Here is a 57,671-nt window from a genome sequence, read left to right as displayed (position 1 = left end):
ACTACGCCAATTACCTCATTAAGTACAACCCTTCGTCCAATAGTTTTAGTCAAGTGCCCATTCCCGTGCCTACCGGTACGAATTACACCTACCGCAACATCTATCAAATTACCAAAGATTGGGATAATTCCTTTTGGCTTGCTACCGAATTGGGGGCAATCAACTACCAGCCCGCTACGGGGGTTTTTACCCCGCTATTCGAAAGTAAAAACATTATCTACCCCGAAGATAAAACCCACGTAATTCACCGAGACCAAGACCTCCTTTTGTGGGTAGGCACCGAAAAAGGCTTGCGTTGTTACACCCGCGACCTAAAACTCAAACACACCTATACAGCCCTAAAAAACAACACACACGCCCTGAGCAACGACTTTATTACGGCTATCCACGAGAGCAAGGACGGCACTTTGTGGATAGGCACCAAAGGAGGGCTACACAAGTTCGACAAGAAAACCGAACGCTTTGAACTCATTCGCCGTAAAGGCACCGACTATGGTGACCCTATTTTCGGTTTGGCAGAAGACAACAGTGGCAATCTGTGGATGAGTACCCCTTCGGCAGTACTGAAATACAGCCCAAAAAGCCAACAGTTCCAAGTGTTCAACGAGTACGACGGATTGCAAAATTCGGGCTTTCAATTAGGAGCTTTTGCACAAGCCAAAGACGGCGAGCTACTCATTGGAGGAAAAGACGGTTTTAATACTTTCTATCCTCAACAGCTTACCCTTAACCAAACCCAACCCAAAGTAGTAATTTCCGATTTTCAAATATTCAACAAATCGGTACGACCAGAAGAAGGAGGGGTGCTCACCGAGGTGATAGATGAGACCCAAAGCATTCATCTCAAACATTGGCAATCGGTGATATCGTTCCGTTTTTCGGCATTGAACTACCGCGCTTCTTTCAAAAACCAATACGCCTATATGCTCGAAGGTTTCGACAGCGATTGGATTTACGATGCTTCCGAGCGCATCGCTACCTATACAAACCTTAACCCAGGTACTTACATTTTCAAAGTAAAAGCCACTAACAACGACGGGGTGTGGAGCGAAAAACCTACTACGATTAAGATAATAGTAGCCCCTCCGCTTTGGCGAACAACTTGGGCTTATATCCTCTATGCCTTGCTAGGGGTGGGCTTGCTCGTGCTTATCGTCAAGTATTACACCATCAAGGAAAGAGACAAGCAGAACCTGCGCATCTCCCAATTGGAAGCCCAGCGTATGTACGAAATCAACGAGATGAAAACCAACTTTTTCTCTAATATCTCTCACGAGTTCAAAACACCGCTTTCGCTGATTGTAGGTCCGCTGAACCAAATGGTAGATGATGAGAACTCTCCTAAGGAATACAAAGATAAGTATACAATGATGTTGCGCAACGCCCAAAAACTGATGCGCCTTATCAACCAATTACTCGATTTTAGAAAGTTAGAAAAAAACAAATTAGAGCTGAATTTACAATACGACGATGTGGTGAAATTTGTGAAAGGAGTGAGTGAAACCTTTGCTTATCTGGCTTTGGAAAAACAAATACAATACACTATCAAGAGTACAATGCCCAGCTTATGGATGCCTTTTGATGCCGATAAGTTAGACAAAATTCTCTACAATCTCATCGGGAATGCCTTCCAATACACCCCCGAAAAAGGCGCAATCACGGTGCTCATTGCCACTGTGGTGCAAAATCAGCAGAAGTTTTTGCAAATAAAGATAGCCGACACAGGCATTGGCATCTCCAAAGAAGAACAAAAACAGCTCTTTACCGCTTTCTTGCAAGGCAAACGCCAAAAAGAACTCCACAACGAGGGGGCAGGCTTAGGGCTCGCCTTCACCAAAGACCTCGTCGACCTACACCAAGGGCATATAGAGGTAGAAAGTGAAGAAAAACAAGGGGCTACCTTCACGGTATTGTTGCCTATTTTAGATGTGCCACAACTCCACGACGAGGCTTCTATCACCTTGCAACAGATAGACACTACCCAAACGGTAAAAGAAATAGCTCCACAAGAAAATGCAACCGACAAGGAAGAGACTATTTTGGTAGTGGAAGACAACGACGATATGCGCGATTATATACAGCACATTCTCAACGAGCATTTCCACGTACTATTAGCACGCGACGGTGAAGAGGGCTTAGAATTGGCAATTGCCCACATCCCCGACCTTATTGTATCGGATATTATGATGCCTAAACGCGATGGCATTTCAATGGTAAAAGAACTGCGCGCCAACGAAAAAACAAACCATATTCCTATCATTTTGCTCACTGCCTTAGACAAGGAATCGCAAGTGGTAGAGGGGTATAGTTTGGGAGTAGAAGACTATATCACCAAACCTTTTTCGGCTAAAATCCTCAGCAAGCGCATCGAAAATATACTGCTTTCGCGCAAGAAGCTGTGGGAACAGTACAGCTCCTCATCCGACCTGAATGTGTATCGCGAAAAACTCATCGGGCAACCGTGGAAAAAAGAATTTGTTGATAAAGTGAACAACATTGTAATGGAACACCTCAGCGACCCTGAGTTTGGTATTGATGCCCTTGCCGATGCCCTAAATATGAGCACCAATCAGCTTTTCAAAAAGGTAAAAGCGATTATGAACACCACCCCTTACAACGTGATTGTACAAATACGTATGACCGCTGCTGCCCAACTGATGAAACAAGGCAATTTGAACATTTCGGAAGTAGCCTATAAGGTGGGGTATCAAGAGCTATCGAATTTCAGTCGTTCGTTTAAGAAGTTTTACAATGCCTCACCGCGAGAGTATTTGAAAGGAGAAAGTGAAATCTGAAGCGTATAAGCTAATTTGATAAGTTTTCTAAAAGAAAAGATAAGTGGATAAAGACTTTATCACCTTACCTTTGCACCACAAAATGTACCACCAAAAAAGTATTTGTATGTTTTTAAGAAGTTATATATGGCTTTTATTACTTGGGATTGCCTCCATCACTACCACTGTGAAAGCGCAACCCTACATATCACCCATTGGTGCACAGGTGTTCATAGAGCCTGGTCAAACCGATGAGGAGATAAATACTTGGTTCAAACTCCTCAGCGAGCACCAAATGAACTGTTGTCGCATTCGTATGTTCGAGAACTATATGAAGCGCCCCGACGGTACTTGGGATTTCTCTCTTTTTGACAAGGCTTTTAAAGCAGCAGAGCGGTACAATGTAAAGATTGTAGGCACACTCTTCCCCGCTGCCCCCGACAATTCGTTAGGTGGCTTTAAACACCCTTATTCCCAGTCACATCTACAAGAAATTGCTACCTATATCAAGCAAGTAGTAACCCATTTCAAAACCTCGCCTGCCCTCTATGGTTGGGTGCTAATGAACGAACCTGGCACAGGGGGTTGGGTGCCTAACGATGCCTTTGGCAATGCTCAAAAAAGTGAATGGCTCAAAACACTAAAACCTACTGCCTACAACAGCAAAGGCTACCCACAAATAGTAGATTTCACCCCTCAACAGTTCTTGCTACACTACAACACTTGGTACCTGCAATGGATTGCCAACGAGGTGAAAAAGTACGACCCTAATGCCTATTTGCACGTCAATTCTCACCAAATATTCAGCAATATTGCCGAATACAACTTCCCCGCTTGGCGCAACTTCCTCAGTTCGTTAGGCGCTTCTGCTCACCCCAGTTGGCATTACACTATGCTTCACAGAAATCAGTATGCTACAGCTTTGGGGGCAAATTGCGCTATCATACGTTCGGGAGCAGGCGAATTGCCTTTTTGGGTAACCGAATTGCAAGGAGGCAACAACACTTTCAGCGGTTATAAAGCCTTCTGTCCTACCAAAGAAGAAATCACCCAATGGCTGTGGACGAGCGTTGGCAATGGTGCTGAACACATCTTGTTTTGGTGCTTGAACCCGCGTGCTGTGGGCGATGAAGCAGGCGAATGGGCACTCGTAGATTTCCAAAACCAACCTACCGACCGACTCACTGCTGCCTCCGAAGTCGCCAAAACACTCCGAAAAATCAATATCAGCAAATTTAAACCCGTAGTAGCCAACATTCATATCCTCTATACCCGCGAAACGCTTTGGATAGAAAAGAAAGCGCAACTAAATGATAATACCAATAATGATTACGAGGGCAGAAACACGGGAGGTGCTATGAAATCGGCGTTTGCAATGTACGAAACCCTACTTGAAAACGGTATCAATAGTCAGTTTCAGTGCTTTGATGAGTTCAACTGGAACAAACCCTCTTACAAAGGCGAAACCATTATTTTATCAGGACAAATAAGCCTACCATCGCGTTATTGGGAACCCCTGCGCAACTTTGTACACAATGGTGGCAAACTGGTAATGGAAGGACTCAGTGCGTTCTACGACGAAAATATGTTTGCCCTACATCACACAGGATTTCCGCTACAAGATGTATTGGGAGGAGCACTGAAAGAAGTAAAATGCCTCCCTACCGATTTCAGTGTAAATTACCAAAACGCACCCCTGCCCGCCCACCTTTGGAAAGGGAGTATCTACAATACTCAAGGGCAAATAGTAACCCAAGAGGGGAATAGTGTGTTGGCAACGCGACATCGCTTTATGAGGGGAGAAACCTTTTGGTTTCCATCACTATTGGGGTTGGGCGCTTTGCGCAGTGGCAAAGGGGAAGCGCTTTCGCGTTTGCTACTCGCCGAAGCGCAAGCGACAGTCCCTTTTCAGTTTGAAACTTACCAAAAAGGAGTGCAAATGTATACAATGCAAAAAGGTAATCAATACCTTACGATACTCATCAACAAACGCCCACAAGCTACCTCAGTGGCATTGCGCTACCCCAAAGGAGTAAATCCTTCGGTCGTTTTTGCCGATAAGGGAGGAAGTGCAACAGCTAACACCGCCCGTCTATCCTCTGAAGAAACGCTGGTGATTCTTTGGAAATAGATACAAATTAATATTGATGTTTTTTCCTAAAAAAGCTGTACGATATGAGTATATCTGTACAGTTTTTTTGTTATTCAATGTGAATTTGATGTTAGAAAAGTGTAGCTTACGCTACAGAAATCTTACAAATCTTAAAAAATCAAACAAATGGATAGCTTTGCTGTTTTAAATGTCTCGCACAGATTTCACGAATTACACGGATTTGACACAGATAAATCTCTATTATTATCAGTTGCGATGCGCACGGATTAGTAGCTCTGCTACTGGAGATTCACACAGATTGTAATACAAATATAATTGTAAATCAATATTGTATATATCGAACTGACATTATTCAAGATTTTCTTTGATATCGATAAGCATTTGCTTTACACGCTCTAACTTTGTAACCACATCAAGGTTTGTAAGAGGTTTCTGCTTGTCTTCTTTAAGACGTTGACGCGCTCCTTCAAGGGTGTAGCCTTGTTCTTTTACCAAATGATAGATAAGCTGGAGTTTCTTAACATCATCGGGAGAGAATTTCCTGCTTCCCGAGCTCGTCTTTCTCGGGCTGATAATAGAAAATTCCTTTTCCCAAAAGCGAATAAGAGAAGCGTTCACATTGAATGCCTTGGCTATTTCTCCTATGGTGTAATACAGTTTATCGGGTAATACAATATCCATTTCTCTAAGAAATTATCAGTTATCAGTTACATTCACACAGCCCCAGCCGTCGTATTCTCCTTCAAAAGAAGAAGCGAGCTCTATCAGTTCCCATACGATATTGTTGATATCTAACGGGCTGTCCTCACGTGTGGCTTCGACGGTGTAAGGGAAAGTATGACCTTCGGATTTTCGTTCCTCTACTGTTTTTTCATCACTCAAACGCACTTTATAGCCTTTTTCGGCTACTTTCTCGGCAAAACCTTGTTGTTGTGCCTCACTTTTGAAGTAGATAAAATGGTCGATTTCACGAGGCACTTCCATCTTATCCCCTTTCTTCTCAAGTTGCATTAGCACTTTTCTGTTCTGCATCGTTTGATAAGAAAACTCATCAGGATAAAGGAAGTCGAAATAATCTTCCCATTGGGCATCTTCAGCGGTATTATATCCCGATTTATACCCCTCAAAAGCTTGTAACGCTTCTTCGCAAGTCTGTGCTAAAACTTCCGCATTATTACAGTAAAACCAAAGCTCTAAAAAGCCTTCGGATTTTACCACACCTGCCAATACTGCTCCTGTGGCTTCGGCTTTCTCGCTTATGGCATCTTCTATATCACAGAGGATAGGATACTCCTCCTTTGAAGGAAAGCCATCAGGAGTAGGATTTTTCATTTTTATATAAAACTGTAAACGTTGCGATAAGCCCTCGAGAGGAGCAAGCTCAAACAAGGCTAAATTGGTGCGTATAGAAGCTGGGACGCCTTCGATATGGCACATAAAGAAGTCCCAATTCTGGGGAAGATTATGGTGAGTCATATGGGTTTAATTAACAAAATACTATTTCCAATCATCTTAGTCAAGCGATTGATTTTCTTGGGTAGAAACGTGTAACATCTCGGTGTATTCGCTCGGGGTGAGATTGCCATAATAGAAGTGTATCGGGTTGATGTGTTCGCCGTTTTTTATCACTTCGTAGTGCAGGTGTGGAGCTTCCGAGCGACCGGTACTTCCTACCCTTCCTATGAGGTCGCCACGCTTGACGTGTTGCCCTGCACGCACGTTGTAAGCCGAAAGGTGTCCGTAGAGAGTTACATAGCCATAACCGTGGTCGATGCGAATGTGGTTACCATAACCTGAGGCATTGCTATCGGCACGTGCTACTACACCATCGCCCGCAGCATATACAGGAGTGCCTTGGGGCGCAGTGAAGTCCATACCATAATGGAACTTACGCGCTTTGGTAAAAGGGTCGATACGCCAACCATATCCCGATGCCATATGCTTTAAATCTTTATTATTAATAGGCTGAATGGCAGGAATAGAAGACAAGAATTTTTCCTTTGCCTTAGAAAGTTTAGCAATCTCATCTAACGATTTCGACTGTACGACCAACTGTTTTCGCAATATATCTAAGCGTTTGTTTGTATTGGCAACAAGTTTGGAGTTTCCGTATTTTTCGAGGTTTTTATAGCGGTTAGGGTCTTTGAGGCTTTTGCGAACACTATCGGGGATAATAGGAGCATTGAAGTAAAGGCGGTACATATTATTATCGCGTTCTTCAAGGTCGGCAAGCACATCTTCCGCCAATTCCATCTTTTTGTTCAGGATTTGGTAGTTGGTTTCATAGGTTTTAATCTCGCGTGCTAATACCACCTCGCGGGGGGTGAAAAACAAGCGCGAGTTAATCATTATAAAAGAGAATAAAATCCCGAAGAGTGCAGCAGCTGTAAGAAAAATTAAAGCATTGCGCACTTTTGTACGCTTTCGGGAGAGGATGCGTTTATACGAGAGCGTATCGGGGTCGTAATAATATTTTACCTTTTTCATACGGGCAAAAGTATAAAAAAAATATGATATTTGCTGTTTTATGACAAAAAAAAATGTAATTTTGCAGTGAATAGGCTATAGGCAGTAGGCCATAGGCCATAGTGTTAATTATCAATTGTTAATTGATTTTATGGGGTTTTCAGAAATTATATTCATACTTTTTATGGTTTTAATCCTTTTTGGAGCTGATAAGCTCCCTAGTATTGCGCGGGGTTTAGGAAAGGCTATGCGCCAACTGCGCGATGCTACCGATGAGATTAAAACTGAAATACAACGCGGTGCTGAAAAGGCAGGTGTAGATACTAAAATTGTAGAAGAGACTCAAAAAGAAATTGAAAAAATGAAAGAAGATTTTAAGGGTTAGAAGTTTTTTTTGAGTTTTTTAGAAAATCTCTAAGAGATATAAGGCGTGAGATGAAACTTTTATAATATAAACAATAGACTCCTACAAACTCAATATTTGTGGAATTTCTCACAATATAAGGATAAGATACTATAAAAGCCCTTTTTATTAGAAATTAAGAAAGGGCTTTTATAATAATCAATAAATAACTTTAATTTTTACCAATAGCAACAAACTCAGCATCATCAAAAGCTATAGCTTCACCTAAAGGACGCCATTTATTAAGTTCTTCCTTTTCTTCTGTTCTTTTAGCTTCCAAAAGGTCATAAGCATCTTTTCCTAATACGAGTCTCAAAGGAGGTTCCTTATCATTGATAGCTTTGATAATAACCTTTGCTGCTTTCTCTGGATCTCCTTGTTGTTTTCCATCACTTCCGTAAAGATAATTGCGCAGAGGTACAATAGTATCGTCATAATCAACAATATGATTTTCAGGGCGTAAATTACCTGCTCCAGCAAAATGAGTCCTAAGAGCTCCTGGTTCTACTATTGTTACTCTGATACCTAAAGGTTTTACTTCGTGGTAAAGTGCTTCAGAAAAGCCCTCTAAAGCATATTTTGCAGCTCCATAAAGTGAAAATCCACCAATATTTACGCGTCCTCCAATACTTGATACATTTACAATATTACCACTTTTTTGTCGGCGCATTATAGGTAATACCAAACGAGTAAGCTCAATAGTTGCAAAGAAATTGATTTCCATTTGAGCACGTATTTGCTGACTTGAAAATTCTTCCAAAGCTCCTAAATCGCCTCTTCCTGCACAATTTACTAACACATCTATTCTACTAAATTTAGCTATAGCTGTTTGTATTGCCTCTTGTCTTTCTTTTTCATTAGTAATTTCTAATGAGACAACCAATGTGTTTTCTCTAAAAGTATTTACTAAATCAGTTACTTTTTCTGGATTGCGAACAGCAAGTACTGCTACATTGCCTTCTTTCAAAGTTTGCAAAGCAATTGCTTTACCTAAACCACTGCTTGCTCCTGTTATAAAATACACTTTTTTCATTCTGTAATTAAATTATAATTTTAATAATGAAGCAAAGATATAAATTAGATTTCTCTTAGCAAGTTAAAGCAATGTTAAAATTCTGTTGAAGTTAAATTTGATATGGTTTTAATTCTTTTTGGGGCTGATAAGCTCCCAAGTATTGCGCGGGGTTTAGGAAAGGCTATGCGCCAACTGCGCGATGCTACCGATGAGATTAAAACTGAAATACAACGCGGTGCTGAAAAGGCAGGTGTAGATACTAAAATTGTAGAAGAGACTCAAAAAGAAATTGAAAAAATGAAAAAAACAATTGACAATTGACAATGAACAATTGACAAAACGAGTATTTATGAGATAAATTGCCTTAATGTATAATTGGTATTCAACTTTGCCAAAGGTGCGAGTCGCACAGGCAAAACTTTGGCAAAGTGTAGCGACGTAAATTAGCTAATGAGCAAATTGCAACCTCTGATATCGGCGTTGTCGAAGCGTCCTAATACTTCAAAAGTACCATCGGGGTGTAGCTTTCCTAAATCTTGGGTAGCAATAAAACTACACGATTCTCTATTAGCCAAATCGATGATATTAAGTCCGCCGGTTTTGCCGGTAGGCAAATAGCTCAGCGCATCATTGGTATCGCGTATAAGGACTTTTAGCCAAGGTACACACTTATAAATCCCCTTACCAGCAGAATAGGCTTGCGAGAGCAGTTCGGTCATTCCGTATTCGGAGTGAATCATTTCTACCCCAAAACCTTTGCAGAGGAGCGCGTGCAATTCTTCGCGCACGAGTTCTTTGCGACGACCTTTCATACCTCCTGTTTCCATTACAATCGTATTTTTTAAAGAGAAAGTATGCTCGGTTATAAGGTCGAGTAACGCAAAGGATACCCCTATGAGCAGTACTTTCTTGCCCGAAGCATCGAGGGTTTGCAAACGCTCAGCTAAGAGGTCGTATTCGTTGAGATAAAAACCGCTATACTCACTACCTGAGCGCTCAATGAGATCGGCGACCATAGTGATGAGCGATGAGCCCGTGCGCTCTAAATACGAGGGAAGAAGGGCTAAAACTACATAATCTTCAACGTTGCCGTAGAAATGTTCAAAGCCTTTACGGAAGCTTTGTTCATATAAGCTAAGTTCTTTCACATAGTGTCGGGAGGTTTGTGCGCCTGTTGTACCACTGCTGGTGAATATCTGTTGAGGTGTGGTGTGACCGCAGTACACTTTTTCAGTTTTAAAACATTCGATAGGAAGAAAAGGTATTTTTTCAAGCGTGTTTACCTCATTAGGAAGGCAGTTCAATAGGGTACAAAAGCGATGGTATACCTCGTTGTTTTCGTATTGATAACGAAAAGTATCCAAGGCAACAGCTGTAAAATCTATGTTTGCTGATAGTTGAATTTTGTCGTTCGTTAAAGTGAAGTATCGCTTGGGCTATAGAAATTAATCAAAAATTAAGTTTTTGCCTCATTGATAGACTTTATCAAAGGCTTAGCACTTTGACAAAGTGTATATCGCAAATTTTATTGATTATTCAATTTATATTTATCAACTGTGCTTAATTAAGGCAAAAGTTCTTTTAGGAGACCGAAAGAAGGGTTTAGCAAGATGGTGCTTAGAATGATGACAAGTACTACAAGCACAATTTTCACCCAAGAGGAGTACTTTTTTTGGGGAGAAGCTAAGATAGTATCGTACTCTTTACGGGTTTTTACGGTAGCGATTTTCTGTTCGAAATAAATATCTATCAAAGAGGGCAAATCCTTTACGGTACGAGCTTTTGAGGAGGTGCTATTGCTATTTTTTTGTGAGGGTTTCTTTTTAGCTTGCTTTTTGGGTTCTTCGGTTTTCTTTTGCCCTTTTAACTCGGCGGCGAGGTCGGTGTCGTAGTCTTTACGACTTTCGGGGTCGGAAAGGACTGCGTAAGCTTCTTGTAGGCTTTTGAATTTTTCGGCAAAGAAATCGTCGCCCTGATGTTTATCGGGGTGATAGGCTTTTGCGAGCTTTTTGTAGGCATCGCGTATTTGGTCGTCAGAAGCCTTTTGGCTAACTCCTAATATTTCGTAGTAATCCTTTAACATTATAATCTTGGTTTTTGAGAGGTGTTATCGTGGCTTTCCCAGCCGATGAGTTTGTTATTTTGGAATGTGAGGGTAAGGGTTTTGTAGTGCCAACGTTCGGTAGTAGAGCCTTTGAATCCTGCACTTTGGACTTCTAACGGTTTACCGAGCGCCATTTTCACCAAAAAGTCGGGCATACCTTCGGTATATACACCTTTTTCGACGGAACTTGTGGTGGGCTCACCGTATTCACTTTTGATGAGCTCCATAATTCTGTCTTTGGTATCTTCTTCGTCTACCAAAGCATTTTGCCATTTTTGGCGTTTTTCTTCAATGGATTTTTCTCTTTTTAAGTTGGTAGTTGCCTGCATTACAAGTATATAAATGAGGTAGGCTACGCTTATTGCGAGAATAGAATAATATATCATTGTATGCTTATTTTATTATATAATTCTTCACTGAGGGTGCAAAATTACAAAAACAATTTTTAATATACAAATTTGAAAATTAGCAAATTTGAAAATTGGGAAATTTGAAAATTAAATGTGAGGCCTCAGGCCATAGGCCACAGGCACTAGGAATGGCGACGAAAAAGCGATAAATGTGAGGCCTCAGGCCATAGGCAGGAGGAAAATTAGAAAATTGGGAAATTAGAGAATTAGGAAATGATGGTGCGAGCCGCACGGGTAGTTTTTAAGAAGAATAAAATAGGGATTTTCAAAAAGAAAAATATACTGTGATATAGGTACCTTATACGAACCTTGAACGAATCTTGGAAGATTGGTATAGGATAAAAGGTGCTTTTTTGGAAGGTGAGAATCTATGAAATAAGGGTTTTATGGTAATATTTTCTGCTTTATTGGTAGATAGGAAGAATATATTTCCTATGTGAATGGTGCCGATGCTGAAAGTCAAAAAAATATTGGGAGAGGGATTGCTGATTGGTAATTATTTTGTATCTTTGCTTGAATTAAAAAAAAGAGGTTGAAATAAGGAAAAGAGCGACTTTTGTGTATTAAAAACAGGAAGATTATGAGTGAAATGATAAAAAATCGAGAAACTTTTGTCGGTTTTTAACAGAAAAGAGAATAGGAGTCAACTGGAGTATCTGTGAAAGGCTCTGATAACCTGGGAGGAAAGAGTAAAGAGAATATGATGTTTAAGTTTAAGCAATTTAACGTAAAGCAAGCACAAAGTGCGATGAAGATAGGCACTGATGGAGTGCTATTGGGGGCGTGGACGCCTATTGAGAATCCTAAAAGTATACTGGATATTGGGGCGGGAACGGGCTTATTGTCGCTAATGTTAGCTCAACGCTCTGACGCTCCTGTGATTGACGCCGTAGAAATAGACGAAAAAGCCTATATAGAATGCACGGAGAACTTCGAAGAGAGCCAATGGGGCGACCGCTTGTTTTGCTATCACGCTTCGTTTCAGGAATTTGCTTTGGAGATAGATGAAGTGTACGACCTTATCATCTCTAATCCGCCTTTCTATACCGCTGATTATAAAACAGCTGAAAAAGCGCGCAACACGGCTCGGTTTACTGATACGCTTTCGTTTTCGGAGCTCTTAGAAGGGGTAAGCCAATTACTGACCGATGAGGGTGTTTTTAGTGTTATTTTACCTTATAGTGAAACCGAAGGGTTTATCGCTCTTGCGTCGGGTTATGGTCTTTTCCCTCAGAAAATCACTCATACGCGAGGCAATGCTACGGCTGAACTAAAACGGAGTATGCTTCTACTGAGTAGAAAAGAGCTCTCCTCCTACCCTATCGATGTGCTTATTATTGAGAAGGAACGTGGGGTTTATACGGAGGCGTACAAATCGCTCACAAAGGATTTTTATTTAAATTTAGGAAATGAAGTGGGCTAAGGACTAAGGAGAGTAATTTGGTGATTTGATAATTATGCTTTATCTTTGCCAAAAAAAGAAATATGAGAACTGTAAAATATAACGAAATGGTTAATTATAATGTGAGTATTCCTAAGGAAAATGCTCCTATGTTTGAATCACTTTTCAAGAAATACAACGTAATTGCCGAACCTACTGTAGTAGCAGAACCCGTAGAGGAGTATATTCCTAACGAGGAAACTATAAGAGCTATTGAGGAAGGAAGAAGAGAGTATAGAGAAGGACTACTAAAAGGTTATAAAAATCTTGATGAATTATTTAGTGATTTAGACAATGAATAATACGGAGCAAGAAGAAATTCCTAAATATTCTATTTTTATAACAACTACCTATAAAAAAGAATACAAAAAATTCTCTAATCAGGAAGCTAAGAAAAAAGCTATAAAAGAAATCATAAAAATCCTGATGTACAAAGGAACTGAAGGTATTCCCAAGAAAAACCTTCCACACCTCTTAACAGGAAATTACAAAGGTTGTTGGGAATGCCATATAGAGTCTGATTTGTTACTGATTTGGGAACAAAACGATGAAAATATGGCTATTATACTTGAAAGAATAGGTAGCCATTCTGAACTTTTCTATAAAAACAAGAAATAAAACACTTCCTCTTTTAGCACTGAAAAATGAACCAAGAAGTATTTACTGCTCTGCAAAACAAACTGAAAGTGGGTAACCGTCGTGGCGTGCACCTCAATGCACTTCCTGGTGCTTCACGCTATAAGTTTGATATCGCACGTCTCTCGGCTATCTTCAAGAGCTTGCCCGAACGCTTTATTCTCGACTTACTCACCTTACGCAACCTCAACTTTTCGTTTTCTATTCACGATACCGAAAGTACTAATATTGATCATAGAGGAGCTGGCTCGCGAACTCCCGAAGAGGGACAAGCCGTAAAAGTGAATGAAAAAGAAGAAGGAAAATCAGTAAAAGAAAAGGGTACAAGGGAAGTAGCGCTGGAAAAACTCGTAGATAGTATCGAAAACCTGATGTTCCAAAGCGAGGTTATCACTTCGGAAAAAGGGGTGAACACACTCGGCTTTGGCTTCCCCATACTGTTGCGTCGGGATATGGGCGACGGACAACTAACAGCTGCGCCTATCCTGATTTGGTCGGTAAAGATAAAGCCAGCTACCCAAATGAATACGTGGGTAATAAGTCGTAGCGAGGAAGACCCTATCTACCTAAACGAGGTGCTCACCAACCACCTGCAAAACGATTCGGGCGTAAGCCTTAAGCCTATCCCCGACGAGATGCTGGAAGACGGAAAAATCGATAAACCTGAACTGCACTCTCTTTGCTCGGATATCCTCAACCAACTGAAAGTTACCCAAAACTTGGATTTCCTGCTGAACAACTATACCGAGATTCTCCCTCTAAAAACCAAAGCGGCATACGAGGAACTTTTATCTAACAAGGGCGATGCTTTTATAGAAAAAAGCGGTATTCTCTCCCTCTTTGAAGTGCAAAAACAGAACATCATCAACGATTACGAATCGCTGAAAAAGGAATTTATACCTTTGCAAGCAACAGCCAACGAACAATTCCAATCGCTGAGCGCTATTGAAACCGACCCCTCTCAACAGTCGATTTTGGAATCGCTGAAAAGTCAGCAGAAAATACTTATTCAAGGTCCCCCAGGTACGGGCAAGAGCCAAACGCTCACGGCGATTCTCATCAATGCTTTGGAAAACAAACAGAAAACACTAGTAGTATGCGAGAAGCAAACTGCCCTCGAAGTGCTCTACAACGCCTTGCAAAACAAAGGTTTGGGCAGGTATTGTACAATGATAAAAGATGCCATTGCCGACCGCAGATTCATTGTCGATGCCGTGCGTAACCATATCGATAATGCCGAGTTTAAAAAAGAAACACCAGCTTTCCTCGAAAATCTCCTTACCGAACAAGTGCAGGCAATGCGCAAAATTACAACAGATATCAATGCTATTCACCACAAACTCAACCAACCGCTCCTCAACCAACTGTCGTGGACAGATGTAATGGCGGAACTAATGCATTATGAAACTGATAGAGAAGAACTCAACCTCTCGGCTTTTTCCTTTCAATTTACTGATGAAGAATTTGCCTCTCTCGCCCCCCTTTGGCAACAAGGTGAGGCGCTCTATCAGCGCTATGCGCCTTACGCTCAAAATCATTTGTTCAACCCCAAAAAACTCACCGCTACCAATCTGTTTAACACCCAGCAACAACTCGCCGAAGCCTTCAAGCAATACGCACAACAGTGGGAGGTTATCCAGCAACAAATAGCCGTTTATAAAGCCTATTACTTGCACAAACGCAAAGAAGAATTTATACAACAGCTGGACACCTTAGCGCAATATCGCAATGAGTATGAGCTGATTACCGCTACCCTCCCCCCTACTTCACCTGTGTATCAACCTGAGGTCACCAAAGGATTTTTCTACAAGCTCTCAGCACTCTTTTCTGCCGAGAAAAAGCAGGTGCTGAAAACCCAAAAACGCTTACAAGAACTCTGTACTGCGATTAAAGCACTCAGTTTGCACCGCAATTTTTTGTCGATTGCTATTTCGGATAACTTATTGCTCAACAAAACTGTTATCGCCGAGTACACTCCTGCTATTACCCAAGCGCAAACCGATTTCGACAGCAAAGTCAATGCTGATTTTGTTGCCTTAGACCTGCTGAATTACTACGAACGCTCGTTTGTAAACGCCGATTTAGACAAGCTCATAAGCGAAGTAAAATCGCTTAAAAACCGTATAGAAGCTGATAATTGGCTGGACACTCTCAATTTTGGCAATACCTTTGCCGAGTTTGAAGCCTTTATCACCCGCAGTTTAGCGACCTACAACAACTATCAAGCCGACCCTGCACAGCCTTTGGTGGCTCAGTACGAGTGGTTTGCATTCTTCCAATCGCTCAACGATTTCCAAGAGCGCATCGTTTTATCACTCACCAAAGTAACGCATTGGGAAGCCTCTTTCCTCTACGCCTATTACACCTTGCTCTTGCAACGAAATGCCGATGACACGCTAAACTTCAACGAGCGCGATTACGCCGATTTTAAAAAGAAAATACACTACTTCGCCTCTGCCCAAAAAGATTTTATCGAGGGCTACTGGAATACCCAGCAACGCAAAGCGGTAAAAACTTTTGAAGAGACTAACAAAGAGCTCACTGTGGCTAACCTCTACAACAAACGCAAAAGTGAAAAACACAACCGACTTACCTTGAGACAAATAGCGATGAAGGACACCGACCTATTTACGAGTTTCTTCCCTATTATCCTCACCACCCCCGATGCTTGTTGCAATCTGTTTGAGGGCAAGAATTTCTATTTCGACAATGTAGTGTTTGACGAGGCAAGTCAGCTGAAACTCGAAGACAACCTGCCGGCAATGCTCAAAGGCAAGACGATTATCATTGCAGGTGATGAACACCAAATGCCGCCGTCTAACTATTTTAGCAAAGTATTCGACGGTACTGCCGAAGATGATGATGACAACGAGGAAGAAGATGAAGTACTCACCTACAAAAATGCGATGCTGAACATAGAGTCGCTCTTGGATTACGCTTTGGAATACCATTTCAGTAAGAATCATTTAGATTTTCACTATCGTTCTAAACACCCTTATCTGATTGATTTTTCTAACCACGCTTTCTACAATGCCCGATTGCGTCCGCTACCCAGCACCGAAAGTCGTATCCCTATCCATTTCACTCAGGTAAATGGCACTTTTGATGAGCATATCAACCGTGAGGAAGCCGCCGAAGTATTGCGTATCCTCTCGCAAATAGAGCCTCGTCCTGACGGTACTTACCCATCGGTGGGGATTGCGACCTTCAATATCACCCAGCGCAACTACATACGCAAACAGATACTCCAAAAGCAAAACGACCCTACTCAAACGGCTTTCCGCGAGAAAATCAACGCCTTAGAACAAGCAGGACTCTTTATCAAGAACTTGGAGAACATACAAGGTGATGAGCGCGATATCATCATCTTATCGGTAACTTATGGCAAGAAGAAAGGCGGCAAGTTTGTACAGAGTTTTGGTCCGCTGAACTTCACCAAAGGTTACAAACTGCTGAACGTGATTATCACCCGCGCCAAGGAACAGATATACGTGTGCAACTCTATCCCCGAAGAATTGTTAGCTACCTATAAAGAGGCTTTAGCGCAAGAAGGCGCTAACAACCGCCGCGCTGTGCTCTACGCCTACCTCGCCTACGCCCGTGCCGTAAGCAACGGCAATGATGCACTCCGCCGTGAAATCCTATCGGAACTCGACCTCTACGGACACAAACACACCGATATCGACCAGCAAAGTAAAAGTGCTTTTAAAGAACAAACCTACCGTCAGCTTAAAGAAAAATACCCCGACCAACGTATTACAATGGACTACGAGTTTGGTGGGTATACTATCGATATTTTGTTAGAGCCCAAAGAAGGCAAGCCCGTAGCTGTAGAATGCCTCAGCAAACCTCTTTACAACAACGATTTAGCCTATTTAGAAGACCTACACAAGGAAAAAATATTGCTCAACGCCGGCTTTGACTACAAAAGAAAATGGGCGAAATAAGTGCACAGGCAGGTGGAATATCAGAAAGACCGTAACAAGAAAAATAAAAAAGCGACTCCTAAGGAGTCGCTTTTTCTATACGGAATTATATCTTTAGTTAAACGTTTATTTTACTTTTTCTACAATAGCTTTGAACGCTTCAGGGTGGTTCATTGCCAAATCGGCAAGAACTTTACGGTTGAGCTGGATATCAGCTGCTTTAAGTTTACCCATAAATTGAGAGTAAGACAATCCGTGCAAGCGAGCTCCTGCGTTGATACGCACAATCCACAAAGCGCGGAAGGTTCTCTTCTTGTTACGGCGGTCGCGGTAAGCGTACTGCATTGCTTTCTCAACAGCGTTTTTGGCTACCGTCCAAACGTTTTTTCTGCGGCCAAAGAAACCTTTGGCTTGCTTCATTATTTTTTTTCTACGAGCTCTACGAGCTACAGCATTTACTGATCTTGGCATAAATTCCTTTTTTTTAATTTTTGTAGCAGGTGGTTTGTGCTTAAAACAAACGCTTAGGGGTACCTACTCCACGGTTATTAATTTCCTACTATTTAAACAATTATTTTAAGCCTAATTGTTTCTTCACGCTTGCTTCGTCGTTAGAGTGAACGAGCGTAGCGTGGGTGAGTGCTAACTTGCGTTTTTTAGCTTTCTTAGTTAAGATGTGGCTTTTGAACGCGTGTTTTCTCTTGATTTTACCAGAGCCGGTGAGCTTAAAACGCTTTTTAGCTCCAGATTTAGTTTTAATTTTTGGCATTTGCTTAGATTTTTATTGATATAATTCCGTTTTTTAGGTAAGAGATAAGAGGTAAGAGGTAAAGTTGTATACTTCTTATCTCTTACTTCTTACCTTATTATCTTTAATTACTTTTTCTTGGGTAAGGGTGCGAGGAACATCGTCATACGTTTTCCTTCGAGTTTAGGCATTTGTTCTACTTTGCCATAGTCTTCGAGGTCGGTGGCGAGGCGCAAGAGGAGAATTTCCCCTTGGTCTTTATAGATAATGGAACGACCTTTGAAGAATACGTAGGCTTTTACTTTGGAGCCTTCTTTGAGGAACTTCTCACCGTGTTTCTTCTTAAACTCATAGTCGTGGTCATCGGTTTGAGGGCCGAAGCGAATTTCCTTAATTACTACTTTGGTAGCTTTGGCTTTCATCTCTTTCTCACGCTTTTTTTGTTCGTAAAGGAATTTCTTATAATCGATTACCTTACAAACAGGAGGCGTGGCGTTTGGTGAAATTTCCACCAAATCGAGTTCTAATTCATTAGCAATTTCTAATGCTTTGCGAGTGGGGTATACGCCTCCTTCGACGTTTTCCCCTACCAAACGCACCTCAGGAACGCGGATATCGCGATTGATACGATGAGGTTGTTTGTCATCTCTGCCCGGTGTGTTACTTTTTTTTATGATGGCTATTTAAATTTAAAATTACTTTCACTATTCTAATTTGCTAATTAGCAAATTGTTTAATTGACTTAGCGACTTCGTCGTTGATGAGTTTGGCAAAGGCTTCTACGCTCATACTTCCTAAATCCTCACCACCGCGTTTGCGCACTGATACGGTGCCTTCTTTCTCTTCATTCTCGCCTACAATGAGCATATACGGGATTTTTTGGGTCTCGGCTTCGCGTATTTTTTTGCCCATAGTTTCGGCGCGATTGTCTATCAGGGTGCGAATATCGGAATTTTCTAACAATCTCAAAACTTTTTGAGCATAATTTTCATATTTTTCACTCAATGATAGTACGATAGCTTGACTCGGGTTGAGCCATAATGGGAAGTTTCCGGCAGTGTGTTCCAATAAAATGGCTACAAAACGTTCCATACTTCCGAAAGGCGCACGGTGAATCATTACAGGGCGGTGCATTTCATTATCAGCGCCTTTATACCAAAGGTCGAAACGCTCTGGGAGGTTGTAATCTACCTGAATGGTACCGAGTTGCCAGCTTCTGCCTAAGGCATCTTTCACCATAAAGTCGAGTTTGGGTCCGTAGAAAGCGGCTTCACCTGTTTCGATTACATAGCTCAAGCCTTTTTCTTTCGCAGCGTTGATGATGGCATTTTCGGCTTTTGCCCAATTCTCATCACTACCGATGTACTTGGTAGGGTTTTCGGGGTCGCGCAACGATACTTGTGCGGTAAAATTGTCGAATCCAAGAGAACCAAATACATAGAGCACCAAATCGATTACGTGTTTGAACTCGTCGTCTAACTGTTCAGGAGTACAGAAGATGTGCGCATCGTCTTGGGTAAAGCAACGCACGCGGGTTAAGCCGTGTAACTCGCCACTTTGTTCATAGCGATATACTGTACCGAACTCGGCAAAACGCTTTGGCAAATCTTTATAACTCCAAGGGTGTGAATTGTATATCTCGCAGTGATGCGGACAGTTCATCGGTTTTAGTAAATACTCCTCGCCTTCGTTAGGGGTGGCAATGGGTTGGAAACTATCTTTTCCGTATTTATCCCAGTGACCTGAGGTTACATATAAATTCTTATGACCGATATGTGGGGTAACTACCTGCTCGTAACCGGCTTGTTTTTGGGCTTTGCGCAAGAAGGCTTCGAGGCGTTCGCGCAAGGCAGCTCCTTTGGGTAACCAGAGAGGTAAGCCTTGTCCTACCTTGTTAGAGAAGGTAAAGAGTTCAAGTTCTTTACCGAGTTTGCGGTGGTCGCGTTTTTTAGCTTCTTCAAGCAGTTCGAGGTATTCGGTGAGTTCTTTTTGTTTAGGGAATGAGATAGCATACACACGAGTGAGTTGTGGGTTGTGCTCATCACCACGCCAATAAGCCCCAGCAGCGCTGAGTACTTTTACGGCTTTTACAAAGCCTGTGTTAGGGATATGCCCCCCACGACAAAGGTCGGTGAAGGTACTATGGTCGCAGAAGGTGATCGTACCATCTTCGAGGGCTTCGATAAGTTCAGTTTTGTACTCATTTTTGCCTGCGTAGTACGACAAGGCTTCGGCTTTGCTCACAGGGCGCATTTTGAAAGGGTGTTTGCCTCGTGCTATTTCCAAGAATTTAGCTTCGATAGCAGGAAAATCTTTTTCGGAAATAGGTTTGCCGTTGAAATCGACATCGTAATAGAAACCATTAGCGATGGCAGGACCTATGGTGAGCTTGATACCGGGATAGAGCTCTTCGAGCGCTTGTGCCAAGATGTGCGCTGAGGAGTGCCAGAAAGCTTTTTTACCTTCGGGACTATCCCAAGTGTATAATGTTAAACTACCGTCGGTCGTCAGGGGGGTAACGGTTTCTATGGTTTTGCCATTGAAGCTGGCAGAAAGGACGTTACGCGCCAGTCCCTCACTGATAGAGGCTGCGATTTCGGCGGGAGTAATCCCACTTTGGTACTCTTTTACAGAGCCGTCGGGTAGTGTGATTTTAATCATTTTTTTGTTGTTGAAAATTGGTGTTGTTGTGTTAGAAAGTGCAAAAGTACAAAATAATTAGTAATTGACAATAAATAATGAAGAAAAATATTTAGAAAATGAGGAAATGAGAGAATGAGGAAATGAGAGAATGAGGAAATGAGGAAATGAGAAAATGAGGAAATGAGAAAATGAGGAAATGAGAAAATGAGGAAATGAGAAAATGAGGAGCGAGTTACAAGCTTGCATCAGAAGAGATTAACTTTGCCAAAGTTTGAAACTTTGGCAAAGTGCGTACCGCAAAAGCGATGTGTTGGGGTTGTTAGGGGAATTCGGAAGGAAACGGAGAAGTTCGGAAGGGCTTATTGAGGTAAAAAGTAAAAAATGAGCTGTAAGATGGGTGGGGTTAGCTTATAGAGAGCTTATAGGAAGCTTATACGAATCTTGGACGATTGGTATAGGAAGGGTATATAAACAGTTGATTAATAACTTAATACAACAAGGCTGAAAATGTTAAAAACGGGGTTTCGAGGCGAAAGAAAGAGGAAGAGGTGATAGGCCTTAGGGCATAGGCAATAGGGGGGAGTACGACGGAAAGGAGAAGGGATAATTAGGGAATTAGCAAATTAGAAAATTAGTAAATGAGAAGGTGTGAGGTCTTAGGTCATAGGCAATAAGGAGAAAGTGTAATAGAAACCTCCCCCTAGCCCCCTTCAAAGGCGAGTCATTTATTCGGTAAGCCCCCGAACCCCCGAAGGGGGACAAGCTGGAAAAGGAAACAAACCTCCCCTTTTACACATACTCCGCTCTCGCGATACACATACCCAGCTGTCGCTGGCTACCTTCAAAGGGGTAATTAATGACGAATGACGAATGACGAATGACGAATGACGAAGGAAATGTGATGAAAATCTCTTGCTGGCTACCTTTAAAGGGGAATGTAGTGACGGAAAGGGGAAGGCAAGGTGAAGGAATGATTTTTGGTTGATAAATTTAACTGATAATTAATGTATTGGTGGGGCTAAGATGAGATTAAGAATAAAAAAACACGGAAAAAATTTGCAGTTAAAAAAAACTATTGTACTTTTGCGCCGTCAATCATTGAAACGTTCATCATTTGCGGGTGTGGTGAAATTGGTAGACACGCTAGACTTAGGATCTAGTGCTTCACGGCGTGGGGGTTCGAGTCCCTTCACCCGCACAAGAGCCTTAATTCATCAGTAGTGAATTAAGGCTTTTTTATTTTTATGGTAGGGTAAAGATAAATGAGGGGGTGGAATGTATACCGCAAAAGCAATAGAATAGATGTTGCTATTTTCTTGTAAACATCAATTTTGATTTGCTATAAAACAAACAATAACTATGCAGAAAACAACTATCATCAGTATTATTCCTCTGCTCGTATTCGTAGCATTATTTTTAGGTAGTGGGTTGTATTTCGACAACTTCTACTCGCTACCTGCTCCTATTATTGCACTTTTTTCGGTGGTAGTGGCTTTGCTTATCTACCGAGCTCCTATGAAAGAGAAAATAGGATTGTTCTTTAAAGGGGCGGGTGATAGCAATGTGCTACAAATGTGTATGATTGCACTTTTGGCTGGGGCATTTGCTTCGGTGGCTAATGCTTTGGGAAGTACGCATAGTATTGTGAATATGGGTATGTATTACATATCGCCAGAGTATTTCCCGGTAGGGATTTTTATCATTGCGTCGTTTCTTTCATTTGCTACGGGCACTTCGGTGGGTACTATTATGACGCTTTCGCCGATAGTGTTTGACCTTGCCACCCAAAGCCAGTCGAACACGGCACTCATAGGCGCATCACTGCTATCGGGGGCGATGTTTGGCGATAACCTATCTCTTATTTCGGATACGACGATTGCCGCCACGCAGTCGGTTGGATGTCAGATGAACGAAAAGATGAAGGCGAATGCTAAAATTGCGATACCAATGGCGATTTTAACGGTTATCATACTGCTGTTGATAGGAAATCCTGACGCCGAAAATCACCTTCACAATCAGTTGTATAGCGATTTTAACGCTGTGCTTATTTTGCCTTATGTGGCGGTGGTGGTAATTGCGCTTTTTGGGGTAAACGTATTTGTGTCGCTTTTCTTAGGTATTCTTATCTCGGGGATGATAGGGTTTGCGTACGGCAAGTTTCATTTCTTGCAGTTTGCTACTGATATTCACAAAGGTTTTATGGGAATGGCTGATACCTTCTTCTTATACTTTATCATAGGAGGCTTGGCGTTTTTGGTAGAGCATTTTGGCGGGATTCGGTTTTTGATGAACCTCATTACTCAGCGCATCAAGAGTGGCTCGTCGGCTCTTTTAGGGATGGGCTTTTTGGTGACAGTAGCCGATGTGTGCGTGGCGAATAACACGGTGGCTATTCTCATCGCTTCGAAAACGAGCAAAACGATTGCTGAACAGTTTAAAATACCGTTGCGCAGTGTGGCATCGGTATTGGATATCTTCTCTTGTTATGCGCAGGGGCTTATCCCGTATGGAGCGCAGGTAATTGCCCTATACAAATTTGCCGACACGATAGATTACCCCCAGCTGGTGATGTATGCTATTTACTTACATTTACTGCTGATAGGCACTTTGGGGTATATTTATGTGGGTAAAAAGTAATAAAAAAGTTGTTTTTACAGAGCATTAACAGTGATGTCTTCTACTTTATAAGTGTTTGTATTCTATTAAACTACATAAGTTTATCATAACAGACTATAAAATTATTGTAAAATAATTGCAAAAAAATTTGCAATTATCAAAATATTGTTTTAATTTTACGGCGAATTTAATTGACTTACCTAAAAGCCAATCTTTTGACTTTTCCGTAGCCAGAATACCAAACCTTATGAACGACCCACTATTGCTACCATACCTCCCTGTTATTCAGGGAAGGCATCAGCACTTTATCGATGTCCTTCATAGAGTGCAAGGGGACGCTAAGTGCCTGGCTGATGCTTGTAATTCGCACCTCTACTACGGTCTGCACCGTACTCATACAGAATGGGTGCTACGCGAGTGGGCTCCAAATGCAACGGCTATCTTTCTTCTTTGCGATAGCAACGACTGGCAAAAAAACAAACACTATTCTTTCACTAAACTAAACGACCAAGACTGGGAATTGCGTGTTCCTGCTAATATCCTCCGCCACGAAATGCTCTACAAACTACTTGTGGAATGGGAAGGAGGCAGTGGCGAACGCCTCCCCTCACATACTACTCGTGCCGTGCAGGACGACTATACCAAGGTGTTTTCTGCCCAAGTGTGGTGCCCCGAGCACCCCTACCCTTGGCAACACCCACGCCCCAAAGCTACTCCACATCCACTTATCTACGAAGCACATATAGGGATGAGTACCGAACACCAGCGCGTGAGTACTTTTATAGAGTTTCGCCTCTATGTACTGCCCCGTATCGCAGCCTTGGGCTATAACACAATCCAACTGATGGCAATACAAGAGCACCCTTACTACGGCTCTTTTGGCTATCAGGTAGCTAACTTCTTTGCGGTGAGTTCACGCTTTGGCACCCCCGAAGAACTCAAAGAACTCATCGATGCTGCGCACGGCTTGGGCATACGTGTACTGCTTGATATTGTACACTCGCATTCGGTGAGCAACGAGGCAGAAGGGCTCAGCCACTTCGACGGTACCGACTATCTTTACTTCCACCGCGGTGAGCGCGGTAAACACCCTGCTTGGGACTCCCGCTGTTTTGACTATGGTAAGCCCCAAGTACTGAATTTTTTACTTTCTAACTGTAAGTATTGGTTAGAAGAATATCGCTTCGACGGTTTCCGCTTCGACGGGGTTACTAGTATGATTTATTACGATCACGGTTTAGGCAAAGCCTTTACCGATTATAGTTTCTATTATGATGGCAATGAGGACGACGACGCTTTGGTGTATCTTACTATGGCTAACCAACTTATTCACGAGCTCTACCCCGAAGCGCTGACCATTGCCGAAGAGATGAGCGGATTGCCCGGTCTTGCTTCGCCTATTGCTGAAAAAGGCATAGGCTTCGATTACAAGCTGAGTATGGGTATTCCTGATTATTGGATTAAGCTCCTTAAAGAAGTCCCCGATGAGCAGTGGCACGTAGGCAATATCTATTACGAATTGACTAACAAACGCGCCGAAGAACGCACCATCAGTTATGCCGAAAGCCACGACCAAGCCTTGGTGGGTGATAAAACGATATTTTTCTGGCTTACTGATAAGGAAGTGTATACCGGAATGAGCGTATTCGACCACAGTCTCATCATCGACCGTGCGATGGCTTTGCACAAGATGATACGTTTGGTAACTCTTGGTACCGCAGGTGGGGGATACCTCAACTTTATGGGCAACGAATGGGGACACCCTGAGTGGATTGACTTTCCTCGCCAAGGCAACAACTGGAGTTATGCACACGCACGCAGGCTATGGAGTTTGGTAGACGACTCTAACTTAAAGTTTAAATACCTCAACGCTTTTGATAGCGCGATGATACACTTTGCTACCGATAGTAAGTTCCTAGACCGAGAACCCCATATATTGGTGCGCGACATCGAGCGACAGCTACTCATATTCGAGCGCAGTGGGTACTTATTTGTTTTCAGCTTCAACCCCACCACCTCCTACACCGATTATCAGTTTGATGTGCCAGCAGGCAAGTACACCACCATACTCAACACCGATAACCCCGCCTTTGGAGGTGATAACCGCATCGATGAAAGCGTAGAGCATTTTACGCAGTACACCGGCAAGGAGAATTTGCTGTCGTTGTATATACCCGCGAGAATTGGAATAGTATTAAAAATTGACAATTGATAATTGACAATTGACAATTGGTTGTGAGCCAGATTGTGTTAATTATTAATTGTGATTACTATTAATCATCTATTGAAAAATTATGAAAAACAATATTGTTAAAGAAAAGTCTTTTGATTTTGCTATTCGAATTGTAAAACTTACAAGAATATTACAAGAAGATAAAAGAGAATTTGTAATCAGTAAACAATTGTTGCGTTGTGCTACTTCGGTAGGTGCTTGCATAAGAGAATCAGAACACGCTGAAAGTGATAGTGATTTCATACATAAATTACAAATAGGACTCAAAGAAGCTAACGAAACTGAATATTGGTTAGATCTATTATATGCAACTCAATATCTTAATGAGAAAGAATATGAATCAATAATAGCTAACTGCAAAGAAATATTAAAACTACTCATTTCAATAATTAAAACTAAGAAAGAAAACACCAAAAAAGAAAGTTCTAATAAAAACTAATAATCACACCCTTTTGACAATTGACAATGTCAATTGTCAATTATTAATTGTTAATTGAAATATGAGTTATTTATCATTTAAAAAAGACCAACTTATTAATCTTGAATACTCTCTGGATAGAGAGTTTCTCGGTACGAACCGAGGGGGAGGCTACTGCTCCTCTACTCTCGTTTTTTGCAATACCCGTAAATACCACGGGCTACTGGTAGTGCCTATTGAAAAATTCAGAGGCAAAAACTACGTGATGCTCTCCTCCTTAGATGAAAGTATCATTCAGCACGGACGCGATTTCAATTTCGGCGTTCATAAATACGAAGGTACCTATGAACCGCGCGGGCATAAGTATATCGTAGATATTTCCTACGAAAAAGCATTTACCGTTACTTACCAAGTAGGTGGCGTATTGCTGAAAAAAGAAATCTTGATGATGCACAATGCTCCCCAAGTATTGATACGCTATACGCTACTAGAAGCCCATTCGGCTACCCTTTTGCGCCTAAACCCTCTCTTGGCTTTTCGCGATATACATTCTCTTAGCAAGCAAAACCCCGTAGCCAACACCCAAGCCGAAGCAGTAGGCGGTGGCGTGCGTGTAAAACTATACCCAGAGTTTCCTTACCTCTATATGCAACTCAGCAAATCCGCTAATTTTGGTGGTGGGGCTTATTGGAACAACAACATCTATTATACCAAGGAAAAAGAGCGTGGTTATGACTACCAAGAAGACCTCCTCAGCGTAGGAGCTTTCGAAGTGAGCCTCAAAAAAGGAGAAAGTATCGTCTTTTCAGCCAGCTTAGAGGAAGCTAATCCTAAAAACCTCGCTAAGGACTTTACCAAGTACCTCAAAGAACGCGCCGACCGCAATTCGTTTGAAGAATGCTTGCAGTACGCCGCCTCTCAGTTTATTATTCACAAGGCAGGCGAAACCCGCATCAAAGCAGGTTATCACTGGTTCGACAGCAATATGCGCGACACTTTTATTGCCTTGCCAGGTATTGCTTTATCGGGCAGTACAGCCAAGATATTTGAAGACGTGCTCACCTCTACTCAAAAATACTTCTACGAAGGGCTTTTTGCTAAGGAAATCAGTACACACAATATACACCCTGAGTATGATGCCGACACCTCTCTGTGGTTCTTCTGGACGCTTCAACAGTATGAAAAGGAAACTATTAAGAGTAAGAAACAACTTTGGAAGGAGTATGGCGATACGCTCAAAAGTATCTTAAACGCCTACAAGCAAGGCTCTCATAAGAATATTCGTATGGAAGCTAACGGACTTATATGGAGTGATGACCTTACACGTCCGCTTACGTGGTTTGATGCGCAAGGCGATTACGGCGCTATCGTGCCACGCAACGGTTATGTAGTAGAAGTGAATGCCCTCTGGTATAATGCCGTGTGTTACGCACTTGCCTTAGCAGAAGAAGCGAAAGACAAGGCTTTCTTAGGCGAGTGGTTTACGCTACCTGAAACCATCGAAAAGAGCTTTGTAGAGACTTTTTGGATAGAGGACAAGAAGTACCTTGCCGACTATGCCAACCGCACGAATAAAAACGTAGATGTACGCCCCAATCAGCTCATCGTTTGTGCTCTCGACTATGCTCCCATAAACGAGAAGACTAAGAAGAGAGTATTGGACATTGTTACCCAAGAGTTGCTCACCCCTCGCGGATTGCGCAGTTTATCTCCTCAAAGCCCCCGTTATGAAGGCGTGAGTGTAGGCAATGTATATGTGCGCGACAAAGCCACCTTCAACGGGTCAGCACACCCTTGGTTTATTGGGTTCTATATAGAGGCTTATCTGAAAATCTTTGGAGCACAGTACCTACCAGAAGCGCAAGCTATCTTAGAAAATTTTGAAGAAGAGCTCAACGAACACGGTGTATGTACTATATCGGCTATTTACGACGGCAATCCACCATTCCACTCACGCGGTTGTATTGCCAAAGCTAAGAATGTAGCTGAGATATTACGTGCTCAATGGCTACTGAGCCAAATGCCTGCAACACTTTGAGAAAGTTATTTTAATATGATAAGAAATATTTTAATATTATTGATATGTGTCTTGTGCTGTTCTTGCCTTAGTAAAGAAAGTGATTACACCAATAATGGAGTTAAAGAAGTACAAAAAGTGACACTTACAATTAGAGGAGAAATGGGAGAAGCCTTTAGTTGGCCTGAAGTGAAATTCAAATGTTTTAAAGCACTAATAGGTAATAAAGAACTTTGTTTTGGCAACAACCAAATAAAAGATATTACCCTTGAAAAAGGTTATAAATATCAGTTAAAAGTCAAGAGAATCATCTATGACTACCCTATTCAAGATGGTAATCTGCCCGATGATTATGAGTTAATCAGCATCATCTCAAAACAAAAATTAGAATAACGCTCTTCTTGCTCCCTGCGTGGGAGGGGATTGGGGAAGGAATAAATAAAAGCATATGAAGAAAGCAAGAGTATTAATGTTTGGATGGGAATTTCCCCCTCATATCAGTGGGGGATTAGGAACAGCCTGCTTGGGTATTGCCCAAGGATTGGCTAAAAACGGCGTAAAAGTGCTGTTTGTGATGCCAAAAGCCTCCGGTGATGAAGACGGCAATGTGGCTAAGATTATCAACGCTAGCGATGTAGAGATGTTGCAAAACGCTGAAAAGATTGAAGATTTCTGGAAACACATCAATTTTATGGAGATAGGTTCGAACCTCGTGCCTTACCTGGACCCCGAAACCTTTGCCCGTGAACGTGATGCTTACCTCAAAGAAGGCGAACACCGCGAGCGCATTTCGTATCATAACAAATTTCAGTTTTCGGGCAAATACGGTGCAAATCTGATGGAAGAGGTCTACCGCTACGCCTTAGTAGCGGGCACAGTTGCCCAACGCTATGAGTTCGACGTGATTCACGCCCACGACTGGCTTACCTATAGTGCGGGTATCATCGCCAAGAAGATTTCGGGCAAACCCCTTATCGTACACGTACACGCTACCGAGTACGACCGTGGGGGCGAGTATAACCGCAATACATTGGTCTACGATATCGAAAAACGCGGTATGGAAGCTGCCGATAGGGTAGTAACCGTGAGCAACTGGACGCGCAATATCGTCATTGAAAAATACGGTATCCCTGCCGAGAAGGTGATTACTGTGCACAATGCAGTAGACTTTAAAGCCGAAACTGATGCCAAAGAAGAACGCGGTATTAAGGATAAAATCGTTACTTTCTTAGGGCGTATCACCTTGCAAAAAGGTCCTGAATATTTCGTCGAGGCAGCTGCAAAAGTGATGAAACGTATGCCTAACGTACGCTTTGTAATGGCAGGTAGTGGCGAGAAGATGAACCCCTTAGTGCGCCGTGTTGCACAATTGGGATTAGGAACCCGCTTCCACTTCACAGGTTTTCTCAGGGGCAACGACGTACAGCGTATGTTCCAATACAGCGATGTGTATGTGATGCCCTCAGTATCCGAGCCTTTTGGGATTTCTCCTTTGGAAGCAATGCGCTCAGGAGTACCTACTATCATCTCCAAACAATCGGGAGTGGCTGAGGTACTCCACCACGCTATCAAAGTAGACTATTGGGATATCAACGCCCTTGCCGATGCTATTTATGGTATTTTGGCTTACCCCACCCTCGCTCACTATATGCAACGTGAAGGGTACGACGAGGTAAACCAACTGAAATGGGAAAAAGCTTCCTTGAAACTCAAAAACATTTACGAATCTTTAATATAAAATAACCAACGATGAAAAAGTCAATTTGTATCTATTTCCAAATCCATCACCCCGAACGTCTTAGAAAGTATCAATTCTTCGACATCGGCAAGAAACATAATTACTTCGATAATTACGCCAATCGCTCTGAGCTTGAAGATTTGGCTGAGCATTGCTATCTACCTGCTAACACCTTGCTCTTGGAGCTTATCAATAAATACAAAGGCAAGTTCAAAGTAGCTTTTTCCATCACAGGAAGTGCTATCGACCAGCTCGAAATGCATACTCCTGAGGTGATACGCTCTTTCCAAGAACTCGCCCAAACCGGTAGTGTAGAGTTTTTGGCAGAAACTTATTCCCACTCTTTGGCTTCGCTTTCCGATGATACCGATGAGTTCGAACAACAAGTAAAACGACATACTACGGCTATCAAACAGCTCTTTGGCAAGAAGCCTGTAACTTTTCGCAACACCTCTCTTATCTATTCCGATACCATAGGCGAACGCGTCGCAAAACTCGGTTTCAAGACGATGCTCACCGATGGAGCTAAACACGTATTGGGTTGGAAGAGTCCAAACTTTGTCTACAAAAACGCTATCGACAAAAACCTCAACCTTTTGCTCAAAAACAGCAAACTCAGCGATGATATCGCCATACGCTTTTCCGATAGAAATTGGAGTGAATACCCACTCACTTCCGAAAAGTATATCAGTTGGGTGAAAAACAGCTTGCAAGATAGTGAGGTGCTCAACCTCTTTATGAACTACGAGGTAATAGGCTATTACAACAACGCCCAAAGCGGTATTTTCGACTTCTTGCGCTATTTCATCACCTATATGATGGAAGACGATAACTATGAGTTCCTATTGCCTAAGGAAGTAGCCAAAAAGCACCCTGCTAAAGATGTATTGCCTGTGCCCTACCCTATTTCGTGGACAGACGAAGAGCGCGATACCACCTCTTGGTTGGGTAACGAGTTGCAAAAAGAAGCCTTCCGAGAGCTCTTTAAGATACAACCAGAAGTAAGAAAGAAAAAGAACGCCGACCTCATAGACGATTATACTCGTCTGCAAGCCAGTGAGCACTTCTATTTTATGCGTACTAAGCTTTTTTCGGGGGCGGACTATCACAAGTATCGTTTGCCTTATGACTCGCCCTACGAAGCCTTCATCAACTATATGAACGTGCTCAGCGATTTCATCGAAAGATGCAAACCACACGAGCAAGAAGAGGTGCAAAGCACACAAGTAACAAAGAAAAAGAACCAAACAAGGAAAAAGTGAAAAGTCTCTTTTCAGTCCCCTTCTCCCCCTATTTAAGAGAAGTCAGCCAGCTGGCGTAGCTGAGTATGCGAAAGGGGGAGAGGTTATCCTCTTTTGAGAAACGCTATCCCTTGAAACCTATGCCCTATGGCGTGTTTCCTAAGGAGTAAAAGAAAGTTTAATAATAATTAAAAGCAGACAAGATGAAAAATGTAAAAACAAGGAAAGACAATTTCTTTGAAGAGATTGTCGTTGAAGAACTGAAAGAACTGTCTGGAACCAACAAAGTTGCCGAGACGAACCCCGACGAGATGCCCACAGGACATCTAAGTAGCGAAGAGTTTCTCTACACCACTCCTTTTAACGAGAAAAACTCACAGCTCGCCAAGAATACCGACAACGACTTAGTAGAAAACATTATTTACACTCCTTAAATAAAAAGCCCCTCGCGTGAGCGAGGGGCTTTTTTGCTCTTTCTCAAATTTGCTATTTTGCTATTTTGTACTACCTTTGCAAAAAAAGAAGAATACAATGCGTTTTTTGAGTTATATCATAGCCTTTTTCACTCACCCCATCTGGTTCCCTATCTACGGAGCTATGGTGGTGCTTTTTAATATCCCTTTCCCTCTCCCGGTAGAGCAAATGAAGTTTACGTGGCTATTATTACTGATAGTTACCATTGCTATCCCTACACTCATCTACCTCATCTTGTTTGTAGTAGGCTGGTTGCAGAACCCTTTTATCATTCCATTAGAAAAACAAAAATGGCTTTTGTACGGCTATATAGCAATGCTCTTAGGGGTAGCTTTCGGCATCACCCCTATCGACCCCTATCCTATCCTCTACTTCTATGTGATGAACTTAGCCATCAGCTGTTTTATAATTCTTTTTTTACATTTTCTGCGATTGCAAGTCAATATGTTTGCTATGGGAATGGGGGCGCTTACTACTTTCTCAGTATTGCTCAGTATTGCCGTAGAAAAAGATATGACCTACATAGTAGCCTTTTTCTTATTCCTCAGCGGAGCCTGTATTTCAGCACAAGCTTACCTCAACCAGAAGTCCTTATGGCTAATGTTTTTAAGTTGGCTCATTGGGGTTATACCACAGCTCTCGCTACTGTTATTGTTCAGAAATCTAATTTTCGCAATGTAGCAAATTAGCCATTCAAGCCCTTAAACAAATTATTCCTATTATTCATTGCCTACCAATTACCTAAGTAGCGCCATTTGCCCCCTTAATAATTTACATATTATTTAGGGATTTCCTCCCCACACCACCCCATTTTCTCATTTCCCAATTTGCTAATTCTTTAATTATCCCTTCTCCTTTCCGTCACCACACTCCCCCTTTACTGTCGCCACATTCCCCCTTTGAAGGGGGCTAGGGGGATGTTTCACCACATTACCTTCTCTTTTCCATCCCTACATTTCCGCCTCTCCTTGGGAGAGGGACGGGGTGAGGATTTTCTTTCTTTCGCCTCGAAACCCCGATTTTAACATTTTTCGTGTCACTATATTATACTATGAGTCAATCACTTATATACCCTTCCTATACCAATCGTCCAAGATTCGTATAAGCTTCCTATAAGCTCTCTATAAGCTAACCCCACCCATCTTACACCCTTTTTTCACCAAAACTCCTCTCAGCTATCTTCCGAACTTTTCCGTTTCCTTCCGAAACCTCCAATCCCTCCTCTAAACTGTCCGATTCGTCTGAAAAGTCCGCCCCGCCTATTCCCCTTGGTGGTATTATTGGCATTTCTGGTATTATTAGCTTTTACCCCATTTTCTCATTTTCTAATTTGCTAATTTTCCTTTCCCGTCGCTTCTCCCCCTATTGCCTGTGGCCTATGGCCTATGGCCTTATTGCTAATCTAACAATATTTTTTACCAAAAAAGTGATTTTGGAACGATTTTAGCTGTATCTTTTCCTATAAAGAAATAATCAGTTATTTTTATGAAACGCTTTTTATTTGCAAGCATCGCCTGCTCCTTGCTCCTATTGGGTTGTAACAATAGCAACAATAAAAACGGAGAAACTTACCTCCCCTCTTCAGTAGGGCAAATCAACACCCTCGCCGTGGTCATCGATAACGACCTCTGGGAAGGCGCCGTAGGCGATACCATTCGCCGTTACTTCGCCGCCCCTATCGATGGGCTACCTACCGAAGAACCCATCTTTTCGTTACATCAAGTGCCCCCACAAGTATTTGAAGGCAACACCCGTAATAGTCGCAATGTGCTCATTGTGCATCGCGGTAATAAAAACGAAGCAACTATTAGCGACGATGTATACGCCAAACCACAAGTGGTATGCGAAGTACAAGGCAAACAAGTGCGCGATATAGCCTGCAAAGTCGAAGAATTTCACAACCAATTTATCCTTGCCTTCAAGAACAACGACCTCAAAGAAACACGCCATCGCTTCGAAAAAGCACTCAGTACCGATAAACAAGTAGAACAAACCTTAGGCTTCAAATTCGTGATGCCCGCCGTGTACGAAGTGAGAAAATACGGCGACAATTTCTTCTGGATAGAACGCCCTATCAAAGGCGGTAGAGCAAGTATTATCCTCTACGAAATGCCTTTGGGAAGTATCCCTGCCGATGAAGAAGGGCGGGCTAAAACCATCGTAAAGATGCGCGATTCCATAGGCAAAAAATATATTCCAGGCCCCAAAGAAGGTATGTATATGGTTACCGAAACCTATTTAGCTCCCAGCATCAGCGAAACGAAGATAAAAGGACGAAAAACCATTGAAAGCAAAGGCTTGTGGGAAGTAAAAGATTTCGCCCTTGGAGGCCCTTATATCAATTATATTATTGAAGACAAAGCTCATAACCGCCTGGTAGTAGCCGAAGGTTTTTTATATGCACCAGGCGTTGCCAAACGCGATATGCTCTTCGAACTCGAAGCCATTATCAAGTCGATAGAATTTAGTCGTTAGAAAAAGATTGTCAATTCAAAAAAGTTTTGTAATTTTGCACTATTATATTTCTTTGTTCAGAATTGTCCGACAAGTTTGACAATTCCGACATACCTAATCACTAATAACTAACAACTAAAATCTAATAACTATGCTAAGTATATTTTTAGGGGTAGTAGGTCCCTGGCAAGTAGTCATCATTGTAGCTCTTATATTGTTGCTCTTTGGAGGCAAGAAAATTCCCGAATTAATGCGCGGTCTCGGCACAGGTATTCGCGAGTTCAAAGAGGCTACCAAAGAGAATAACGATACCGACAAGAAAAAAGAAAATACCGAGAAATTAGAAAATTAGCAACGTTGTCGCTTTTGCGCCCCTTTGCACACTCTTCTAACTCCTAAAATTCACAAATTGACAAATTGGCTCATCAACAAACTAACTTCTTGGTATAAAGTTGCGCAAAGGTCTTTGCCTTGGCGTGGCACCGCTAATCCCTATAAGGTGTGGCTCTCCGAAGTGATTTTACAGCAAACGCGCGTAGTGCAAGGTCTGCCTTACTACCAGCGTTTTATCAGTCGGTACCCTACCGTCACCGATTTAGCCAATGCCCCCGAAGAAGAAGTACTCAAACTATGGCAGGGCTTAGGCTATTACTCACGCGCTAAGAATCTACACCACACAGCGCAATATATCGCTACTGAATTGGGAGGTGTCTTCCCCAAAACCTATAAAGAACTTGTAAAACTCAAAGGTATAGGCGATTATACCGCAAGTGCCATTGCTTCCTTTTGTTATAACGAACCTTGTGCCGTAGTCGATGGTAATGTATACCGTGTGCTCTCTCGTCTTTTTGGTATTGCAACACCTATTAACAGTCCACAAGGTGCCAAAGAGTTCAAAGCATTAGCTTACGAATGTTTAGACAAGCACAACCCCGGCACTTATAACCAAGCCCTAATGGAGTTCGGTGCCTTGCAGTGCACTCCCCAGAGTCCCGATTGTGCAAATTGTGTATTACGTGACCACTGTTGGGCTTTTCATCATCAGCAGGTGGACGTCCTACCCGTAAAAATCAAGAAAATCACTATTAAAAAACGCTATTTCAACTATCTCGTATGGCTCAATCCTTACGGACAAACCCTTTTGCAAAAGCGCAAAGGCAAAGATATCTGGCACGGACTCTATGAGTTTCCTCTACTCGAAACCCACGCTCCTGCTACTACCGAAGAAATAGCCTCTATCTTACCCTCTGCTACCGTGAGTTTGTACAACGAAATGCCTGTAATCCACAAACTCACTCACCAGCATATTTATACTTCTTTTTGGATAGTTACCACCACCGAACTCCTTGATAATAGCATACTTATCACTGACATACACAGCTATCCCGTATCAGCTCTCACTGCAAATTTCATTACCAAATTTTGGTAGTTTTAAAATTTTGTCGTACTTTTGGAGAATATTTAGATTATCAACTTTATATTTATATATCAATGAACGGAACTTTAAATAAAGTTATTCTCATAGGTCGTATGGGAGATGTTGTGAAGCTTACCTATTTCAGCGAAGGTAACTGCATTGGTCAGTTCCCCTTAGCCACTGATGATGAGTATACCAATCGCGCTACCAACGAGCGCATTAGCAGTACCGAATGGCATACTGTTATCGTACGCAACAAGCTGGCAGAACTCGTAGAGAAATACACTCACAAAGGCGACCTTATCTATGTCGAAGGGCGCATCAAAACACGTAAATGGCAAACGGAAGACGGCGTGATGCGCCAAACAACTGAAATCCACGCTTCCGATGTAACTTTCCTACCAAATCCTAAACGTGATGGGCAACCTAAACCAGCTCTTAAAACAGCTGAACCTAAGGCTCCTGAACCGCCCGTAAGCACCGAGCCTCCTTTCTAAATGTGTAACGAAATAATAATATTTTGGAAACAGAACCTTTGTCGGTACTCTCATTAATGCCTTTTTTAAGCATTGACGTGGGTATCGTTATTCAATTTGCAGTGTTTATACTATTATTATTCTGCTCTGCTCTTATCTCAGGAGCTGAGGTAGCTCTCTTTTCGCTTACTCCTGCTGAGATTGAAACACTCAAAGAAGAAAAAACGCCTACCGGCAATATTATAGCCAAGCTCACAGAGAATCCTAAAAAGCTATTGGCAACGGTACTTATTGCCAATAACTTGGTAAACATCTCTATCGTACTCCTCTTTGTAGATTTAGGCGACTTCCTCTTCGGGGGAATTACAACTCCTTGGGTACGGGCAGTACTCGATGTGGGTGTGGTTACCTTTGTGCTTTTGCTCTGCGGTGAAATCCTACCTAAAATCTACGCCAATCGCAACAATATTTTGTTTTCACAGCGCGTAGCTTACTTCATTTATATCCTCGACTCCTTCTTTACGCCCATCAGTATGCCGATGAAAAACTTTACCGTATGGATACAAAAAAAATTGGGCAAGCAGAAAAGCAATATTTCAGTAGGACAACTCTCGCAAGCCTTAGAACTCGCCTCCGAAGAAGATACCACCAACGAGGAAAAGAAGATATTAGAGGGTATTGTTTCTTTTGGCAATACCGAAACCCGCGAAGTAATGGTACCCCGTGTAGATATCTTTGCTCTCAGCGAAGAGCTCTCATATCAGGAGTTGCTAAACGAAATCGTGGCGATAGGCTATTCGCGCATTCCCGTATACCACGAGAATTTAGACCATATTACAGGGGTAATTTACATCAAAGACCTCTTGCCACATTTAGACAAAACTGATTTCGACTGGAATAGTGTGAAACGCAATGCTTTCTTCGTTCCCGAAAACAAGAAATTAGACGATTTGTTGAGCGAGTTTCAAGAGAAGAAGATACACCTCGCTGTTGTAGTAGATGAGTACGGTGGTACTTGTGGAGTGATTACCTTAGAGGATATCATAGAAGAGATTGTGGGAAATATCAACGATGAGTTTGACGATGAAGATGTAACACACTTCAAAATCAATGATAATGTCTTTATTTTTGAAGGAAAAACGGTATTGAAGGACTTCTATCGCATTCTTGAATTTACTGATGAAGAAGAGGCTCTATTTGACGAGAATCGCGGTGATGCCGAAACGCTTGCAGGCTTTCTCTTAGAGATTTCGGGCAACTTTCCTCAGAAAGGAACTCCTATTCTCTTTGGCAACTATAAATTCATTGTAGAAGCTTTTGACAAGAAACGTATCAAGCAAATCAAAATCATTAGAACGAATAATCCCCAATAAATACATATGAAATATTCTAAAATAATTGACACTATATATCAATCTGTTTTATCTGCTGATAATTTAGGTAAAGTTCCTACTTATATCCCAGAATTGGCACAAGTGAACCCCGATAAGTTTGGGGTATATTTTTATAGCCTGAACAAACAATCGTATGGAATTGGTGATTGCGATGAAAAGTTTTCAGCACAGAGTATTTCTAAGGTATTAGCGCTTTCGTTAGCGTATAGTATTATAGGCGACCAACTATGGCGACGTGTAGATGTAGAACCTTCGGGCACTTCATTCAATTCATTAATACAGTTAGAAGCCGATAACGGTATTCCACGTAACCCTCTTATCAATTCAGGGGCTATTGTAGTTTGTGATATTCTCCTTTCTATCTTGGAAGATGCTCAAGCCGATTTCTTAACTTTTGTAAGAGAATTAGCTAATGATGATAGTATTAATTACTCTATATTAGTAGCCGAGTCGGAGAAATCAGTAGGATATCGCAATTTTGCCTTATGTTATTATATCAAATCATTAGGGAACATAGAGAATGACCCTATTGAGGTACTCAATTTCTACTTCAAGCTCTGTTCATTAGAGCTTACTTGCAAATCGATGGCATATATCTTCTCGTTTCTTGCCAACGATGGTATCCGTATGCACGATAGAGTTCAAATCCTTACTGAAACTTGTACTAAACGGGTAAACGCTTTGATGCAAACGTGCGGTTTCTATGATGAGTCGGGAGAGTTTGCTTTTAAGGTGGGACTACCAGGTAAAAGCGGTGTAGGAGGTGGTATTGTAGCTCTTTTGCCTAATCAATATAGCATTGCAGTATGGAGTCCGAAACTTAATAACAAAGGGAATTCGTATAGAGGAATGAAGTTCTTAGAAGAGTTTACCGCACAAACACATACTTCTATTTTTTAGTAATAAAATATATGTCAAAGAATTATTTCAGTACCTTTATCAAATACTTTTTTCAAGGGATACTTATCATAGGTCCGCTGAGTGCTACTATCTGGATTATCTGGTCGATATTCAAGAGTGTAGATAACCTTGTGCCTGATATTTCAAAGGCTTACCCAGGGTTAGTTTTTGCTTTGGTTTTACTTGGTACTGCTATTATTGGTTTTATTGGTAGTCGACTGATTTTAGGGAAACTGTTCGTGGGACTATTAGATTATTTAGTAGCTCATATTCCCGGTGTAAAGATTATTTATTCTTCTATTAAAGATATTTTAGCTTCTTTTGTAGGTGACAAACGCAAGCTTACTAATCCGGTATGGGTAAAAGTGAATGAAACGCCCGAAATATGGCGCATTGGGTTCCTTACCCAACCTTCTATGGATTTTGCTGAACTCAGCGAAATGGTAAGTGTTTATCTTCCGCATTCGTATGCTATTTCTGGTTGGGTGATTGTTACTTCCAAAGATAACATAAAGCCTGCCGAAGGTTTCTCTTCCCAAAAAGCAATGGAGTTTGCCCTTAGTGGCGGAATCCTTTCTAATACCAGTAATGCCAATAATGCCAATAATGCCAGTAATACTAGTAATAAATAGTGATTTTATATAGTAGTTTATTGTTTATTTAGGCTATTAGCTTTTGCTTTAATATTGTTTTTAGCTGTTTTTATACTGCTTGATATTATTTTAGCTACTTCTATAGCATCTTCTTTGATACTTTCAAATTCATTAGCTGTAATATAATTTGTCTTACATAAAAGTTCTAACCAATAGAGCGTCTCATTTATTTCTTTTTGTGATATAGCTATTTTATGTACAAAGTCAGCAGCACTTTCAGAATGTTCGGCTTCACATATCATTGCCCCTACAGAAGTACCACTGCGCAATATTTGCTTAGAAAGCACAAATTCTTTCTTACTTTCGTATAAATATTTATAAAGATTTACTATTCTAATAGCAAAATCAAGACTTTTTGTTTTCAAAATATTTTCTTTCATACTCTAATTTTAATCTTCTAATTATTGGTTTTACTGGTATTATTGGCATTACTGGAATTAATTACATTTTTCTTCTTCGCAGTGGCAATTATCGGTGTCTATTTCAAAAGTGCTGTGGGTAATCCCTTCGTGTGAGAGTTTGTGCTTTAACTCGGCTTTAATATTCATAAATTCTTTAAGCGTAATACACTCTTTCAGTACAATATGAGCCGTAAGAGCGTTCTGTAAGCTACTGAGCGCCCAAATATGCAAGTGATGTACACTCTCTATCATTGGGTGCTCTTCTATAAGATGCTGTATATGCTCCTTATCGATGTCGTGAGGCACTCCATCTAAAATGAGTTTTACACTTTCTTTGAGCAATCCCCAAGTGGAGAACAGAATCACAATACCTACCATAAAACTACTGATAGGGTCGGCTAAGTTCCAACCGGTAAAATATACAATTGCCCCTGAGATAATTACCCCTACCGATACCAAAGCATCGAGCATTAGGTGCAGAAAAGCCCCTTTGACATTGATATCTGTCTTCTGTCCTTTGTAGAATAGGAATGCTGAAACGGCATTGATTATTACTCCTATAAAAGCTGTAAGCATAATTGCTGAACCTACCATTTCGGGTGGATTAGCAAGACGCTCGAAGGCTTCGATAAAGATTTTTATCACAATATACATCAGTAGTACCGCATTGATGAGCGATGCGAGAATAGATGCTTTTTTGTAGCCATAGGTATAGAGCTGAGTAGCGGTGCGATGGGTGAGTTTCATACCGATAAGTGAAATCACTAAACTGGCAACATCGCTTAGATTATGACTTGCATCGGAGATAAGTGCTAAGGAATCGACGCGAAAGCCTACTGCAAACTCAATAATTGTGTAGAGTAAATTCAACCCAATGCCTACGTAGAAGGCACGATTGAGAGTACTGAGGTCAGTTACGGTGTGATGATGGTGGTCGTGACCGTGGTGATGATGGTCGTGTTGGTGGTGTGAATGTTCCATAATAATATTTTTCTATTAAAAATAAAAGGTAAAAGGTAAAATCAGTAATGACTCACAGCTGGGTGGTGTGTGAGTAAAGGGTAACAAGCGATGCAAAGATACAAATTATTTTGTAATAAGGGTGATTTTAAGGTAAAAGATAAAAGGTAAAGCCAGTTTTACTGGCTTTACCTTTCTTGTTGTTACTCGCTTTAAAGAATAAATTCCTTAGTGGTAACATTGGCAGGACGGTCGGTGGCTGTTACTATTACCTTATCGCCGGTAAGAGAAGCGTTTACCACAGTGGTGGTATACACCCACTTACCTTCTTGGAAGGTAGCATTCCCCTCTTCTACAAGTGTAGCATCGTGGTCGGTGATTTTCACTTTCACGCCTGTTACTTTAAAAGTGTCGGATACTTGTACGACAATCTTTTCTCCGGTAACGGAACCTGTATAGTTTGAGGTATCTACCGCGTCAATCACAGGAGCTTTAAGATAATCGGCAATTGCCATATTATAGGGGGTGGTACCTGGACGCTTTTTAGCTTCCTCGGCATAGCTTTGCTTAAGTGCACTATTTTGCAAAGCGCTTTTAGCATAGAAAGCTGCTCGAGCAAACCTTTGCTGATGTAGCTGTTGTGCTTGGCTTACTTTCTGAGAGCGAACGGGGGCTTTCCCTACGATGGTTTGTCCTGCGCGTTGGCGGAATACGATTTGGCGAGCTAACATACCGCTCAATCCTTCGGTTACTACATTATTTCTACTTTTTGCCATAATAATTGATTTTTTAGATAAGAGGTCAAGAACTAAAAGATAGAAGGCGTCGACTTTATATTTACCTTTTGTCTTTCGGCTTTTCTCCTTATCAAGTTTTTACGGTGCAAAATTCTGGCGATAATTTTTTATGGGCAAATTCTTATTCAAGGGTTGTAGGATTTTAGGACAAGGATTGTGCGTTTGAGATACAAGGCTGAGAATTGAAGAAAAGAAAGTAACAGAGTAAATACAAGAAAAAAGTCGCTAAGCGAGATGCTTAGCGACTTTTTTATTATCAAAATTAAAATCTAAAAAACGTCCTTAATGTGTTTCATACTGTTGGTAATACTGCCTTTGGCTTCTGCAAAGTCACCTTGACCTATCTTCTTGATGATGTTGGTCGCAAAACCTTTCATCTGTTCAAAAGTGATATGAGGAGGCATCGCTAAGGTATCGCGATTGGTGTAGATATTCACCAAAGTAGGTCCGTCGTGCTCGAAAGCTGCTTTTACGGTGGCTTCGAGGTCTTCGGTTTTACGCACTTCATAGCCTTTGATGTTCATCAGGTCGGCAAGTTTGTCGAAAGGAGGGTTTACCATATTGGTTTGCCAATCGAGGTAGCCCGATACTTCCATTTCGAGTTTTACCATTGCGAGCGAACGGTTGTTGAACACAAATATTTTCACAGGGTATTGGTATTGCATCAGGGTAGCCAAGTCGCCCAAGAGCATTGATAGACCGCCATCGCCACACATTGCTACCACTTGTCTACCTTTGGAGGAGGCTGCTGCCCCAATTGCCATTGGGAGGGCGTTTGCCATAGAACCGTGGTTGAACGAACCAGTCAGGTAACGTTTGCCTGTACCTTTGATAAAGCGCGCTGCCCACACTACATTCATACCTGTATCGACGGTGAAAATAGCATCGTTGGCGGCGTATTTATCCAAAAGTTTAGCTGCATATTCGGGGTCTATTTGGTTCTCTTCGGTTTTCTTTTTGGTGTAATCGTCCAATGATTTTTCAAGATCCAAATACTCTTTGTGAATGTCTTTGAGGAAACTATCGTCGGTGCGAGGGGTGAGTTTAGGTAATAAGGCGGTAATGGTGTCCTTCACATCGCCTGCAAAACCGTAATCTACTTTGGCACGACGACCAATGATATCGGGGCGTTCATCTATTTGGATAATGGTGTTTTTCTTAGGTAAGAACTCCGCATAAGGAAAATCGGTGCCGAGCATTACGAGCACATCGGCTTTGGCGCAAGCATCATAACCTGAACGATGCCCGAGCAAGCCGTTCATTCCCGCTATATAAGGGCTATCGGTGCGGTCGAAGAATATTTTGCCACGGAAAGAAGCGACGATAGGTGCTTTAAGGGTTTCGGCAAGCTGTTCCACTTCTTTCACCGCATACTGACAACCGTGACCGCAGTAAAGGGCTATTTTCTTGTTTTTAGCGTCGTTTAGTACGGCTGATAATTTGTCGAGTTCACTATCAGAAGGACGTACTACGGGTTTTGCTAAGAAGGTTTGTGTAGCAGTAGGCACTTCTTCGAGGTCGGCACCTGCTACATCACCTGGGAGTCCCAACACCGCCACGCCTTTCTCGTTGATAGCCGTTTGTATGGCGCGTTGCATCATTGTGGTGAACTGTTTTGGGGTATTGGCTACATACACATATTTACTGCAATCTTGAAACAGCAAGAAGGGATTGGTTTCTTGGAACCAGTGGGTACCGAATTTATGGGTGGCGCAGGTGCTGGCAATGGCAATCACAGGGTTGCCTGAGCGGTTGGCGTCGTAGAGTCCGTTGATAAGGTGCACGTGTCCAGGTCCTGAACTTCCCATACAACAGCCTATGCCGTTTAGTTCGGCGTCCATAGAGGCTGCATAAGCGGCTGATTCCTCGTGGCGGACGTGTATCCACTCAAGGCGACCATCGCGACGGATGGCGTCGTTCACAGGGTTGAGACTATCGCCGGTAATGGCATATACTCTTTTTACGCCTGCTTGTACTAACATTTCGACCAATTGGTCGGATACATTTTTACTCATATATTTTATTATTAATGGTTTTTTGTATGCAAAAATAATACCAATTAATACTATTTTGAGTCGCACAGGCGAGAGAAATGAGGAAATGAGAGAATTAGAGAATTAGGAAATTAGCAAATGGGGTACGAATTACAAGCTTGCACCAGAGGAGGTTAACTTTGCCAAAGGTCGTAGCACAACGGGCGATTAACTTTGGCAAAGTGTAGCGACGCAAATGCTATTTTGAGACTTTTTCGGACAGCTTCTTTTTCACCATTCATTTTATCTTTCACTTTTCTCTTTTAACTGGTTCAGGGCGCTTCCTGCTTTAAACCAACCTATTTGCTGAGCATTGTAGGTATGGTTGCAGGTAATCACATCTTTGCTACCGTCTTTATGTACAAATTCTAAGTGCAAAGGAGTGCCAGGTGCAAAGCTGGTAAGGTCGAGGAAGTTGATTACATCGTCTTCTTGAATCTTATCGTAATCGGCTTCATTGGCAAAGGTGAGAGCGAGCATTCCTTGCTTTTTAAGGTTGGTTTCGTGAATGCGCGCAAACGATTTCACCAATACGGCTCGTACCCCCAAATGACGGGGTTCCATAGCAGCGTGCTCGCGTGAAGAGCCCTCACCATAGTTGTGGTCGCCTACTACAATAGAAGGGATACCCGCGGCTTTATAGGCGCGCTGTACTTTAGGCACTTCGTCGTATTCCCCGGTAAGTTGGTTTTTCACGGAGTTAGTTTTACCGTTGAAAGCATTTACCGCCCCTATGAGCATATTGTTGGAAATATTGTCCAAATGTCCGCGGAAACGCAACCAAGCCCCTGCCATCGAAATATGGTCGGTAGTGCATTTGCCTTGCGCTTTGATGAGGAGTTTAGCCCCTATGATGTTCTTGCCGTCCCAAGGAGCGAAAGGTGTGAGCAGTTGGAGGCGGTTGGAAGTAGGTGATACCACGACCTCGATGTTGCTACCATCTTCGGCAGGAGCCTGATAGCCAGGGTCATCAACCGCAAAACCTTTAGAGGGCAACTCTTCGCCATAAGGAGGGGTGAGTTTTACCGCTTCACCTTGGTCGTTAAGCAAGGTATCAGTGATAGGGTTAAAGTCTAACCTACCAGCAATAGCCAAAGCCGCAACGATTTCGGGGGAAGCAACAAAAGCGTGGGTATTGGGGTTACCGTCGGCACGTTTGGAGAAGTTACGGTTGAAGGAATGGACAATCGTATTTTTTTCTTGTTTTTCGGCGCCTTCTCTGTCCCACTGACCAATGCAGGGACCACAAGCATTGGTAAACACACGGGTGCCCAACTGCTCAAAAGCGTCTATGATGCCATCGCGTTCGGTAGTATAGTGTATTTGTTCAGAGCCAGGGTTGATACCAAAAGAGGCTTTAGGGGTAATTCTCTTTTCTAAGGCTTGTTTTACCACCGAAACCGCGCGGGTGAGATCTTCATAGGACGAGTTAGTACACGAACCGATGAGCCCCCATTGCACCTCCAAGGGCCAATCATTTTCGCGAGCTACTTCTTTCATTTTGGATACAGGAGTACCTCTATCAGGAGTGAAAGGACCGTTGATATAAGGCTCTAAAGTAGAGAGGTCTATCTCGATGAGTTGGTCGAAAAACTTTTCAGGGTCAGCATATACTTCGGGGTCGGCGGTGAGGTAGGGAGCGATCGCATCGGCAGCGAGGGCTACTTCTTCACGTCCAGTGGCAAGCAGATAGCGACGCATCGCCTCATCATAGCCAAAAGTAGAGGTAGTAGCCCCTATTTCGGCACCCATATTACAAATAGTACCCTTCCCCGTACAAGAAAGCGATTTAGCACCCTCGCCAAAGTATTCCACAATAGCGCCCGTGCCCCCTTTTACGGTGAGGATATCGGCAACTTTAAGAATCACATCTTTGGGGGCAGTCCACCCGCTGAGTTTACCCGTGAGTTTTACGCCTATGAGCTTAGGGAATTTCAGTTCCCACGGCATTCCTGCCATAACATCTACGGCATCAGCCCCTCCTACACCAATAGCGAGCATTCCTAATCCGCCAGCGTTCACTGTATGCGAATCAGTGCCTATCATCATTCCGCCAGGGAAAGCGTAGTTTTCTAAGACTATTTGGTGAATAATCCCTGCGCCAGGTTTCCAGAAGCCAATACCATATTTGTTAGATACCGAAGAGAGAAAATCGAATACTTCTTTAGACTGTTCAGTAGCTACTTTTAGGTCGGTCGCCGCGCCTTCTTTGGCTTGTATCAGGTGGTCGCAGTGCACCGTGGTAGGGACAGCTACTTTGCTTTTGCCCGCTTGCATAAACTGCAAGAGCGCCATTTGGGCGGTGGCATCTTGACAAGCGATACGGTCAGGGGCGAAATTTACATAGTCTTTACCGCGTACAAAGGCACGAGCTACAAGCTCGCGCCAGCGAGTGCCGTCCCATAGGTGTGTATACAATATTTTTTCAGCAAGGGTAAGGGGTCTTCCTACCACTTGTCGGGCTTTGTCGACGCGCTCAGGAAATTGGGCGTAGACCTTCTTTATCATTTCAATATCAAAAATCATAATATCTTTTTTAGTGTTTTACTTCCTTGCATTACTGTTGCTACTTTGGTGAAATCAGGATGGTAATAACCTCCTAACTCTACCGGCATACCTTGTATACGGGTGAGTTCTTCCACGATAGTCTCTTCGTTGTCTTTTAGGGCTTTGGCGATAGGAGCAAACTCTTTGGCAAGTGCGCTGTCTTGAGTTTGTGCCACTAAGGCTTCTGCCCAGTAGAGTGCCAAATAGAAGTGACTTCCGCGATTGTCGAGCGTGCCTACTTTGACTTGTGGCGATTTATCGTTGTTCAACAGCTTACTCGTTGCCTCATCGAGGGTTTGGGCTAAGATTAAGGCTTTGGGGTTCTCGTGTTTTTGCGCAAAATGCTCTAACGAAGCTCCTAAGGCGAGAAATTCTCCTAAGGAATCCCATTGAAGATGATTTTCGGCAAGAAACTGTTCGGTTAATTTAGGCGCCGAGCCCCCTGCACCCGTTTCAAAGAGTCCGCCACCGTTCATCAAAGGGACGATAGAGAGCACTTTGGCACTAGTACCCAATTCCAAGATAGGGAACAAGTCGGTGAGGTAATCGCGCAACACATTGCCCGTTACTGAAATGGTGTCTTTGCCCTTGCGAGTGCGCTCTAAGGTAAAGAGCATCGCCGTTTCGGGCGACATTATACGGATATCTACCCCCTCGGTATCGCGTGTTGCCAAATAGTGTTTTACTTTTTTGATGAGTTGCGCATCGTGAGCGCGGTGCTCGTCCAACCAAAAGACCGCTGGCGTTTTGCTGAGGCGTGCACGTGTTACCGCTAATTTTACCCAATCTTGTATCGCAGCATCTTTCGCAGTACACATACGCCAAATATCGCCTTTTTCTACCTTGTGCGATAAGTACACTTTACCATCGGTGCCTACCACCTGTACACGTCCGCTATGAGGGATTTCGAAAGTCTTGTCGTGCGAGCCGTATTCCTCAGCTTTTTGCGCCATTAAGCCCACATTAGCAACGCTTCCCATCGTAGCAGGATTAAACGCCCCGTGTTTCTTACAGAAGTCAATCACCACTTGGTAGATACGCGCATAAGTACTATCAGGCAGTACCGCCAAAGTATCTTGAGCCTCGCCTTTAGCATTCCACATCTTGCCCCCATTGCGAATCATTGCTGGCATAGAAGCATCTACAATCACATCGTTAGGGAAATGCAAGTTGGTAATCCCCCTATCGGAATTTACCATTGCCAAGGCTGCTGCTCGTGTAAGTGCTCCCTCGATGTCGTGTTTTAAGGGTTCTTGTTCTTCAGCAGGCAATTGTTCTATTTTCGCCAGAATATCCGAAAGACCGTTACGTGCATTCACCCCTAAGGCTTTCAGTTCGCGCGGGTGTTTTTGGAACAAATTAGCAAAGTATGTTTCAACCGCATAGCCAAAGAGAATAGGATCAGAAACCTTCATCATTGTAGCTTTCAGGTGCAAAGAGAGGAGTACGCCCTTGTCTTTCGCTTCGGCAAAGGTTTTTTTATAGAATTTACAAAGCGCCTCTTTGCTCATAAAAGTAGCATCTATCACTTCACCCGCTTGCAAAGGAAGTTCCGCTTTGAGCACTTGCACCTCGTGTTTAGGGCTTACCAACTCTATGCGCACCACATCGGCCTTTTGAAGTGTTACCGATTGCTCGTTGTGGTAGAAATCGCCCGCTTGCATCGTGGCGACTTCCGTGAGACTCTCAGCACTCCACGCGCCCATTGAATGGGGGTGCGTTTGAGCGTATTGTTTTACCGATTTAGGCGCGCGCCTATCGGAATTACCCTCGCGCAGTACAGGATTCACCGCACTGCCTTTCACCTTGTCATACCGCTGTTTGATAGCTGTTTCGGCTTCATTTGTAGGATTTTCAGGATAATCGGAGAGGGCATAGCCTTGCGATTGCAGTTCGGCGATAGCCGCTTTTAGTTGGGGTACCGAAGCACTGATATTAGGCAACTTGATGATATTAGCTTCCGGACACGTTGCCAACGCCCCCAATTCACTAAGCGCATCGGGCACCCGTTGTTCTGCTGTGAGAAAATCGGGGAAAGTGGCTAAAATACGCCCTGCCAATGAGATGTCTTTGGCTTCAAAGTTGATTCCTGAAGAAGCGCAAAAGCGTTTGATGATTGGCAATAGCGAATGGGTAGCCAAATAGGGCGACTCATCGGTAATGGTATAGATAATATTTTTCATTCTTATCGTTTATTCAATTCAACAAAAGCTCTTTCGGTGGCACCTACGTATATTTGTCGTGGACGACCGATAGGTTCTCCTCCTTGGCGCATTTCCTTCCATTGGGCAATCCAACCAGGGAGACGACCGATAGCAAAGAGCACAGTGAACATCTCTAAGTGCATACCTAAGGCTTTGTAGATGATACCCGAATAGAAATCTACATTAGGGTAGAGATTACGCGATTTGAAGTAGTCGTCTTCCAAAGCTACTTTTTCAAGATGTTTGGCAATGCTAAAAATTGGATCTTCTATACCCAAAGCATTGAGCACATCATCGGCAGCCACTTTGATGATTTTAGCCCGTGGATCGAAGTTTTTGTACACACGGTGCCCAAAGCCCATCAAACGGAAAGGGTCATTTTTGTCTTTTGCTTTATTAATGAACTTATCGACATCGCCTCCGTCTTTATGAATTTCTTCAAGCATTTCAATCACCGCTTGGTTTGCCCCGCCGTGGAGACGACCCCAAAGGGCTGAAACTCCAGAGGAAATACTCGCAAACAGACCCGCCTCGGAAGACCCCACCAAACGCACCGTAGAAGTAGAGCAGTTCTGTTCGTGGTCGCCGTGAAGGATGAGCAGTTTGTTGAGAGCACTCACTACCGTAGGGTTGATTTTATATTCCTCAGTAGGGATTTCGAAGAAGAGTCGCAAAATGTTCTCGATATAGCCCTTGCTATTGTCGTAATAATTCAGCGGTAAGCCCTCGCGTTTGCGGTATACCCAAGAAGCGATGATGGTTACTTTAGCAATGGCTTTACAGACCGCTTGATACACGTTTTTAGGACAATGTACATTTACTGGTACCGGATTGAAAGCGGTGAGCGCACTGGTAGCTGATGCTAATACCCCCATAGGGTGAGCCGAGCGCGGGAAACCGTCCATAATATGGCGCATATCCTCGTGAACAAGGGTATACTTGTGAATTGTTTTTTTGAAATCGTCATACTCTTCGGCAGTGGGGAGTTCTCCGAAAATAAGAAGATAGGCTACTTCGAGGAACTCGGCTTTAGCAGCTAAATCTTCGATGTTATAGCCACGATAGCGCAAGATGCCCCGTTCGCCGTCGAGGAAGGTAATGGCACTCTTGCAAGAACCCGTGTTTTTGTAACCCGAATCCAAGGTTACCAAACCCGTTAAGGCACGCAATTTTTCGATATTAATCGCTTTTTCGTTTTCGGTGCCTACTACGATAGGAAATTCGTATTCTTTCCCTTCAAAAATCAGTTTTGCTGTGTTTTCCATAGTACAATTTGTTTTTTATTTTTGGGCAAAGTAAGAAAAATTATTTCACATTTACAAATAAAATAGCGATAAATCTATCTTATTTAACAATCTTTAACGTTTTATGATTAAAATATAAGACAAATATATCTATAACGAAAAAAGAAATGAGAGAATGAGAGAATGAGAAAATGAGGTAAATGGCAATAATGCCAGAAATGCCAATAATACCACCAAGGGGAATGGGCAGGGAAAAATTAGCAGATTAGCAAATTTGAAAATTAGCAAATGTAGAGGGTTGGAGGATTCGGAAGGAAACGGAAAAGAACGGAAGTGAGTCGGGAGAAATTTTGGTGAAAAAAGGGTGTAAGATGGGTGGGGTTAGCTTATAGAGAGCTTATAGGAAGCTTATACGAATCTTGGACGATTGGTATAGAAAGGGTGTATAAGTGATTGATTTATACCGTAATACAACAGCGCTAAAAATGGTAAAAATGGGGTTTCGAGGCGAAAGAAAGAGGAAGAGGCACTAGGCCTTAGGCCATAGGCACTAGGGGGGAGTATGACGGGAAGGAGGAGGGATAATTAGGAAATTAGCAAATTTGAAAATGAGAAAATGGGGTGGTGTGGGGGCTTAAGGAATAGGCAATAAGGGGATAACATCCCCCTCTCACATACTCCGCTTCCGCGGACTTCCGTTCAAAAGGGGAATGTGGTGACGGAAAAGCGGAGGAAACCTCCCCCCTCTCACATACTCCGCTCTCGCGGACTTCCCTCGAAGAGGGGGAATTAGGGACGGGAAAAGTGAAGGGAATGTAGGGTCGTAGCATAACGGGAAATTATCTTTGGCAAAGTGTGTACGAGCTACAAGCTCGCAGCAGTGAAGGGTGGCTATATTAACTTTGCCAAAGTTTGAAACTTTGGCAAAGTATAGTGATAACAAATATCCCTCCTATCACATACTCTACTTTTGCGGGGCACAGACCCAACTGTCGTGAACTGGCTCCAAAGGGGAATGTTGTGAGGGTGTGTGGGGTTTATATCTGATTGACAAATTTGCTCATTTGGTAATTGTTTCTTACCTTTGCACTTTGAAATATAAAGTACTGATGACAGATAATCAATTTAAGAAATATAACCTCATTGTGGGGTGGGCTGTTTTTGCCGTAGCTCTTATCACTTATGGGCTTACGGTAGAACCTACGGTTAGCTTTTGGGATTGTGGCGAGTATATTGCTACCTCAGCGAAATTGGAAGTGGGTCACCCTCCCGGAGCGCCTTTATTCCAAATGATGGGCGCTTTTATAGCTGCTTTTGCTCCGAACTCGGATAAGATTGCGCTGTTTGTGAATTATATGTCGGTTTTATCGAGTGCTTTTACGGTTCTTTTCTTGTACTTCATCATTGTAAATTTGACCAAGAAAATCGCTTTAAAGAGAACCGATTCTGTTGAAGAAAAAACGCCTGCTACGCTTACCCAAGGGCAGTTTATCGCTGTTTTGGGGAGTGGGGTTGTAGGGGCTCTTGCCTATACTTTCTCGGATAGTTTTTGGTTTAACGCGGTGGAAGCAGAAGTGTATGCAATGGCAATGCTATTTATGTCGGCTATGTTTTGGGTAGGCATCAAGTGGACGGACAGTTTGCACGAACCACGTGGCGACCGCTGGTTGTTACTGATTTCGTTAGTAGTGGGGCTGTCGTTTGGGGTGCACTTTATGGCGTTACTGACCATTCCTGCCATTGGTATGCTTTATTTCTTCAAGAGTAACTACAAGAAAACGGTAGTGAACTTCATCATTGCTAATGTAGTTTCTATCGCTATTTTGCTGTTGATATTTAAACTAATATTACCTTACACGTTGGCGTACTTTGGTTATTTGGAAGTATTTTTTGTGAATAGCTTCGGTATGCCGTTCAACTCAGGGACTATTATCGCGGGACTCTCGGTTATTGCGTTCTTCTATTTTACGCTGAACTACGCTTATAAGCAAAACAAAGTGCGCTTGCAAACGGGCTTTTTATGCTTGTTGTTTGTGTTTATAGGGTTTTCGTCTTGGCTAATGATACCTATTCGCGCGAATGCTGATACGGTTATCAATGAGAACAGTCCGACTGATGCGCGTTTGCTATTAGCTTATTACAACCTTGAACAATACCCCGAAACGCATTTGTTCTACGGTCCTATGTATTCGGATAAATACGCTGGATTAGACGAAGAGAACCCGTATGAAGATGCGAAGCCAAAATACGAGCGCGATTATGCCTTAGGCAAATACATCATCGTGAATCAGTACAAAAACGCTCAGATGGCGTCGAATAGCAAACAAGAGGGTGTTTTGCCAAGAATGTGGAGTGCGCAACACGCGGCGAATTATATGAAGCTCACAGGACTACTTACGTTTAGAATAAAAGAAGAAGCTTATAACGAGCCGAAGCTCTATCAGTTCTTACAAGAAGTGCAAAGGCAAATGCAAATACAACCGCTTCCGCCTGAGCGTTACGACCAATTCCTTACCGAATATCGGGACTATATAGAAGTAGAGAAGCCAAGTTTTTGGAAGAATATGCACTACTTGTTCGAGTATCAGTTTGGGTATATGTACTTCCGCTATTTTGCTTGGAACTTCATAGGCAGGCAAGACGATGTGCAAGGCAAGATGGAGAATGACCACGGCAACTGGCTATCGGGCATTAAGCCTATTGATAGTTTGCGCCTTGGGTCGCAAGACAACCTTCCTGCCGATGTGCTGAACAATAAAGCTCGTAATACTTACTATTTCCTGCCTCTGCTCTTAGGACTCTTAGGGTTATTTTTTATGGCGACGAAGAGCGAACGCCAAACGTGGGTAGTGATGATGCTTTTCCTCTTTACGGGTTTGGCAATGAAAATATACCTCAACGAACGACCGTTTGAACCGCGAGAGCGAGATTATCCGTTAGTAGGTTCGTTCTACGCTTTTGCTATATGGATAGGAGTGGGTGTATATGCGTTATTCCACGCACTTAGGAGGGTGCTTTCGTCACGAATAGGAGCGCCTTTGGCAGTGGTAGCGAGTTTGCTTGCTGTACCTGTGCTGATGGCAAGTGAGAATTGGGACGACCACAACCGCTCGCAAAAGTATTCGGCAGAGTTTATTGCGGACGCTTATTTGAGCTCGGTAGTTAAAGATAAAGACGCTATGATATTCACCATTGGCGATAACGATACGTTCTTACTGTGGTATGCCCAAGAAATAGAAGGCTATCGCACCGATGTGCGGATAATTAATACGAGCTTGTTGCAAACGGATTGGTATATAGACCAAATGAAGCGCCAAGCGTACCAAAGTAGTCCTATCCCAGGTGAAATGGTGCACAAACAATATGCTCACGGGGTACGTGAAGGAGTGTATTTCCAAAAACGCACCGAGAACCGCTGGAACATTAAAGACTTTGTGAAATGGGTAACCAGCGATGACCCTAATACACAGCTCAGTAGCAGTAGTAGTGAAAGTAGAACCTTTAACTACTACCCTACGAACAAAATACGGATTCCTGTAAATAAAGAAAACGTACTAAAGAGCGGTATTGTAAAACCCGAAGATGCTGATAAAATAGTAGACTATATAGATATCACGCTCCCTAGTGCTATCGATAAAGCACGTATTGTGATGCTGGATATTTTGGCTTATAACGATTGGAAACGCCCGATATACTTCTCAGGAGGTAGTATGGACTCTGCTGAGTATATCTGGATGAAGGAGTACTTGCAATTAGATGGACTGGTGTACAAACTTGTGCCTATTAAAACAGAAATCGATAAGAACCACCCCTTTGATATGGGTCGTATAGACAGTAATTTGATGTACGACATCATAAAGAAATGGGATTGGGGTAATATGGGTAAAGCAGGTATTTACTTAGACCCCGAAACGCGTAAGAACAGTATTATCTTCCGCGGTAATTTGGCACGTCTTACCGAAAAACTGATAGAAGAAGGTAAATTAAATAAAGCCAAAGATATCTTGGATATCGGAATGAAGCATATGCCTTTGGAGGCTTATGGCTATTACTTCACTCTTGACCCTTTTGTACAAGGTTATTTTAGGGTAGGTGAGAAAGAAACCGCTCGTAAATTGGCTTTGCAGATATTTGGGAAATATCAAGAAGAACTGAATTATTACGCACACTTATCGCCAGATGAGCGATACGCTAATACTGCCAGAATACAGTATACCATAGACCGCTATGGAGAATTATTATTGCTCATAGCGCCTTTGGATAAGGATTTTTACGAAAGACAAGTAGAAGTGCTCAGAGCGAAGGCGAGTCCGTTTATGAAATCGCAAGAGCTTGATGAGTATATGAAGATGCTAATGGATGAGGAGGCGGATACGCTTGTTCAGGCAGGAGCGGAGAAAGATAGTGGAAAGAGCGAATAATCCTTGTAAGTAGTTATTGAAGTAATTTTGTTTTTTAAAAAATGGTTTTATCTTTGCCTTTTCTAAATTAAAAAGAAAAATGGTAAATATAGTTATCCCTATATATAAAGAAGAGCCGTCTGGCAATGATATAATCTCTATCAAACGTGTTTTTAGAGTATTAAAGGAATATCCTATTACCTTCGTTCACCCTAAAAGTTTAGATATAAGAGCTTATGAAGAGTTTGGTAAGGTTACTTTTAGAGATTTCGATGATGCCTATTTTAAAAGTATTGATGGTTATAATCAACTGATGCTTAGTATAGATTTTTACGAGGCTTTTACTGAAAAATATATACTTATCTATCAGACTGATGCGTATATCTTTAGAGATGACTTATTATTTTGGTGTAAAAAAGATTATGATTATATAGGAGCTCCTTGGATTCGTCGCAGAGAGAAAGCCCCTATTATTAAGAAAATTTGGGATAGCTCAATCTGTTTTATAAAGCAAGCTATAAACTATAAAGGCAATCGGAAAACTCAAAAAAACAAAATTTTGCTTTATAATGAGGTAGGCAACGGAGGTTTCTCTCTGCGAAAAAGAGAAAAATTCATAGAAGTATTAAAACAGCTTACCGAACAAACTGCTGTGTATCTAAAACCTTCTAACAGAAGTACCTTTTATGCTGAAGATGTTTTTTTTAGTATAGAACCTAAGCGAAATGGGATTGATTTTAAAAAACCAAACTATAAAGAAGCTTGTCTTTTTTCTATTGAAAATAAAGTAAGAAAAGCACTTGCTTTTAACAACCAAATTCTGCCTATGGGGTGCCATCGGTGGGAAAAAGAAAACAGAGAGATTTGGGCACAATTTATAAAAGATGAAACAGAAGGATTTTGAGGGAAAAACAATAATTATAGCAATGCCTAACCACTTTGGGTTACTTGAACAATTCAAAGATAATTTAGAGTTTTTAGGCTTTGAGGTTTTTGTATTGGATATATCTAATAGAACAAATGCCATTTCTTTGAAAGATAAAATTACTCACGGATATAAGAAACTATTTTTTGGTGACAGAAGTTATAAACCTTCTATCAAAAATAAGAAGGCAAAAGAAGACATACTGATCCAATTATCACACATCAAAAAAACAGACTATGCTCTTTTCATCCGCCCAGATTTATTTGATTTTGAGGTAATAGATAAAGTAAAACAAATATCTAAGAAAACAGTAGCTTATCAATGGGACGGTTTAAACAGATATCCTTTAGCTAAGAAGTATATCAACTTATTTGATAAATTCTATGTTTTTGACAAGAAAGATTTGAATTTAAGCAGGCGTCTAAAACATACTACTAATTTCTATTTTGATAATATAATCTCAAAAGAAGTAGTAACTCCTAAAACTGTTTTCTTTGTAGGTACTTATATGAAAAATAGAGTATTATTGTTGGAGCAAATAAGTACTTTGTTAGAAAATAAAGGATTGATACCTAATATTTTTTTAGTTTCACAGCGGAAAAAATCTTATCATTATAAGTTTAAAATAATTGATAAGGAATTTAGCTTTAAAGAAAGTATTTTGAAAATGCAAAAATCAGAATATTTATTAGATTTACATAACCCTATACATAATGGACTTTCGTTTAGGACATTCGAAAGTATTGGCTATAGTAAAAAACTAATAACAAACAATCTTTTAGTGAAGGAGTATGATTTTTATGATCCCAATAATATATTTATAATTGAAAAAGGTTCTTTTGATAACATTGATGAGTTTTTAAACGCTCCTTATCAACCTTTAGAAAAAGAGATACAAGATAAATACAGTTTTTCAAGTTGGATAAAACAACTATTAAAATGATGAAAAGGAAGCTTTTGTTCATCGCCCCCGACTATTATGGTTTTAATGAAGTTGTTCTTAAGGGATTAAAAGAATATAGTGATTGTGATGTGAGCTATATAGTCTCAAACTTTAAGTACCAATATAAAAATTGGGGGGAAAGGATTTACAACTTCTTTTTAAAAACTCTTTTAGGAAGAAATCTAAAAGAGAAAAAAAAAGATGAATATATAAAAGAGTTTATTAAATTTATTAACGAAAGTAATGATTATGATATTTTACTAATAAATGCCCCATACCTTCTAACTAATAATCAGATAGAAATAGCTTTAAAGAAAACAAAATTATCAGTAGTTATTTTTTGGGATAGTATTGAAAAAATACCTATGCAGAAGAAATATTTAGAAGATTTTGACATTATCTATAGTTTCGAACCAGATGATTGTGTAAAGTACCATCTAAAAAAGATTACTAATTTCTACTTTGCAGAAAGTAATAATGATTCAAATAACCTATACGATGTTTGTTATTTAGCCACTTATGATGAGAGAATAAAAGTTGCTGAACGTATCTTTAAATATTTTGATGAACATAATATTTCAGTCAAAGGAAAGATGTTTGCACGTAGGCGACAAAGGCTCCCTAAAAGTATTGAACGCATTAAAGAAATTATTCCTTTTTCAAAATCATATAAATACTATTTAGATAGTAAAATTATTTTGGATATTGCACATCCTCACCAAAAAGGGTTGTCTTTTCGTCCATATGAGGCTATAGGACTAAGAAAAAAACTTATTACCACTAATAAAGATATTGTAAATTATGATTTTTACAATCCTAATAACATCTTTGTTATAGAAGATATTGACAACATTACTATCCCTTTGGAATTTTTTAAAACTGACTATCAAGAAATAGATATAAAACTAAGAGAAAAATACCATATTAAAAATTGGATTCATAATATTATTAATGGAAACTAAAATACTCTTTCTTTGCCCTAATAACAATTTTATGAGTGGCGGGGTAAAACAGATTTTCCGCCAAGCAGAAACATTAAAAAAAAATGGCTTTAATGCCTCTGTCCTACTACAAGGTAAAAGTAAGCAAAAGTGGTTTCATAGTGATGCACAAATATCACATAGTCCTTACTTATTTAAATTACTAAAATATATACTTGGGAATAGAAAAATTACTTTTATAAAAAAAATAAAACTATGGTTTTTAAACAAGAGAAGTATTCCTATAGACAAGAATACTATATTAGTTTTTCCTGAAATATACGGTGATAAAATAGATAAGATAGCCCCAAATATTAAGAAAGTAATCTTTAATCAAAACTGCTATTATACTTTCAACCACTATTTTTTTGAAAAAGAATATACTCAAACACCTTATAATAACCCTAATATTTTAGCAACAATTGTTGCTTCTAAAGATGCTTTAACTTATATGAATTATACTTTCCCTAAGTTAAACACATATAAAATGACCTTAGGTATTGACACTTCGATTTTTTCTTATTCTTCTAAAAAGCAAAAACAAATATGCTTTATGCCTCGAAAGTTAACTGATGATGTACGCCAAGTAATCCTTATTCTCAAACTTAGGGGAGTGCTTCGTAACTGGAATTTGGTGTCTATTGATAATAAAAACGAACTAGAGGTCGCTAATATAATGAAACAAAGTGTTTTCTTTTTAAGTTTCAATCATCGAGAGGGTTTTGGACTTCCACCAATAGAAGCTATGGCTTGTGGTTGCTACGTGATTGGTTATCACGGAGAAGGAGGTAGAGAATATTTTAATCCCAAATTTTCTTCTCCTATAGAGGGTGGTAACATCATAGAATATGTGAAGAAAGTAGAAGAACTACTATTGATTTATGAAAAGTCTCCTGAAATAATTATAGGGAAAGGGAAGAAAGCTTCTGATTTTGTACTTTCTAACTACTCAATGGAACGAGAGGAAAAAGATACTATCTCTATTTGGAATAAAATTCTACATCTCTTTCAACCCTTATTATAGTATAAATTAAGTGTTTTCTCCTGTTTAAAAAAAACAAATATTAAAAAAGGAAGTAAAATAAGCACCCCTGGTTGATAATTTAAAACAACATCCGTATTCATAAATAAAAGAAAGGTCATAAGGCAATATATAATATAATTATCCCTATTGTAAATCCCTTTTTGGTAAATAGTGAATATCCATAATAAAAGCAAAGAAAACCCAACCATTCCTAAATCAATAAATGTGGCTAAAAAATCATTGTGAATGTGTACTAATCCTATCGTTTCGTTTGCTAGAAGTTTTTCATAGGAGGTGCCTGCCCCTATTATAAAATGATGATTAATACTTTCTTTTGCTTTTATAAGCATTTTCTCTCGCGCAGAATCAGCAAAAAAGGTCGTATGAGTAACTAACCAATAAATACCTAATAAGCCCATTGAAAACAGTCCTATTTCAGTTATAATACGCTTTCGAATAGTCCATTCTTTAGAAATATAAAACCAGCCTAATATCAAAAGACA

Annotated in this window: 49 protein-coding genes and 1 tRNA gene (2 of these 50 cut by a window edge); 31 read left to right on the top strand and 19 right to left on the bottom strand. The window is 41.4% G+C overall.

The genetic code is table 11. From position 1 onward, the window contains the following. Together COCH_RS05080 and COCH_RS05075 are read left to right on the top strand one after the other, a co-directional pair. Positions 1-2,795: the 3' portion of a hybrid sensor histidine kinase/response regulator transcription factor gene (locus COCH_RS05080; RefSeq protein ID WP_015782222.1), read on the top strand. The gene continues 1,249 nt to the left of window position 1, outside the view; 2,795 of the gene's 4,044 nt are visible here — the last part of the coding sequence; its start codon lies beyond the left edge, outside the window; it ends in the stop codon at positions 2,793-2,795. A 43-nt stretch (positions 2,796-2,838) separates the two neighbouring features. Next, positions 2,839-4,905 carry a beta-galactosidase gene (locus tag COCH_RS05075; RefSeq protein ID WP_041546709.1) on the top strand — a complete coding sequence of 689 codons (2,067 nt, stop codon included), beginning with the start codon at positions 2,839-2,841 and terminating at the stop codon, positions 4,903-4,905. 330 nt (positions 4,906-5,235) lie between these two features. On the opposite strand, the gene COCH_RS05070 is transcribed toward COCH_RS05075, so the two are convergent. The 3 genes from COCH_RS05070 to COCH_RS05060 are packed head-to-tail and all read right to left on the bottom strand — an operon-like array spanning position 5,236 to position 7,374. Then, positions 5,236-5,568: a MerR family transcriptional regulator gene (locus tag COCH_RS05070; protein WP_009411004.1), complete on the bottom strand. Its 333-nt coding sequence runs from the start codon at positions 5,566-5,568 to the stop codon at positions 5,236-5,238. 15 nt (positions 5,569-5,583) lie between these two features. Continuing rightward, entirely contained in the window at positions 5,584-6,363 is a 780-nt protein-coding gene (locus COCH_RS05065; protein ID WP_015782220.1) for a DUF695 domain-containing protein, read from the bottom strand. Positions 6,364-6,399: 36 nt separating this feature from the next. Further along, positions 6,400-7,374: a M23 family metallopeptidase gene (locus COCH_RS05060; RefSeq protein ID WP_002675822.1), complete on the bottom strand. Its 975-nt coding sequence runs from the start codon at positions 7,372-7,374 to the stop codon at positions 6,400-6,402. 130 nt (positions 7,375-7,504) lie between these two features. Between COCH_RS05060 and COCH_RS05055 the strand changes: the two genes are divergently transcribed. Continuing rightward, positions 7,505-7,738, top strand: a complete 234-nt coding sequence (locus COCH_RS05055) for a Sec-independent protein translocase subunit TatA/TatB (protein WP_015782219.1) — start codon at positions 7,505-7,507, stop codon at positions 7,736-7,738. 190 nt (positions 7,739-7,928) lie between these two features. Here the strand turns inward: COCH_RS05055 and COCH_RS05050 are convergent, their stop codons facing one another. Continuing rightward, positions 7,929-8,789, bottom strand: coding sequence for an oxidoreductase (locus COCH_RS05050; RefSeq protein WP_009421835.1), 861 nt, complete (start codon positions 8,787-8,789; stop codon positions 7,929-7,931). Positions 8,790-8,891: 102 nt separating this feature from the next. Here COCH_RS05050 and COCH_RS05045 point away from each other — a divergent pair, with 102 nt between their 5' ends. After that, the gene (locus COCH_RS05045; protein WP_009417378.1) at positions 8,892-9,092 is read left to right on the top strand and encodes a twin-arginine translocase TatA/TatE family subunit; all 201 of its coding nucleotides are present in this window, start codon (positions 8,892-8,894) and stop codon (positions 9,090-9,092) included. Positions 9,093-9,214: 122 nt separating this feature from the next. Here the strand turns inward: COCH_RS05045 and COCH_RS05040 are convergent, their stop codons facing one another. The 3 genes from COCH_RS05040 to COCH_RS05030 all read right to left on the bottom strand — a co-directional run bounded on the left by COCH_RS05040 (position 9,215) and on the right by COCH_RS05030 (position 11,261). Then, on the bottom strand, positions 9,215-10,174 hold the full coding sequence (locus COCH_RS05040) for a LuxE/PaaK family acyltransferase (protein ID WP_015782218.1): 960 nt from the start codon (positions 10,172-10,174) through the stop codon (positions 9,215-9,217). 161 nt (positions 10,175-10,335) lie between these two features. Further along, on the bottom strand, positions 10,336-10,854 hold the full coding sequence (locus tag COCH_RS12665; protein ID WP_015782217.1) for a J domain-containing protein: 519 nt from the start codon (positions 10,852-10,854) through the stop codon (positions 10,336-10,338). Further along, complete coding sequence (locus COCH_RS05030; protein ID WP_015782216.1) at positions 10,854-11,261, bottom strand: hypothetical protein; 408 nt, start codon at positions 11,259-11,261, stop codon at positions 10,854-10,856. Before COCH_RS05030 ends, COCH_RS12665 begins: the two co-directional genes overlap by 1 nt. A 724-nt stretch (positions 11,262-11,985) precedes the next feature. On the opposite strand from COCH_RS05030, the gene COCH_RS05025 reads away from it, so the two are divergent. The 4 genes from COCH_RS05025 to COCH_RS05010 all read left to right on the top strand — a co-directional run bounded on the left by COCH_RS05025 (position 11,986) and on the right by COCH_RS05010 (position 17,309). After that, the gene (locus tag COCH_RS05025) at positions 11,986-12,708 is read left to right on the top strand and encodes a tRNA1(Val) (adenine(37)-N6)-methyltransferase (protein ID WP_015782215.1); all 723 of its coding nucleotides are present in this window, start codon (positions 11,986-11,988) and stop codon (positions 12,706-12,708) included. Positions 12,709-12,770: 62 nt separating this feature from the next. Next, a complete protein-coding gene (locus tag COCH_RS05020) occupies positions 12,771-13,028 on the top strand; it encodes a flagellar motor switch protein FliM (protein ID WP_015782214.1) in 258 nt (85 codons plus the stop codon). Continuing rightward, a complete protein-coding gene (locus tag COCH_RS05015) occupies positions 13,021-13,344 on the top strand; it encodes a type II toxin-antitoxin system YafQ family toxin (protein ID WP_015782213.1) in 324 nt (107 codons plus the stop codon). Before COCH_RS05020 ends, COCH_RS05015 begins: the two co-directional genes overlap by 8 nt. 26 nt (positions 13,345-13,370) lie before the next feature. After that, the gene (locus tag COCH_RS05010; RefSeq protein WP_015782212.1) at positions 13,371-17,309 is read left to right on the top strand and encodes a DEAD/DEAH box helicase; all 3,939 of its coding nucleotides are present in this window, start codon (positions 13,371-13,373) and stop codon (positions 17,307-17,309) included. Positions 17,310-17,414: 105 nt separating this feature from the next. On the opposite strand, the gene rplT is transcribed toward COCH_RS05010, so the two are convergent. From rplT to thrS, 4 genes are all read right to left on the bottom strand, one after another. Beyond that, positions 17,415-17,759 (bottom strand): 50S ribosomal protein L20, encoded by a 345-nt coding sequence (gene rplT, locus COCH_RS05005; RefSeq protein WP_002674637.1) that lies wholly within the window; start codon positions 17,757-17,759, stop codon positions 17,415-17,417. Between the two features lie 100 nt (positions 17,760-17,859). Further along, positions 17,860-18,057, bottom strand: coding sequence for a 50S ribosomal protein L35 (gene rpmI, locus COCH_RS05000; RefSeq protein ID WP_002674635.1), 198 nt, complete (start codon positions 18,055-18,057; stop codon positions 17,860-17,862). 107 nt (positions 18,058-18,164) lie between these two features. Continuing rightward, the gene (infC, locus tag COCH_RS04995) at positions 18,165-18,662 is read right to left on the bottom strand and encodes a translation initiation factor IF-3 (RefSeq protein ID WP_106096058.1); all 498 of its coding nucleotides are present in this window, start codon (positions 18,660-18,662) and stop codon (positions 18,165-18,167) included. 91 nt (positions 18,663-18,753) lie between these two features. Next, the gene (thrS, locus tag COCH_RS04990; protein ID WP_015782211.1) at positions 18,754-20,697 is read right to left on the bottom strand and encodes a threonine--tRNA ligase; all 1,944 of its coding nucleotides are present in this window, start codon (positions 20,695-20,697) and stop codon (positions 18,754-18,756) included. A 705-nt stretch (positions 20,698-21,402) separates the two neighbouring features. Between thrS and COCH_RS12430 the strand changes: the two genes are divergently transcribed. The 18 genes from COCH_RS12430 (at position 21,403) to COCH_RS04905 (ending at position 38,689) form a co-directional block, all read left to right on the top strand. Continuing rightward, complete coding sequence (locus COCH_RS12430) at positions 21,403-21,546, top strand: phosphinothricin acetyltransferase (RefSeq protein ID WP_081433014.1); 144 nt, start codon at positions 21,403-21,405, stop codon at positions 21,544-21,546. Between the two features lie 249 nt (positions 21,547-21,795). Continuing rightward, a tRNA-Leu gene (locus tag COCH_RS04985) sits at positions 21,796-21,877 on the top strand. A 161-nt stretch (positions 21,878-22,038) separates the two neighbouring features. Beyond that, entirely contained in the window at positions 22,039-23,316 is a 1,278-nt protein-coding gene (locus COCH_RS04980; protein WP_015782210.1) for a Na+/H+ antiporter NhaC family protein, read from the top strand. Positions 23,317-23,542: 226 nt separating this feature from the next. Continuing rightward, complete coding sequence (locus COCH_RS04975) at positions 23,543-25,507, top strand: alpha-amylase family glycosyl hydrolase (protein WP_015782209.1); 1,965 nt, start codon at positions 23,543-23,545, stop codon at positions 25,505-25,507. 82 nt (positions 25,508-25,589) lie between these two features. Then, positions 25,590-25,967, top strand: a complete 378-nt coding sequence (locus COCH_RS04970) for a four helix bundle protein (protein WP_015782208.1) — start codon at positions 25,590-25,592, stop codon at positions 25,965-25,967. A gap of 61 nt (positions 25,968-26,028) precedes the next feature. Continuing rightward, positions 26,029-27,984 carry a glycogen debranching enzyme N-terminal domain-containing protein gene (locus COCH_RS04965; protein WP_015782207.1) on the top strand — a complete coding sequence of 652 codons (1,956 nt, stop codon included), beginning with the start codon at positions 26,029-26,031 and terminating at the stop codon, positions 27,982-27,984. A gap of 15 nt (positions 27,985-27,999) precedes the next feature. Next, complete coding sequence (locus COCH_RS04960; protein ID WP_015782206.1) at positions 28,000-28,356, top strand: DUF4377 domain-containing protein; 357 nt, start codon at positions 28,000-28,002, stop codon at positions 28,354-28,356. A gap of 55 nt (positions 28,357-28,411) precedes the next feature. Next, a complete protein-coding gene (locus COCH_RS04955; protein WP_015782205.1) occupies positions 28,412-29,701 on the top strand; it encodes a glycosyltransferase family 4 protein in 1,290 nt (429 codons plus the stop codon). 11 nt (positions 29,702-29,712) lie between these two features. Next, entirely contained in the window at positions 29,713-30,963 is a 1,251-nt protein-coding gene (locus tag COCH_RS04950; RefSeq protein ID WP_015782204.1) for a glycoside hydrolase family 57 protein, read from the top strand. A gap of 182 nt (positions 30,964-31,145) precedes the next feature. Next, positions 31,146-31,376, top strand: coding sequence for a hypothetical protein (locus tag COCH_RS04945; protein ID WP_009421486.1), 231 nt, complete (start codon positions 31,146-31,148; stop codon positions 31,374-31,376). A gap of 97 nt (positions 31,377-31,473) precedes the next feature. Then, positions 31,474-32,097, top strand: a complete 624-nt coding sequence (locus COCH_RS04940) for a hypothetical protein (protein ID WP_015782203.1) — start codon at positions 31,474-31,476, stop codon at positions 32,095-32,097. 804 nt (positions 32,098-32,901) lie between these two features. Then, positions 32,902-33,891: a DUF4837 family protein gene (locus tag COCH_RS04935; protein ID WP_015782202.1), complete on the top strand. Its 990-nt coding sequence runs from the start codon at positions 32,902-32,904 to the stop codon at positions 33,889-33,891. A gap of 130 nt (positions 33,892-34,021) precedes the next feature. Next, positions 34,022-34,222 carry a twin-arginine translocase TatA/TatE family subunit gene (gene tatA, locus COCH_RS04930; RefSeq protein WP_015782201.1) on the top strand — a complete coding sequence of 67 codons (201 nt, stop codon included), beginning with the start codon at positions 34,022-34,024 and terminating at the stop codon, positions 34,220-34,222. A gap of 57 nt (positions 34,223-34,279) precedes the next feature. Next, on the top strand, positions 34,280-35,299 hold the full coding sequence (gene mutY / locus COCH_RS04925; protein ID WP_041546703.1) for an A/G-specific adenine glycosylase: 1,020 nt from the start codon (positions 34,280-34,282) through the stop codon (positions 35,297-35,299). Positions 35,300-35,361: 62 nt separating this feature from the next. Continuing rightward, a complete protein-coding gene (locus COCH_RS04920) occupies positions 35,362-35,784 on the top strand; it encodes a single-stranded DNA-binding protein (protein ID WP_002674608.1) in 423 nt (140 codons plus the stop codon). Positions 35,785-35,840: 56 nt separating this feature from the next. Further along, a complete protein-coding gene (gene gldE / locus COCH_RS04915) occupies positions 35,841-37,136 on the top strand; it encodes a gliding motility-associated protein GldE (protein ID WP_015782199.1) in 1,296 nt (431 codons plus the stop codon). Positions 37,137-37,142: 6 nt separating this feature from the next. Continuing rightward, positions 37,143-38,057, top strand: a complete 915-nt coding sequence (locus tag COCH_RS04910) for a glutaminase (RefSeq protein WP_015782198.1) — start codon at positions 37,143-37,145, stop codon at positions 38,055-38,057. A gap of 11 nt (positions 38,058-38,068) precedes the next feature. Next, positions 38,069-38,689 (top strand): DUF502 domain-containing protein, encoded by a 621-nt coding sequence (locus tag COCH_RS04905; protein WP_015782197.1) that lies wholly within the window; start codon positions 38,069-38,071, stop codon positions 38,687-38,689. 17 nt (positions 38,690-38,706) lie between these two features. On the opposite strand, the gene COCH_RS04900 is transcribed toward COCH_RS04905, so the two are convergent. The 7 genes from COCH_RS04900 to COCH_RS04870 all read right to left on the bottom strand — a co-directional run bounded on the left by COCH_RS04900 (position 38,707) and on the right by COCH_RS04870 (position 48,917). Next, positions 38,707-39,090 carry a four helix bundle protein gene (locus COCH_RS04900; RefSeq protein WP_015782196.1) on the bottom strand — a complete coding sequence of 128 codons (384 nt, stop codon included), beginning with the start codon at positions 39,088-39,090 and terminating at the stop codon, positions 38,707-38,709. A 57-nt stretch (positions 39,091-39,147) separates the two neighbouring features. Continuing rightward, positions 39,148-40,092: a cation diffusion facilitator family transporter gene (locus COCH_RS04895; protein WP_015782195.1), complete on the bottom strand. Its 945-nt coding sequence runs from the start codon at positions 40,090-40,092 to the stop codon at positions 39,148-39,150. 191 nt (positions 40,093-40,283) lie between these two features. Then, complete coding sequence (locus COCH_RS04890; RefSeq protein ID WP_015782194.1) at positions 40,284-40,847, bottom strand: hypothetical protein; 564 nt, start codon at positions 40,845-40,847, stop codon at positions 40,284-40,286. Between the two features lie 290 nt (positions 40,848-41,137). Next, a complete protein-coding gene (locus COCH_RS04885) occupies positions 41,138-42,883 on the bottom strand; it encodes a thiamine pyrophosphate-dependent enzyme (protein ID WP_015782193.1) in 1,746 nt (581 codons plus the stop codon). A 261-nt stretch (positions 42,884-43,144) separates the two neighbouring features. Further along, positions 43,145-45,427 carry an aconitate hydratase gene (locus COCH_RS04880; protein WP_015782192.1) on the bottom strand — a complete coding sequence of 761 codons (2,283 nt, stop codon included), beginning with the start codon at positions 45,425-45,427 and terminating at the stop codon, positions 43,145-43,147. After that, positions 45,424-47,631, bottom strand: coding sequence for an NADP-dependent isocitrate dehydrogenase (locus tag COCH_RS04875; protein WP_015782191.1), 2,208 nt, complete (start codon positions 47,629-47,631; stop codon positions 45,424-45,426). Before COCH_RS04875 ends, COCH_RS04880 begins: the two co-directional genes overlap by 4 nt. A gap of 2 nt (positions 47,632-47,633) precedes the next feature. After that, positions 47,634-48,917, bottom strand: coding sequence for a citrate synthase (locus tag COCH_RS04870; RefSeq protein WP_009418207.1), 1,284 nt, complete (start codon positions 48,915-48,917; stop codon positions 47,634-47,636). Between the two features lie 1,088 nt (positions 48,918-50,005). On the opposite strand from COCH_RS04870, the gene COCH_RS04865 reads away from it, so the two are divergent. The 5 genes from COCH_RS04865 (at position 50,006) to COCH_RS04845 (ending at position 57,168) form a co-directional block, all read left to right on the top strand. After that, the gene (locus COCH_RS04865) at positions 50,006-53,317 is read left to right on the top strand and encodes a glycosyltransferase family 117 protein (protein WP_015782190.1); all 3,312 of its coding nucleotides are present in this window, start codon (positions 50,006-50,008) and stop codon (positions 53,315-53,317) included. Positions 53,318-53,396: 79 nt separating this feature from the next. Beyond that, on the top strand, positions 53,397-54,200 hold the full coding sequence (locus tag COCH_RS04860; RefSeq protein WP_009419563.1) for a DUF5672 family protein: 804 nt from the start codon (positions 53,397-53,399) through the stop codon (positions 54,198-54,200). After that, positions 54,181-55,164, top strand: coding sequence for a hypothetical protein (locus tag COCH_RS04855; protein WP_015782189.1), 984 nt, complete (start codon positions 54,181-54,183; stop codon positions 55,162-55,164). The genes COCH_RS04860 and COCH_RS04855 overlap by 20 nt, the downstream gene beginning before the upstream one ends. Further along, on the top strand, positions 55,164-56,126 hold the full coding sequence (locus COCH_RS04850; RefSeq protein WP_041546932.1) for a hypothetical protein: 963 nt from the start codon (positions 55,164-55,166) through the stop codon (positions 56,124-56,126). The genes COCH_RS04855 and COCH_RS04850 overlap by 1 nt, the downstream gene beginning before the upstream one ends. After that, positions 56,116-57,168 carry a glycosyltransferase gene (locus COCH_RS04845; RefSeq protein WP_015782187.1) on the top strand — a complete coding sequence of 351 codons (1,053 nt, stop codon included), beginning with the start codon at positions 56,116-56,118 and terminating at the stop codon, positions 57,166-57,168. Before COCH_RS04850 ends, COCH_RS04845 begins: the two co-directional genes overlap by 11 nt. Here the strand turns inward: COCH_RS04845 and COCH_RS04840 are convergent. Continuing rightward, a protein-coding gene (locus COCH_RS04840; RefSeq protein ID WP_015782186.1) for an O-antigen ligase family protein crosses the window boundary here: on the bottom strand, positions 57,153-57,671 show its 3' end. It continues 861 nt past the right edge of the window; the window shows 519 of its 1,380 coding nt (coding positions 862-1,380); its start codon lies beyond the right edge, outside the window — the gene reads right to left on this strand; the stop codon is at positions 57,153-57,155. The genes COCH_RS04845 and COCH_RS04840 overlap by 16 nt on opposite strands.

This window comes from Capnocytophaga ochracea DSM 7271, assembly GCF_000023285.1.
Lineage (GTDB): Bacteria > Bacteroidota > Bacteroidia > Flavobacteriales > Flavobacteriaceae > Capnocytophaga > Capnocytophaga ochracea.
This window is presented reverse-complemented; position numbering and strand designations above follow the sequence as displayed.

Excerpts from the sequence above, each read along its gene's own strand:
- COCH_RS05070 (WP_009411004.1), bottom strand. The coding sequence starts at position 5,568 with ATGGATATTGTATTACCCGATAAACTGTATTACACCATAGGAGAAATA.
- COCH_RS05065 (WP_015782220.1), bottom strand. The coding sequence starts at position 6,363 with ATGACTCACCATAATCTTCCCCAGAATTGGGACTTCTTTATGTGCCAT.
- COCH_RS05060 (WP_002675822.1), bottom strand. The coding sequence starts at position 7,374 with ATGAAAAAGGTAAAATATTATTACGACCCCGATACGCTCTCGTATAAA.
- COCH_RS05055 (WP_015782219.1), top strand. The coding sequence starts at position 7,505 with ATGGGGTTTTCAGAAATTATATTCATACTTTTTATGGTTTTAATCCTT.
- COCH_RS05050 (WP_009421835.1), bottom strand. The coding sequence starts at position 8,789 with ATGAAAAAAGTGTATTTTATAACAGGAGCAAGCAGTGGTTTAGGTAAA.
- COCH_RS05045 (WP_009417378.1), top strand. The coding sequence starts at position 8,892 with ATGGTTTTAATTCTTTTTGGGGCTGATAAGCTCCCAAGTATTGCGCGG.
- COCH_RS12665 (WP_015782217.1), bottom strand. The coding sequence starts at position 10,854 with ATGTTAAAGGATTACTACGAAATATTAGGAGTTAGCCAAAAGGCTTCT.
- COCH_RS05030 (WP_015782216.1), bottom strand. The coding sequence starts at position 11,261 with ATGATATATTATTCTATTCTCGCAATAAGCGTAGCCTACCTCATTTAT.
- COCH_RS05025 (WP_015782215.1), top strand. The coding sequence starts at position 11,986 with ATGATGTTTAAGTTTAAGCAATTTAACGTAAAGCAAGCACAAAGTGCG.
- COCH_RS05020 (WP_015782214.1), top strand. The coding sequence starts at position 12,771 with ATGAGAACTGTAAAATATAACGAAATGGTTAATTATAATGTGAGTATT.
- COCH_RS05015 (WP_015782213.1), top strand. The coding sequence starts at position 13,021 with ATGAATAATACGGAGCAAGAAGAAATTCCTAAATATTCTATTTTTATA.
- COCH_RS05010 (WP_015782212.1), top strand. The coding sequence starts at position 13,371 with ATGAACCAAGAAGTATTTACTGCTCTGCAAAACAAACTGAAAGTGGGT.
- rplT (WP_002674637.1), bottom strand. The coding sequence starts at position 17,759 with ATGCCAAGATCAGTAAATGCTGTAGCTCGTAGAGCTCGTAGAAAAAAA.
- rpmI (WP_002674635.1), bottom strand. The coding sequence starts at position 18,057 with ATGCCAAAAATTAAAACTAAATCTGGAGCTAAAAAGCGTTTTAAGCTC.
- thrS (WP_015782211.1), bottom strand. The coding sequence starts at position 20,697 with ATGATTAAAATCACACTACCCGACGGCTCTGTAAAAGAGTACCAAAGT.
- COCH_RS04980 (WP_015782210.1), top strand. The coding sequence starts at position 22,039 with ATGCAGAAAACAACTATCATCAGTATTATTCCTCTGCTCGTATTCGTA.
- COCH_RS04975 (WP_015782209.1), top strand. The coding sequence starts at position 23,543 with ATGAACGACCCACTATTGCTACCATACCTCCCTGTTATTCAGGGAAGG.
- COCH_RS04970 (WP_015782208.1), top strand. The coding sequence starts at position 25,590 with ATGAAAAACAATATTGTTAAAGAAAAGTCTTTTGATTTTGCTATTCGA.
- COCH_RS04965 (WP_015782207.1), top strand. The coding sequence starts at position 26,029 with ATGAGTTATTTATCATTTAAAAAAGACCAACTTATTAATCTTGAATAC.
- COCH_RS04960 (WP_015782206.1), top strand. The coding sequence starts at position 28,000 with ATGATAAGAAATATTTTAATATTATTGATATGTGTCTTGTGCTGTTCT.
- COCH_RS04955 (WP_015782205.1), top strand. The coding sequence starts at position 28,412 with ATGAAGAAAGCAAGAGTATTAATGTTTGGATGGGAATTTCCCCCTCAT.
- COCH_RS04950 (WP_015782204.1), top strand. The coding sequence starts at position 29,713 with ATGAAAAAGTCAATTTGTATCTATTTCCAAATCCATCACCCCGAACGT.
- COCH_RS04945 (WP_009421486.1), top strand. The coding sequence starts at position 31,146 with ATGAAAAATGTAAAAACAAGGAAAGACAATTTCTTTGAAGAGATTGTC.
- COCH_RS04940 (WP_015782203.1), top strand. The coding sequence starts at position 31,474 with ATGCGTTTTTTGAGTTATATCATAGCCTTTTTCACTCACCCCATCTGG.
- COCH_RS04935 (WP_015782202.1), top strand. The coding sequence starts at position 32,902 with ATGAAACGCTTTTTATTTGCAAGCATCGCCTGCTCCTTGCTCCTATTG.
- tatA (WP_015782201.1), top strand. The coding sequence starts at position 34,022 with ATGCTAAGTATATTTTTAGGGGTAGTAGGTCCCTGGCAAGTAGTCATC.
- COCH_RS04920 (WP_002674608.1), top strand. The coding sequence starts at position 35,362 with ATGAACGGAACTTTAAATAAAGTTATTCTCATAGGTCGTATGGGAGAT.
- gldE (WP_015782199.1), top strand. The coding sequence starts at position 35,841 with ATGCCTTTTTTAAGCATTGACGTGGGTATCGTTATTCAATTTGCAGTG.
- COCH_RS04910 (WP_015782198.1), top strand. The coding sequence starts at position 37,143 with ATGAAATATTCTAAAATAATTGACACTATATATCAATCTGTTTTATCT.
- COCH_RS04905 (WP_015782197.1), top strand. The coding sequence starts at position 38,069 with ATGTCAAAGAATTATTTCAGTACCTTTATCAAATACTTTTTTCAAGGG.
- COCH_RS04900 (WP_015782196.1), bottom strand. The coding sequence starts at position 39,090 with ATGAAAGAAAATATTTTGAAAACAAAAAGTCTTGATTTTGCTATTAGA.
- COCH_RS04895 (WP_015782195.1), bottom strand. The coding sequence starts at position 40,092 with ATGGAACATTCACACCACCAACACGACCATCATCACCACGGTCACGAC.
- COCH_RS04890 (WP_015782194.1), bottom strand. The coding sequence starts at position 40,847 with ATGGCAAAAAGTAGAAATAATGTAGTAACCGAAGGATTGAGCGGTATG.
- COCH_RS04885 (WP_015782193.1), bottom strand. The coding sequence starts at position 42,883 with ATGAGTAAAAATGTATCCGACCAATTGGTCGAAATGTTAGTACAAGCA.
- COCH_RS04880 (WP_015782192.1), bottom strand. The coding sequence starts at position 45,427 with ATGATTTTTGATATTGAAATGATAAAGAAGGTCTACGCCCAATTTCCT.
- COCH_RS04875 (WP_015782191.1), bottom strand. The coding sequence starts at position 47,631 with ATGAAAAATATTATCTATACCATTACCGATGAGTCGCCCTATTTGGCT.
- COCH_RS04870 (WP_009418207.1), bottom strand. The coding sequence starts at position 48,917 with ATGGAAAACACAGCAAAACTGATTTTTGAAGGGAAAGAATACGAATTT.
- COCH_RS04865 (WP_015782190.1), top strand. The coding sequence starts at position 50,006 with ATGACAGATAATCAATTTAAGAAATATAACCTCATTGTGGGGTGGGCT.
- COCH_RS04860 (WP_009419563.1), top strand. The coding sequence starts at position 53,397 with ATGGTAAATATAGTTATCCCTATATATAAAGAAGAGCCGTCTGGCAAT.
- COCH_RS04855 (WP_015782189.1), top strand. The coding sequence starts at position 54,181 with ATGAAACAGAAGGATTTTGAGGGAAAAACAATAATTATAGCAATGCCT.
- COCH_RS04850 (WP_041546932.1), top strand. The coding sequence starts at position 55,164 with ATGAAAAGGAAGCTTTTGTTCATCGCCCCCGACTATTATGGTTTTAAT.
- COCH_RS04845 (WP_015782187.1), top strand. The coding sequence starts at position 56,116 with ATGGAAACTAAAATACTCTTTCTTTGCCCTAATAACAATTTTATGAGT.